The following is a 55,811-nucleotide window of genomic DNA, read 5'->3' as shown; positions in this document are numbered from 1 at the left end:
GCGTATGTCATGGCCATCTGCAACAGAATTGCATTAAAAAATAAGAATACGATAAAAAGTTTGAATAGATTCAGCATACTGCCGACCAATGGCATCCATTCGATGTATTTACTATATTTAGACTTAACTCGGGATAAATTAAACCGCCTAAAGCGATATGGAGGATTTCCGATGAAGACAGCCCTGACAACCCTCGTCGGTAGCATCGCGCTCGCCTTTTCAGTGCCTGCCTCAGCGGAGGTGTCCAACGTATTCGTCTCCAATAGAGGCGACAATACCTTGTCGCTGGTCCGCTGTGTGACCTCCAATGGAAAGAAGCCGCTACGCTGCTGGGAGAAGGATCGCATGGATGTAGGCTTCGGGACGAGCTGGCCGGCCAACCAGTACGACGGTCACCCGGCATGGTGGTGGACCGGCCTGAGCGGCCATGTGATCGGCGTCAAGGCCAAGGCGTCCCTGAGCCCGCTTAACCGGGAAGGCAACGTGGTCGAGGTGGATACCTACAACGTCCCGCGCAGACCGGACAGCGGCTCGAACTTCATCGGCATCATGCCCGATGGGCGCACGGCATGGAACTCGGCGCGGGAGGTGGACCGCATCCAGGAAATCGATACTGATCCCGATAGCCCTACCTTCGGGACTATCCTGACGGCGCTCACGGTGCCCGATCTGGACCCGGCGACGCCGGCCACTGCCACCCGGGGGGCAGCACGGCCCTGTGACGCCACCATCACGCCCGATGGGCGGTTCTTCATAGAACCGGACCTGGGTGGCGAGTCCATGACGGTGGTGGACATAGCGTCCAAGCAGATCATCCACCAGGTGCAGCCCCCGCCCTTGAAGCAGGACGAGAAGGTTCTGCCTTTCATGGCCACGACCAATGGCAGAATCGTGCTGGTGGAGAACCTGGAAGGTGACAACACCTATGACATCTGGGACATCAGCCACCTGCCGAACAGCCCCGGGATGCGGCCGGTTTACTTGAAGAAGCTCACCCGTGCGGACGGACTGGGGCTCGATGCGCAGACCAGCGAGTTTACCCCGGACGGGCGGTACGCCTACCTGATCCTGCGGGGTGACCCGACGCCGGGATCGAACCCGGACGATGCGAGCCGCATTGACGTGCTGGACGTGGACGAGAGCTCTTCCACCTTCCTGCAGATCATCCACTCCATCCAGTTGCCGGAGAGGTGCTTCGCGAGCACGGGCGACTTCAGCAACGACGGCCGTTATTTCTTCGTCAACTGCAACCGCCGCGACGAACTCGTGGTGGTCGACAGCGAGTCCCACACCCAGGTGGCGAGTATCCCGGTGGGGCAGGGTCCGCGCGGCGTGGTCGTGCGCTGATCAGGTGAATGCGTTTCGCAGCCCCGGAAAACGCTGAGCAATGCCGTCGTGGCATTGTCAGCCCCGCCGAGGCCGGCGCATGTCCATCCCCGGCTCGCTCCGTGTCAGACGCTTGTGCGCTCGGCGCGACGGTACATCCCCAGACTGCATGGTAGGCACTAAGATTATCAACGCTTTGCTGCTGGGTCCCCTGTGCCTATGGTTGTCTTTCGCGGCGGCGACAGGCGCCACCGCCGGCGCGCCGGCCGAGAGGAGTGCGGAGGTTGCGGAGGACTCCCTTAAGCTCCAGCTGGCAGTGGTCGCGCCTCGCGATGACGACCACTTGGCCTGGGCCGCCGTCGGCCGCCTGGTACGCCACGCGGCCGACTACGGTGTGGAGGTAGCAGTGCAACCGGCTTCGCGCACCGTTTTGCCGGGGTCGCTGCCGGATCTCTTCCTTATGCCTGTCCGCAGCCTGGCGACGCAGGTGCCCGAGCTGGAGGTCCTGGAACTCCCCTTCCTCTATTCTTCGTTAGAGGCGGTTCACGAGGCCGTGGACGGCGCCCTGGGAACGGCCCTGGAGACGCGGGCGCGAGAACGGGGCTGGGAGATACTCGCCTACTGGGACGAAGGCATGCACGTACTGTCGGGACTGAAGCGTTATGACAGGGTGCGCAACCTTCGGATTCGCGAATTCCTGCTTACCCGTCCCGATCCCGTCGCCGAGCGGCAGTTCCACCACTGGCGGGCGTATCCCCGGCGCATCAATCCCCGCGACCGCGAGGCGGTGCTGCGAGAGTGTTTGATTGCCAGCCGGGCCGCCACCCTACAAGAGCTTGTGCGGGAGGAGCTTTTCCGCGCGCATTTGGCCGTATCCCTGTCCCGGCATCGTTACGAGGGATGGGTAGTGGTGAGCCCCCACGACCAGTGGGTTGCGGTGGACGAGCAGGCACGGCGCGGCCTCCGGGCGGCGCTGCGTGAAACCACCGCCTGGCAGCGAGAAGATGCGCGCCGGCGCGAGGAGGCAGCCCTCGTCCGGTTGCAGGAAGCCGGCATGTCCATCTTCGAGGTGGACGATGCGGAGCGCCGGGCATTCCGCGGGGCGTTGCCGAATCCGGCCGAGCTGCTTTCCCCCGTACTCGACCGGGAGGAGAGAGAAGCCATCGTGGCGCTGGCCTCAGTCGGAACAGCAGGAGTCGTCCCGCCGGAAGGCGGCCCTGCGGCGGCGGATGCGCGCCGTGACCCAGCGCCAGGTGCCGTAGCTCGCCAAGGCCACCAGCAGGCCCGTTGAGACCAGGCTCGGGATGCGGCCCACCGTGGGCTGGAGCCGTTCTCCCGCCTCCATCAGTTCAAGGCTCTTAAGGGGGTCGAAAGCCGGCACGAAACCCGGCATCAGCCAAGCGTTCACCAGCAGGCCCGCGACCATGGCGCCGGTTATCAGCGATCCCGCGTACAGGAGAACCGTGCGACGGCCTATCGTGTTGTAGAGGGCGATGAGCTCCGGCAGATTCGTGGCCGTGCCCGTGACCAGGAAGACGATGGAGATCCCGGGTGCGGCGCCGGCGGCGAGGATGCTCGCTACCAACGGTATGTGCGCAACCGCGCAGACGTAGATGCTGGCCCCCAGGACCCCCGCCGCCAGCAGGGCGGTGCCTGAGCTCTCCCGCAGGTAGCTGTCCACCCAGGTCGGCGGCAGGAAAGCAGCGATGAGCCCAGCCAGGACCACGCCGATGGCCATGTAGAAGGCGATGGTTGGCCCGAGGTCCAGGAAGCCCCAGCGCAGTGCGGCAGTGACTCGCCGGCCCGGCGGTTGTCCCACCGGGCGCGGCGGTATTTCCTCACTGCAGGACGGGGTGGCGCTGCAGCAGTCGGGGGCGGCGGGTGTACCGTGCCCGGTGCGGCTATCTCCCCAGCGCTCGGCGATGACGCCCAGTAGGAAGGGGAGCAATAGGCCGAGGGCCACGTAGGCGAGGGTGATGCGGGGGCCGAGGAGGGCGTAGGACAGTATCACGGCAGCGGGATTGATGATGGGTGTCGCTGCTGCGAATGCCATTACGGGGCCGAGCCTCACGCCCGATCGGTACAGGCTGATGGCGAGCGGTATCACCCCGCAGCTGCAGATGGGTAGGAAGGCGCCGAAGAGGATCGCCCCGCCCATGGCCGACCGGCCTTTGCGGTTCAGCAGCGCGCGGAAGCGACTGGAGGGGAGGAACTCGTGCACCAGTCCGCCGACAAGCAGGCTGGCGATCACCCAGAAGGAGGACTCGCTGAGAATCTGCCAGATGGTCCCGCCGAATTGGTTCCAGGCCGGGCTCACCATTGGTTCTCAGTCGAAGATCCTTTGGTACATCTCCAGACCCTTTTCAAGCCTGTCCTGCTGCGACCTGAGCTGGAGCATGAGGTCCGCTGGGCAGGTGATGACGAATCCCGTCTTGCAGTCGGCTGCCGCATGCAGGAGGGCAGACATGCGGGTCATGTGAAGCAGGAGGTCGCGTGGGAGTTGGCGTTCGGCAGGTCGCGCCCGGTTACTGAGCATCGTCCGGCGCAACAGCTCGCGATACATGCGCGCCTCTACACGGAACTCGTGCGCAGGCGCCGACCCCGACGCGGCCTTGTCCACCAGCGCATGGGAGAGGAGGCTGAGATCCTGGAGTCGCTCAAGACCGGGTGCCGCTCCGTTTGCCGGTTCGCCCGCAGGCTTGGGTCCCGGGGTTGTCCTAGTGGCCTCCGGCTCCTCGAGCGCCTCGTGCACCGCCTCCCCCGGCAGAGCGATGTCGGGAAATGAGGGCTCCGGCGCGGTTACGCCGGGGACCGGTGACGTGCTTATCAGCAGTACCCCGGCGAGCTTGAGCAGGCGCTTTGTCACTTTCCCTGCAGTTCGAGAGAGAAGAAAATGGTGTCATTCATTCTGGTAATGCTAGGCCAACTGCTTCAAGGAAGACGATGACTTCCGCGCCGCACTCCTCTTCGGCAATGGGAATTAAAGTATGCGGCTGTCCTGGCTCCATCCGATGCCTCCAGATTACGACGTGAATTGGCGTTTGTGTGGCTGATCTGATCGGATGGGGCTTATTTAGTTAGGGGGTTCAGGCCCTGTCCAAAGCGTAGGGCGGATAAAGCACATAAGTGGAGCATCGCTAAGACCTGCAGCCCTTGCCCGGGCTACCAGAACCCGACTTTGAACTCCGAGTTGCCCATAAGTATAGACCAGCTTTTCTGTGGCGTGCAGCGGGCGGTCTCGCCTTATCGACATTGGCACGTGCCGTCGGTGGGCGGCGCCTGCTCGCCCATCAGCGTACCGATTCGCGTCACGGCTCCCCGAGCCAAATTCGACGGCGGGTTTGCCGGTTCACTTCTCCCCGTCCCGCCGGTTTTCCGGACAGGCAGCGCCGTTGTCACGCCGCTGATGGCACAACGAAAACGAGGTCATCCTGGTTTACCCTGTCTCGTCGAACAGCGCCCGCGGCGGTGGCGCTCGGCACGATGTCGCCGCGTGGGTTTGGAATCAATCATTGTCACTTCCCGGTGGGTGATGATCTTGTTCGAGGTGGGTGGACTACTCCATTCGTGGCGATGTTGGCTTTTCCAAAAAGCGCACCTTTTACCTTCGTGTCGCGGTTGGGTCCTAGGGGATTGCCCCAGGACGGTTGCGCCTTTTCTATTTCCGAACCCCTTGTATCTTACATTTCGCGCGGGTATTTGAGGAGTTTGCGTATTTCGGATTTCGGACGAATTTTCAAAGGAGCGTTGGCGTAATCGATGTACCGGGAGTTATGAGGGAGCGAAGTTCCACTATCCGTCGCGGAGTTGTCGATAGACGTTATCGGGGATCCCCAATAGTTGCAGGACCTGCTCGTGCAAGGGTGTGAGCCCCTTAAGGGTGGAGCGGATGGGGCTGCCATCTTGAAGGATCGTGCTGAGGTTGATGCCCTCGAAGAAACGACGGATCACCCGCCAGGTCGGCGCCTTGGTTTTCAGCCGTGAGGAGCGAATGGGTAGCGCCTCGATATTGTGCTCATGCATCTGGGCCCGGATTTTGCGTTCGATGAGGCTCAGCAGCATCAAGGCGACGAACCATATCAGGAGCATGGCCTCGATGCGCCGGTTATTTTTGAGAAATACCGGGGCGACCTGCAAGACAGTCTTGCCGGCGCTGAAGCGCTTCTCCAGATGGGGTTGGTCCTTGTAGGCGAGAAAGACTTCCTCAGGAGACAGGTCGGTATTGTGCAGCAGCGGGAACAGTCCGTCGGTGCGCCGGGCGGCGGCGATGGCGCGGTCGTTGCGCTGCCAGTGCAGCTCGAAGGTGACGTGCTCGCGGGTTTCGTACCGGCTGTTGGGGCCGGGGCGTCCCGGGCCGACTTTCACCCTTTCGCTGTGGTGGTGCTCGCTCAGCTGCGCGTCGATGTAGGGATGGGCACTGCCGAGCGCCTTGTCCACGGCCTTTTCGATGGCCTGCCGGGACTTGAGTCGATGCCGGCCGAGCTTGCCGGCCAGCTCGGTCAGCGCCTGTTCGGCCTTGTCGAGGGTCCGGTCGCGATTGCCCCGTTCCAGGGCGGCCTTGCTCTCGGAGTGGACCCACACGATGCGATGGCCCTGCCAGGGCTGCGGGGCCTGGAACAGGCGGTAGTGTTGTTCGTCGCCTTTCTTGCGCGGATTGGGGCGGCTCAGCTGCTGTTGCCAGGGGATGTCGGTGCCCTCGCGGATCTGCTCGAGGAAGGCGGTGACGGGCTTGAAGTTCCGGGGCATGATCGTGATGAACTGCCCGCCGTGTTCGGCGATGCGGTCGAGGTTGTCCTGGGCGCAGAGCTTGCTGTCGGCGACGTAGATGAAGTCGCTGCGGCCGAGCAGCTGGCGTAGCGCCTGCCAGTTGGTCTGATGGGTGGTGACATCGCTGCGGTTGCCGTCGTACCACTGCGCCAGCAGTGGCACATGGCCGTCGGCGGTGACGTTCAGGCCGAAGACGATCTGCTTGCAGTCTGGCCGGTGGTCTTTGTTGTAGCCGTGGCGGGGGATGAGCGCATCGGGATCGGGGGTCTCATAGGCGCCCGTGAGTGTTGTATCTCAAATTATTCCACCAGTAATTTCCCGGTTTATTCCGAGCGAGTAGGCTGCAGTTTTCTCGGTTTGAGCGCTCCGGTGGAAGAGCGCGGGCAGGATAGGATGAGAAGAAGCTGGAGGTCTGGCGAGATGGGCGCCGCTTGTGGCGGCGGTTGCGGTTGGGAAAGACTGGGATTCAGTCCCAGAGGTCGGGCTGTCTGGGATTGGTGTTCTGGTAGTAGCGCGTGATCTCGGCGAAGTAGCGGTTTTCGAGGGTCTGGGCGATGGCGTAGAGGAGGTCAACCATCTGAGCGGCGGCCTCGTCGGAGAGGTGGTCGGGCAGGGTCTGATCGTCGTCGTTCATGGTGGTGTGGTGTCTCACGGTTGCAGCTCGTCGAGCGCTGTCTGGAGGTGGGTCTCGGTGACGTGGTGTTGGTTGTCCAGCGCGGCGGCAGTGAGGGCGTAGTGGGCGATGCGGTTGACCTTGCGCGGAAGCCCGCGCGAGGCCTGGAACAGGGCCTCGGTTGCGGGTGGGGTGAAGATGGGGGCCTCGGCGCCGGCGAGGCGCAGGCGGTGAATGAGATAGTCATCGAGTTCGTCGCGCGAGAGGCCGGGGAGGTGGTGGCGCACCACCAGTCGCTGGCTCAACGACTCGTGCACGGCCATGGCGAGGCGTCGGCGCAGCTCGGTGAGCCCGACCAGCAGCAGGCACAGGCGGTTGTCGGCATCCATGGCGTAGCTGGTCAAGAGGCGCAGATCCTCGAGCACGTCATTGCGTAGGTGCTGCGCCTCGTCGACGATCAACACGGGCAGCTGCTTGGCCTCCTGCACCAGGCGGGTGATCTCGACGCGGATGGCGCGGTAGGCGGTAGCGCGGGACCGCTCCGTGGGCAGGCCGAGTTCCCAGGCGATGGACTTGTACATATCGAGCACGTTGCCGGTGGACAGGGAGACGTAATAGACGCGGTACAGGCCGGGATGGAGTCCGGCGGTGACGTGCCGGCAGACGGTGGTTTTGCCGGAGCCGACCTCGCCGGTCAGCAGGCCGATGCCGCGCAGATCGATGAGGTGCGTGAGCCGGGCCTCGGCCTCGCGGCGGGCGGTGGAGGCATAGAGTTCATCGGCCTCGAGGGTATTCTCGAAGGGGAAGCGAGTGAACGCGAAGTGGCGCAGATACATTAGTCGTTCTCCTCATTGTGCGGGTTGTCGAAGGCCCCGAGGGTGAGACGCGACGGGTGCGGTTCGGAGGCTGGGGTATCGGTGTCGAGGCGCCAGGAGGGCCGGTCGCGGCGCACGGTGGTGTTGGCATAGGCATCGAGCGGCGTGGCCTGTCCTGCCGGCTGGCCTTTATGGACCACGGTCAGGGGCCGGGTGGGCGGCACGGCGGGGTCGTACTGTAAGGTCACGGTCTCGCCGACGAGCACGGCGTCGACCTCATAGACGTGGCCGTTCAGGCTCACGGTGCGGTCGTTCATGACCCGGCGCTTGGTCTCGCAGAGGAACAGCGCATCGAGGCCGGGATCGGGGAAGCGGATCTGATCGCCGACCAGGGCCCACTGTTCGAGGGGCGTTTTGCCGTCGAGGCCGCGGTGCGGGGTGTGGTGATACTCGCCCTCGATGAAGGCCCACAGGCGTCGGTTGAGGGCCTCGAGGCTCACCGTATCCTCAGCGGTGAGCTGGGTGAGCAGCTGTGCTCGGACGGTGCGGAACCAGCGTTCGATTTTGCCCTTCCCCTGAGGTTGATGGGGTCGGGCGTGGATCAGCGCCGTGCCGAGCCTGGCGCAGACGAGGGCGAGTTGGCGGGAGCGGTAGTTGGCGCCGTTGTCGACGTAAAGGCGCTGGGGGATCCCGCGGCGGATGAGAGCCTGCTTGAACACCGGCAGGAAGGCGCCGGTGTTTTCGGCGAAGGCGAAGGCCGCATAGGGGATGACGCGGGTGGCGTCATCGATGAAGGCGATGAGATAGGTCTTTCTGCGCCGGCCCCGCCCATCAGCGGCGGTGATGCCATGCATCACATCGCTCATCCACAGCTCGTCGGCGTACTGGAAGGCGAAGCGCCGCCGATCGGTGCCGATGGGTGCATCGGTCTTCTTGACCATGAGCCCTTCGCGGGTGAACAGACGGTGCACGGTGGAGGCGGGCAACGGCTGCTCGGCCGGGACCAGGCCCTGCTCGCGTGCGTGTTTGATCACTGCGCGCACTGACAGCTTCGGATGCCCCTCTTTGATGGCGCACAGCGCTTCGGCCACGGAGTCGGGCAGTCGCCGGGGCTGCCCCCGATCGGCCCGTGGCTTGGGCAACAGCGCGTCGAAGCCGCCGCGCCGATAGTGCTTGAGCCAGTCGCGGATCGTCTCGGCGGCCACGCGGGAGCGACGGCTGCCGGGGATCACATAGTCCTTGTCTGCCTTGGCGCGCAGCCGCTCGGTGATGCCGGCACTGCCCGGGGGCCAGTGTACGAGGTCGGCGATCAGGCCGTAGCGGAACAGGGCCACCGCCTGGCGGTGGTCATCATCAGGATCAGTCATCGGATCTTCTCTCGGTTATGAGCCCTTGGGCCCGGGAGAGGAGACGTTACGGCGGAGAACGCGGCGGATCAGGCCCCAGGGGTTGTTGGGTGGCCAAATTGGGATCACCGTGGGCGGTTGCCCGGGGACAAAACCCCACCGGCGTCGGCAGTTGAGGCAGCTGCCGGGCCGCCGAAGCACGCAGCGCCATCAGCACGGTCTCATGGCCGAGATGGCCACGAAGGTGAGTGACGGTCGCGAGGCAGCCGGCCAGTTGGTCAGGCAGAAGAGCGATGACGATGAGCAAGAAACGGTGCACCAAGACAATGCGCCGGCGTATCCAGCGCAGCGCCCCCGGCAGCTCGATATCCAGGCGCAAGGTGCTTGCCGCCGCTTCCATGCTCGGCGCCTGCTCGGCGACGGCCACCACGTGTTCCAGCTCGTTGAGCGTACCGGGCAGCCGTGCCGCCAGATGGTCCGGCAACAGACTGAAGGTGGTGTGACTCTCAGGGCAGTACCAGCGGGCGATTCGTGTCCCCGCCGGCGTCTTGCGCTCGTAGGTGCCGTGGCGGGCCAACGAGCAACCACCACGAGGATGGTTTGGGCAGCGGAGAGACTTGCCTCCCGCCAGGCTTGGCGGTTAACGTAATCCTCGCTGGTGTGCCCCGTTTGGAATCGAAGCTGCACCGGCCACGGCCCGGCGGCTGTCACCGCGCGGGCCTTTTCCTTTCTTCTCACTTATCGGTAAGTAGAGATTACCGGCTCTGCCCCGATCAGCGAAAGCCTCAACATCCACCGGCGACACCCCTGCCCGACGACTTCCCGGAATACTCTCTCTGACCAGAGGCTTCACCAGCGGGACAAACCGAGAAGATCCGACTGGTATCCAACGCTTTAATCTGCGAAACAACACGTGAGGGTCACCCTGGTGGTGTCGTTGTGCCAGCGCTCGGTTTCGAGCTGGTGGACCTCGATGACCCGTGCGCTCAGCTCCGTGAGCAGTGAGCCCCGATCGGCCTCGAATAGCTTGTCGAGCACCCGCGCGCTGCGGTCGTCGTTGTACTTCTGCGCCTGCGTTCCCGGCTCGCCCAATCCATCCGTAAAGGGCTCCAGCCACTGTGGGATGTGGTACAGCGGCGTCGGGGCGTGCAGGATGTTCGTGAGCACCATGCACAGCACCTGCGCTGGTGCGATTTCGGCATTCGTGTCATTGGGGACGTACTTGTCGAACAGCGCATAGAGCTGGAGTTCCTGCATGGCGTGCTTGAGCAGCGGCATCGCATCAACTTGTTGGGTCCGGGTATCGAGATCGTTCATCGGCTATGGGCACAGGCGTTGGTTTGAGCCCATAGCGTGCCGCTTCCCCGCGCCCTTGCCTACTCAAAAAATTTGATCGGGCCATAACGAGATTTGATCGACAAGCCATTGAGTTGCCACACAAATCCATGCACCATCCACCCTACATTCATGGGTCTTCGCGCCAACCAAGTAATTCGGAAAAACTTCGTCGCGGGGCGCGAAATGTAAGTTGTATCAGGATGAGTGTGTCTGCATTCGACCCGAAGCGGGCGCTGAGCTCGCGTGCGGCAGCGGCAGCAACGTTTGCCAAAGCAGGCAGTCTGGGGCGCTGCATGTTAGGTGAGGCGGATTCATCTTTTCCGGGACACCCACGATGCGCTTGGCGAAGCCGTGGCTTCTGTATTATGCTTTCCGTGAACCGTAAATAGCGACCGTCCTACGCCGAGGTAAACGCGTGATCGTTTCATTCCGCGGCAAGGGTACTGAGGATATTTTCGATGGCGAGGATTCGAATGCGGCGCGGCGAACCCTGCCGCCGAACCTTCAGGCCCGTGGTGCCAAGGTTTTGGACCGCCTGAACTCCGCCGTGTCCCTGCAGTCCCTGTCGCTTCCCGGCCTGCGCCTCGAGAAACTGAAGGGCGATCGATCCGGACAGCACTCGATCCGGATCAACGACCAGTACCGCGTCTGCTTTCGCTGGACCGAAGCCGGGGCCGAAGATGTCGAGATCGTCGATTACCACTGAACCCAAGGGTGCAGAAGACCGTCGGAGGATCCACCCCATGCGCCGTCTGCCGAAAAACCGCCGTCCAACCCTCCCGGGCGAAGTCTTTCTGGAAGATTTCCTGCTTCCACTCGGGATCACGCAGAAGGACGCGGCGGCTCGCCTTCACATTTCCTTTCCGCGCATGAACGAGATTGTCAGGGGCAAGCGCGCCGTGACCCCCGATACCGCGCTCCGCCTCGCGAGGTTCACGCGGACCGAGCCCGAATTCTGGCTAAACCTCCAACAGGCGGTAGACCTCTGGGATGCGATGCACTTGGCCGGGGCTGCGCTGGACGAAATCCGGCCTGCTCAAACGGCCTGAACCCCTGCGGGGAGCGCCTCATCCCGAGGCACAGCTCTGCGCCTCCTCTAAAGGTTGCACAGGTGCAACCCGCGGCACTCGCCCACGTCTCTTGGTGCTGTGCGCCAGCCTCTTGCAAAGCCGTCTACTACCGCCAGCTGGAGCACCCGTGCGCGGCCCAGTCGACCCGATCGGACCCATGCCCAGCGCCCAGCATCGAAAAGCCTGGCGCGATGCGCCCTGTGCGGTCAGTCAGTTCGGGCGGTTGGCGAGCGTCTACTCTTCGCCCCATTGGTGTCCGTTGACCCGCAATCGCTGCCGCTCGCGGTCTCGGCTCGAGTGCCCGCTCATGGCCGGGAGCACCCGTTCCCGGCACCAAGCCCGTAAAGAATTCTGAATCCTGATTCCCGAGACCGGCGAACGTCTCTTTCTGGCCGATAGCGGACACCATTCCCGTGTTTCGCTAATTCCAAGAGCGAAAGATATCAGCAGTTCATGAAATTCTGAAGGAACAGGATTCCCAGATGCGCTCGCTTCTTCTACTTGCGAAATCTGGCCTTGCGCCCTTATTCAGCTAAAATCTCCGCTCATGAGGGACCCTGGCCATATGCAAATGTTACATTCCATTACATTTTCCACCGTACATTGCAATATCAGAGCCAGCTGCATATTTCTCCGTTAACGCCAAAAAGGAAAGGTGCCTGGAATGCAATGGGGATTCGTCGATTACGAAAATACGGGATCGCTTGAAGCAATTGATCTTGGCAAGTACCAACGAGTGTTTGTCTTTCTTGGTCCAAAAAACACGAAATTGAAGCTAGGCGAGGTTTCGGGCGCAGGTTTCTGCACGCTTGAAATAATTGCGCTAAATACAATGGGGCCAAACAATCTCGATTTCCATATGGCGTTCCACCTTGGGCGATTGCACGAGACCGCCGATAAACTCGTAGAATTTCACATCATAACAAACGATGCTGGTTTCAATGGTCTAGTCAATCATTTGAAGGGCCTCGGGAGAAAGTGCAAGCGCGTTCCTACGAAACAGGTCGACAAAGCGAAGGCGCTGCCGCAGTTGTCACCATGTTCCACCCTGATCGTGGAAAGGCTGGGGCCGATGGATGGTCGAAAACGGCCCCGAAAGAAAGCCAAGTTGATCAATTGGATCAAATCGCAATGTGCGCAGTTACTTAATGGTAAAGAGCCGATCGTGTACTACGAAGAACTCAAGAAAGCCACAATAATTCGTGAATCGGGGTCAGATGTAACGTATGAATTTAAGCGTTAACAGTTCTGTGCCGCGGAACTCAACGTTATGGGTTTGCTTCCCCCATTTGCCCCCCTGAGAATATCGTCAGAAAACGACAAAATGGAGCTGCCACGGATAGCCCCTGGTCACCCGACAGTGCAGCCCCTGAATGTGCGGAGTACACTACGGCGGTCGTTTCTGTAAATTGGCGCAACGGCGAGGGAATTGGTCTCGATCTCTCCGCCCACCACCACCACCAGGGCCGGTAAGTAAGGCAAGGATGCGACTGACCACCCCGTCTGAAGCCCTGAGCTAGACTAGCCCTGCAAGTACGGTTCACGGCCACAAGGTGCCGCACAGGACGTCAGGAGAAGCACCAAGGAGGCTCCGTAAGGTGGGTAGACGAAAGAACTCGCTTATCAACGACCTGTTCGAGGTGACGGCGTCTCTCCCCTGGTGGGCAGGCGTGTTGCTTGCTGGCTTCTCCTACGCTTTCCTACATGCCCTGGCTGGGCCCTCGGACATGGTTTCGCCCAAGGACGCGGCGGATATTGGTCACGCGGCGGGCTCGAGCCTACTCCGGGTTGTTGCCGGCATCGGCCAGTACGCCCTACCAACCATATTTGCCTTCGCCGCGGTTGCCTCCTTTCTCAAGCGTCGCCGCAGCAAGAAGGTTCTGGAGGCGGCCTCCTCCCTCCAGGCGGTTCGAGACCTATCCTGGCAAGACTTTGAGCGCCTGATCGGCGAAGCCTTCCGGCAGCAAGGTTACAACGTGGCCGAGAACGGGGGTGGCGGCCCGGATGGCGGCGTGGATCTGGTCCTGAGAAAGGATGGCGAGTCCTACTTGGTTCAGTGCAAGCACTGGAGAGCGCTCAAAGTGGGGGTACCCGTCGTGCGGGAGTTGTTCGGTGCTATGACCGCTAAGGGCGCAGTGGGAGGCTTCCTCGTGACCTCCGGAAAAGTCACGACGGAGGGAAAGGCGTTTGCCGAGGGCCGGAACCTCACCATCATCGAGGGTGACGGTCTCGGGCGGATGCTCGGGGTGGCCTCCTGGATAAGCCCCTCCCATATCCTTGACACAGGCGCGCCGGGGACCGCCTCCAGGTGCCCGAAGTGCGGAAGCGAGATGGTCCTGAGGACCGCCAAGAAAGGTGCAAACGCGGGCTTCACGTTCTTGGGCTGTACGCGTTTCCCGCAGTGCAGAGGGACACGTCAAGCCTAGCGGGCAAACGGCCTTGAAAGCAGCGCGGGCGGCAGTCGCTCATACAGGTACAGTAGCCGCGTCACCGCGCGCGTTACCTGTACCGTGGGGTTTTGCTTGGCCAGAAAAGAAACAATTCAGCAGTTCATGAAATGCTGAAGGAACAGTATTCTCAAATGCGCTCGCTTCTTCTATTAGCGAAACCTCTCGGCGCCAAGCCGTGAGGGGATGGACAGCCTTGCCCTGGACATGGTGGTGAGTAGAATCTGCATGAGGCTCACCAATGACGGCTGATGCCATGGAGACCCGTTCGCGAGCTCAGGGATCCCCTCATTTTTTATCAGCCGTAGAATCAATGGGTTACAGATGCCAAGTCCGTCCGAGTTTCGCCGGCTCTAACCGCAAATCAGGTACTTACCACGCAGCCGCGTGAAATGAGGGGATCCCTGAGGTCCGCGAGGGGAAAAGGGGGCGGAGAAATTAAGCTTTAATCCCTCCGTCCCTTTTTCACGCAAAGACGACACTGAGCGTGCTTTCCAGGGCCTCAAAACGTCGCTTTCTACTTCCTAGATCAGTACTAGCTCGAATCCCCGCTCCGTAGTCACGAACATCTTGCGGCAGCTGGTGCTTGACCGCATCATCAGCGCTCACAAAGTCATCAATTTGGGAGCCAAACTCGCGCAACATTCTTCCCGCCAACTCTCTTCTGTCCGAAGACAGTGGTATAAAAGCGCCGTACTTCGCCAGAACCAAAAAAAGGGTATAGAAATCGGTCTTTTTACTCCATCTTGTTTTTGCCAGATCCGGAAGTACCTGACTTAATTCGCCAAGAACATCTCGGAAAACTTTCTTGACATGCGATCCATGCTCAAATGTTTCCTCATATACTTGATAATAATGCTCTAATTTGGCCTTCTTGTTTTGGTGACCATTCAAGACGGCGATCGTGAGCTCGCTTATGAACTCTACATCTAATAAGCATTTATCCGCCGTGCGCAGCATGGCGGATAAATGTCTGTTGGACTAAGCCGCCCATCAGACCGGCACGGACTGATCTATAGGGAAATGTATTACGCGGGGTGGGTGCGATGCGCCGGCGGTGGCGCAGATCGGGGCGGTGGTCGTGGCCGGTGAGGCGTCTTCGTCCATGTCTTCGGTCCCTGCGATGTGCGATGGGTGGTTATTCTCTCGCCATTTCGGCGCAAAATCCAATGTCCGGACGAGCGCAACCGCGGCCCGGCTGCGGGGCCGTCCCACCTTGGTCAAGACCGCGGGCCTTTATCCTGTTCTACGGCCTCAGTGTTGCGTGTCGGGCGGTCTCCAGAGGGACCGACCGGGCGCAATCTGCGCGATCACGTGCAGTCGCCCGGTCCGGCACTGCGGGCAGGCATAGTCGACACCGTCGTGGTGTGCGGTGCCGTCGTCGGTCTCCGGCGGGACGGGGGCGGCCAGGGCCTCACGGATCCGGGCGAGCTTCTCCCGGCGGCCGCGGTTGGCCAGGAAGCCGAAGTGACGAATGCGCATCAGCCCTTTCGGCAGGACATGCATCAGGAAGCGGCGCACGAACTCTTCGCCCTCCAGGGACAATGTCTTATGTCGGTCACGGTCGCGGTAGTCCTTGTACCGGATGGTCACCCGTTCGTCGTCGACCGCGAGGATCCGCGCTGGGGTGATCGCGATGCGGTGGGTGTAACGGGCCAGGTAGTCGACGACGGTGGCGGTATGGTCGAGACAGTGTTTGGTGTAGACCACCCAGTCAACGGCCATCAAGGCGTCGAGTACGGCATCGACCTCGCCGTCGCGCGTGACACGGTGCAGGTCGCCCTGGGTCGCGGCCTGGCGCAGCCGGGTCACCATCCGCCCCGGAAGTGCCGCGAGAGCGCCTTGACCGGAAACAGGTAGGTGCTCTTCGCCGCCCGCCACTGGCCGTCACCGCCCAGCGCCCCGCCCGGTACCAGGCAGTGCAGGTGCACATGGCGGCTCAGGTTCTGGCCCCAGGTGTGCAGCACCGCGCTCATGCCCATCTCACCGCCCAGACGCTTGGGATCCTGGCCGAACGCCTTGAGGGTGGACCAGGCCGCCTGAAAGAGCAGGCGGTAGATCACCTCCGGGTGCAGTGCCACCCAGCCGTTGAGGATATGTGGCAGGGTGAAGACCAGATGGTAATAGGTCACCGGCAGGATGTGCCCCTGCTGACGCGCGGCCCATTGGCGGGTCGCCCGTCCCTGGCACTGCGGGCAGTGCCGGTCGCGGCAACCGTGATACCAAACCTCTTCGTCACCGCACGCGCCGCAGCGCAGCCGCACCCCGCCCATCGCCTCGGTTCGGCAGGCCTGCAGATGGCCACAGACCTTGCGCCGCTGGTAATCCAGCGTGTCAGCGCGCAGGAAGCGGTTCAGAATCCCTTGCACAGTGGCCGCCTCAGTCATGACCCACCCCCAGTCCCGCGATCAGATCGGACACCCCCTGCGCAGCGCCGCGCTGCTCGGGTACCCAATGCACGTAGCGCATCGTCGATTGCAGGTTGCCGTGGCCGAGCAGGCGTTGCAGCCGGTGCACCGGCAGGCCGCTCTCCAGTTGATGGGTCGCATAGGCGTGACGCAGGCTGTGGATGCCGCCGATCTTCTCCACTCTGGCCCGGTTCTTGGCGCGACGGAACACCCGCTGGGCGCTGGCGATACTGAGAGGGGTCGTCGTATCGCTTCCGCTGGGAAAGAGCCACGTGGGGCGGTAAACCGCCCAGTAACGGCGCAGCGCGTGAAGCAGGCCGGGCGAAAGAGTGACCAGCCGGTCCTTCGCCCCTTTGCCCTGCTCGATGCGCAGCAGCCCGCGTTCGCCATCGATATCACGCACCCGCACTCGCACCACCTCGCTTACCCGCAGGCCGCAGCCGTAGCAGGTCTGAAGCAGCATGCGGTGCTTGGGGTTGGTACAGGCGTTCAGGATCCGCCCTACCTCATCGCGGTTCAGCAACTCGGGGATCCGTTGGGCCCGCTTCGGCACCACGAAGGACACATCGAACGACGGCCACTTCAGCACCTGCACATAGAGGAAGCGCACCGCACCGTGGTGAACCCGGCAGGTCGAACCGGATAGCGAACGCTCGACGGCCAGATACCTGAACCAGGCCTCCAGCTCTTCGACGCTCAACTGACTCGGCGAACGCCCGTAGTACCGCGCCAGGGCGGTAACCGCTGCCAGGTAACTCTGATGGGTACGCACTGAAAAGCCACGCTGACGCATGGCATCAATCATCTGCTGCCGCAAGGGTGTCATCGTCGTCTCTCCTCTCCGTCAGACCCACATCGGGTCAACTGAGAGTGTTGACGACGGAAGAACCGCCGGCGTCTATCGAAGGGGAGCTACCGCGGAGCGGTTTAGTTCAACGCCGGTTATGCAAACGTTTGCATAACCGGCGCAACTGGCTGTTTGCCGACACCCCGCGAGGCGCGCGGGCGAGCGCAACCTGCTACAGTCTGATCGAAACGGCCAAGGCCAACGGGCTCGAACCCTTTGCCTATCTCGAGCACGTACTCACCCATATCGGTGCCGCGGATACCGTGGAGCACATCGAGACGCTGCTGCCGTGGAATGTCCGCTTGACCGCCGGGTCGGATTAAGCGCGATAGCGTATGTCACGAACAGAGTGATTTGCGCTCTGAAGGCGTAAGCCGTAAATTTGAAGCTGACAGGGAATGTTGAACGCCGACCGACAAGGAGACGTCATCCGGTGCGACTTTCCGTAAAGCCCCATGTGCAGGGATGCGTGTGGGGCTTTGTCACGTCAGGCCCCTTTGCAAGAAGGCCGATTCTCTGGCGCTTACCATCATCACGGCCCACTGCTCGGCGTACCTGCGGCGCTCGGCCTCATCGCGCGCGTGGATCCCGAGGACCTCTATGGGCGAGATGGTCCCGGGGCTGATGCTGCCGCGGATCCCTTCCATGAGGGTTCGGTAGCGCTGCCACTCATCGAGAGACAAGCCCCAGATCCCGGCCCGGGCACGTTCGTTCTTCGTGAGCGGCGTGCGCTCCAGGAGGGTCGCACTCGTCGTGGTGTTCCCCGATGGGGTGTTGCCCGGATCGGCGGCCCAGCTTGGGCTCGCGATCAACGACAGCATCGTGCCCACCGTTGCCAGGAGGAAGGGCCTATTCATCGCACGCGGCCTCCATGTTGACGGCCGGGTCGCTACTCGTCCGTTGCGGGTAAGGCACGGTGAGGTCGCGATAGGCCGGGTTGTGCTGATTACAGGCCGGGCGAACCCCTGGCTCAGACGCCTCCAGGGCAGACGGCTGCGTCTGCTGGTTGGCCGGTGGCGGGGATTTCTCGGGCAGCACGCCGCTTGCGGACACAATGCCGAGGACGATCAGGATGGCGATGAGGGTTTCCATGATCAACGCTTACCCGACGCTTGGTCACACCGCTCGAACGAGATCAGCCGATGCACGGGATCTTCGACCAGCATGAAGGCGGGCCCGGCGACGATCCTCAAGGCCGTGCGCAGCGGCAGCGGACCGAGTGCGCGGTGGGCTTCCGGTAACGGCAGATCCAGGAGCTCGGCTCGGTCCGCGTCGGCGGCCATAGATGACGACAGACGGTAACCGGATGACTCGAGCAGCGTCTCGACCGCTGCTCCGATCTGGGTCACGGACGCCGGCAGTACCGAGACCACCGGGGCTGCGAGGGGATCCTGCTGCACCCGGGTCGGTACAGGTTGGATGGTTGAGTAACGCCCAACCCGAAGGTCCCTGGCCGCGGCCTCCAGCGACGATAGGGTGCTGAGCGCCAACATTACCGCTGCGCAGGTACGGCGGTGACCCGACAACGTTGTAATTGTCCGTAGAATCATCCCACTCGACTCCGGTAGATAGGCCGTCAGGCCCCTTCGTTGCCGGAATGCTGTCGGAACAGGTGATGAACCGAAACGGGAAACGGCGGCAGCACGCTACGCCGTTCTGCGCACTCCCCGCTTCGGCACGGCCCGCGCGTTCTCAGATGGAGAAGGGATTCAGGAGACGCACACCCGTCTTGGCGAAGTCGCGGTGCTTTCGGGTGACCACCGTCAGATCGTAGATCAGCGCGGTGGCCGCGATCAGCTTGTCCAGCGCATTCTCCGGATGGGGAACGCGCAAACGACCCCAGAGTTGAGCGATGTCTGCATTGATATCCAGGACGTCCTCGCGGTAGTCGAGCAACAACTGGTCGAGCCAGTGAGCCAGGCGATCCGCCTGACGGGAATCACCGCGGTGCCCGATCAGCTCGACACCACGGCGCAACTCGCCGACCGTGACGACGGATATGAACACCCGCGCCTCTTCCCTGGCCACCTCCTGGAAGAATTGACGTACCCCTCTGTCGGCCTTCGACCGCTTGCGCGACTCGCTGATGATATTGGTATCAATCAAACACACGGTCAGGCTCGGTCGGATCATCGACGCGCACGAAGTCGGCATCCTCACCGACATTCGGCATGTTGGCGAGCACCTCGGCAAAAAGCTTGGCCTTGGGGCGCAGCAACACTTCTTCGAGCAGGACACGATGCTCGGCCTCGGCGCTACGTCCATGCTTGGCGGCGCGCTGCTTCAGTGCATCGACGATACGCGGGTCCAGATTGCGGACGACGAGATTGGCCATTGGCGAGTACCTCTTGAGGCGAGAAATGATTGCATTGCTCGTTATTTTGCTCACCACAACCCGCCTCACTCAAGCCGCCGGGCACGCTTCCTAAGTTTGCTTTCACGCTTAAACGTCGCCACAAGTGCGACAATTGGGCGTTTTCCTGAACTCTGTGCTAGTCTTTGCCCTTGGTTTAAACTAATTCTTATACGTCGCCTAATGGTTGTCATATGGGCTCGAAAATAAACCAGCTTCTGCAACAGTGGCCATCCGGCGAGGTCGCCGCGCTGCGGTGGCTGAGCAGTCTTGGCGTCGACCGCCGGCTTGCAGACAAGTACGTCCAGTCCGGCTGGCTGGAACGTTTGGGTCACGGCGTCTACAAGCGGGCCGGCGCGACGGTCGATTGGATCGGTGCGGTCCATGCACTGCAGACGCAGCTCGCCCTCGCCGTCCATCCCGGCGGAATCACCGCGATCGAGCTGCGCGGCTACACGCATTACCTGGCGTTCGGAGCGCGCGAGGTGGTCCTGTTCGGACATTCCGGCACGAAATTGCCCGCCTGGTTCGAGGCTCACGCCTGGTCCAGACCGGTGAGGCTCGTGACGACCGGCGTCTTCGCAGGTGCCGAAAAGACCACGTCTACGCTTCAGGTCGGCGATGTCGACGTCAAGGTCGCGACACTTGAGCGGGCGGCTTTCGAGATGATGTACCTCGTGCCGAAGCGGCAGTCCTTTGAGGAGGCCTTCCAGGTGATGGAATCACTGACGTCTCTGCGTCCACAGGTCGTTCAACAGCTGCTTGAGGGCTGCACCTCGGTGAAGACCAAGCGGCTGTTCATGCATGCCGCCGAGCGAGCGAATCATGCGTGGTTGAAGCACCTCGACCTGTCGAAGGTCGATTTCGGATCAGGCCGGCGCACCATCCACGCAGGAGGACGCCTCGACAAGAAATACGATCTGGTCGTCGCCGACCCTGCGCAGGGTTAGGACCACCCATGGCGGCGCGCGATAGTTACAGAGCGCAGGTCGAACTTTTGATTCGCTGTTTGCCGGCGATCAGCAGCGCGCCAGACTTCGCGCTCAAGGGCGGTACTGCCATCAACCTGTTCTTGCGGGACATGCCTAGACTCTCGGTCGACATCGACCTCACCTATCTCCCGGTTTCCGATCGCGACGCGGCGCTGCCTGACATCCGCTCCCAGCTCGCCACGATCGCCGAAGCACTCAAACGGACTGTGCCAGGCGTAAATGTCCAACTTGTGGAAGGCGATGCGCCCAAGCTGCTCGTGGACAAGTCGGGTGCGCGTATGAAGGTGGAACCGAGCGTCGTCATCCGGGGCAGCCTGGTACCGCCGGTCACAAGCGGACTGTGCTCGGCCGCACAGGAAGCCTACGAACTCTTCGTAGAGATCCAGCGACTCGACTCAGCGGACCTCTATGGCGGGAAGCTCTGTGCGGCGTTGGACCGACAGCACCCGCGCGACCTCTTCGACGTCATGCATCTTCAAACGTCGGGCCCGATCCCGGATTCCATACGCCAAGCATTTGTCGCCTACCTCGCCGCTCACCGGCAGCCGATTGCAGAGCTCCTACAGCCGAACCGCAAACCAATCAAGGATCTCTTCACCAACCACTTCGCCGGAATGACCAAAAAGTCGGTTGACCTGGCGGAGCTCGAGGCCGCCCGGACGCAGCTGTTCGAGTGGGCCGCTGGCGCCCTCACCGACAGCGAGCGTCGGTTTCTCCTGTCCCTCAAACAAGGCAAAGCTGATTGGTCGTTGTTGCCGTTCGAAGGCCTGGGCAAGTGGCCAGCCATTCAATGGAAGCTGCACAATATCCGACAGATGAGCGCTCGCAGCCACAAGAAGGCATTGGACCGCTTGCGGGATGTGTTGGAGCTTTGATTCCCGGACCGAGCACGGATGCTCATACGAAACAACAGGCGCCAGCAATTGGATGCACTCTCTCTTCTCGTCGACTTGCACCGCGAGGCCAAACGCCAGGGCCCCGGCGGCGACGATGAAACGCGCCTTGCCATCACCCTATCGGGTCTAGGCGGTAGCAAAGGCCTGAAGATTGCCGACATCGGATGCGGGACCGGTGCATCCACGCTCGTTCTGGCGAAAGAACTAGAAGCCTCGGTGACCGCTGTCGATTTCCTGCCGGACTTCCTCCATGACCTCAATATCGCCGCGGAACGCGAGAACCTCGGCGAACGGATCGAGACGCTGGCCGCCTCGATGCATGTGCTTCCGTTCGAAGAGCAATCCTTCGATGCGATCTGGTCGGAAGGCGCCATCTACAACATCGGTTTTTCCAATGGCATCAGGGCCTGGCGTCGCTTTCTGAAACGGGACGGCATATTGGCTGTGTCCGAGCTGACATGGCTGACGCAAGAGAGGCCTGCGGAGCTGGAGCAGCATTGGATCCGTGAATACCCCGAGGTGGATACGGCATCGGCCAAAATGGCGATCCTGGAGAGAAATGGCTTTTCCCCAGTTGGGTACTTCGCACTTCCGAAACGATGCTGGCTGGACAACTACTATCGCCCGATGCAGGCCCGCTTCGCAGCATTCCTGGCTCGCAACGGCAACTCAGAATCGGCAGCGGCCATCGTGGCGGCAGAAAAGCGCGAGATTGCACTCTATGAACGCAACGCGGCGCTCGTCAGTTACGGCTATTATGTGGCGAGAAGGACGGCCGATTGATCCGTCCAGACGGATCGACGACAGGGCTAACGATCTGGGGCTATCTATGGGGGCATTCCAGACGTTTAGTAAAATAGGCTATTGAATTATAAGGCAATGCGATTGTCTCCGTCACCCTCATCGACTTAAATAGACCGTGGTAATTTGCTCGCGTTCATGCCCGAGCTCGCGGCTGATGACGAGCCGCGCCCCGCGGTCCATGGCGCGCTGCTCTCGCGTGAAAGAACTCGAGGTCGGGCCGCCGGCGGCGGGTGCCTTCCAGCCGGTGAGCTCCTCGTAACGTCCCTGGGCATAGGCGTGCCGGAGGCCGTGTAGCTTGGAGTGCCCGGCATTCGCCGTGTGTCGCTCGTACACGCGCAGCTGCTGCCGGTAGTTGCGTTCGGCCGGGATCAGCGAGCCGCGGCCCGCGAGGTGATGGGCGCGATCCAGGATCACCCGCTGCGCCGGGGTGCGGACGGGGATCTCGCGGGCCTTGCCGCCCTTGGTCCAGCTGTCCTTCAGCACCAGGTGATCGCCCCGATCGGCGTAGCTCGGCTGGAACTTGATGGCTTCCTCCCGCCGGAGACCGAAGGCCTGCTGCAGCTCGAGGCTCATCCGGACGTGGGCATCCTTGACGCGATCGAGCGCCGCGCCGTCGACTTGGCGTGCCTTCGACTCGGTGCTGACGAACATCCGTTCCGGGATCCCATAGTGGTCGTTCTGCCGGGCGATGACGTTCTGCCGGTTCACCTTCTGGACCCACCAGCGCAGCACCGTCATCCGGTTCTTGATGGTGCCGACGGAGAGCGCCTCGGTCCGCCACCGGTTCACCAGCGCTTCGATATGCTTCGGCTTCAGCGACTGCGCGCCCATGCCCCGGAAGCCCAGCGCATGGAGCTGGTCCGCGATCAGCGACAGCAGGCGCTCGCGGTTGCGCTGGGTCGCGTAGCCGCCGTCACGGTTGTGGCGACACAGCTGTTTGAGTTGGTAGTTCAGGTCTCTCAAAGTGTTCGATGCTCTGGTAAGTGTTTCTGACCACCTGGCAGGCCGTAGCCGGCCAGGTCCTTAGATCAAGGCACGGGTCACGGGACACCACTCCCGTTCAACCTGAAGATGCCTGGTTGCAGGCAACACCGGTTCTCCCCTGTAGGGGATCGGTCCGGTGCAGACCAACGGGCCCGTTATGGGCCGCTCTTCGATAACGCATCACCTCCTTCGTGTTGCTTGAGTTGAATGAATGGTCTTGCTGTAACGCATTACCTCCGTTGAGTTGGGCGAATGGGATCTTGAGTGTAATCACAGTCTTCGAGGGTACCATTTTCACTTTTCGTGAGGGTTTCCCGCCCGCGTTCATTCCTCACTGATCCTGCACGCAGGTTTCTCGATCAGAACTGTGCTACGTCAGCGAATGGCAGTTCCAGCTGCTGTTCTTCGCCGACGGCACGGGCCTCTTGCAGCATCTGCACGATCTCCTCGCCATATTCATTGATGATCTGTTCGCGCAGCTCGTCGATGAAGGTGAGCACACTATAGGCGTCTTCCGCCTGCCAGTGCGTGTACAGCCGCAAGACTTTCATACTCATGATGTGGTCTCCTGGGTCGTGAGGCTGGGTTGGCCTGCGTCAGGTGCGTAAGACTGTGGACGGCCAGCGGTCGGGTTCGGCGCCAGTGCTCAGGCAGCGCTGCGAGCGCGCCGCGGTGATGGCTTGCGCTCGGTGTGGAAGACATCGAAGAAGAGCTTTTCATCGAGCTGGGTGAGTTCGTGGCGGCTGGCATGGGCGAGGATTTCGGCGGCCATATTGGTCAGCACACGGTAGTTGCCCATAGCGTGATCGGCCAGCGCCTGTGCCAGCTGTTCGCTGAACAGACCGGGGTTGCCGGCGCTTGTGCAAAGATGCGCCAGGCAGGCGAGGAGATTGTCGCGTGAGGCGTGTTCAAGCGCCAGGCGGGCCCGGATGCGCGAGCCGAGCGGGAGCAGATCGTCACGCCGGAGCAGGTCGGTCAGGCGTTGATCGCCGGCGAGGACCACGCTCAGCAAGGTGCGGGAGTCGAACTGGGACGAGGCGAGCAAGCGCAACTCATTCAGTACCACAGGCGCGATCTCCTGGGCTTCATCGATCAGCAGCACGGGGCGCATGAGTGAGGCGTCGAGAGTCGCCAGCCAGCGGGTGCGCAGCCCCTTGAAGCCCACCCAGCGATTGTGCGGCTTGAGATCGACGCCGAACAGGTCTCCCAGCTCGCGGTAGAAGTCCGCGAGGTTGGCACTCGGATGGGTCAACGCGGCGATGGTCAGGTCGGGCAGGCGCCCGAGGCGGGCGGCGAGGATGCGCAATGCGACGCTCTTGCCGGTGCCGGGCGCGCCGGTAATGAGGGCAAAGCCGCCTTCGCGGACATGGGTGTGTTCGATACGCCAGGCGAAGTCCTCCAGCGCAGGCGTTGCCATCAATGCCTCGGTGGGCAGTTCCGGCGAGAATGGATTCCACTTGAGGCCGTAGAGTGCGAGCAGGGATTTGTTCATGGGTCAGTATCCTCGGGATCGAAGGGCAGATAGGCCGGCGGTATGCCGGTGGCGGCATACTCGGCCAGGAGTTGGTCAAGCAACGGCGCCATACCGGCGCACGTGTTAGCGTTAACCGGCAGGGCATCGACCGACGTGCTGTCATCCACCGGCGCGAGGGCCCGTCGTCCATGCTCGGCATTACGCTGCTTGTCGAGTGGATAGAGCACGGCGACGGGTTGTTCGGTGTGGGGATCGAGTAGATCAATACTCGCAAGATCCCAGCGTGCGTAGCGCAGCTTTAGCCGGTGGAGGTGGCGGAACCGGGAGGGCACCTCGAAGCGGGTGCCCAGTACGGTGCAGGTGCCATCGGATCGACGCTGGACACGCGTGGTCTGTGCGCGGAAGCTGCGGCGTAGCATCTCGGCATCGGGGCACTCGCGGGCAACGTCGGGGCCCTGCCGATAGCGCTCAATGGGCGCGCAGCCGAGCTCGTGGTGGCGGCGACGCTGATACTCGCCCTCGACCCAGGCGAGTGTTGCGCGGTTGAGACTCTCCAGTGTCAGCTGCTCGACGCCCTCGAGCATGGCGAGCAGGCGACCCTCAACGACCGACCACCAGTTCTCCTGCTTGGCATTCTGGTAGGCCGAGTACGGTAATGTCGTCTCATGCACGATACCCAGGCGCGCCAGGCCCTCGGTGACTTCGGTCGCGGTCTCGGCACTGCCGTTGTCGGTCAGCAGGGCACGGGGCAGGCCGCGCTTCTGCAGCGCCTGCGACAGGCCGTGCACGAAGCGTTCGGCGTCCTCGGTGAGGTACCACTGGGCGTGACAACAGATCCTTGAGCAGTCATCGAGAATGCCGAGCATCTGTACCGTCTGCCAGCGCCCGCGCGCATCGACGACGCGGCGCGAGCCGACGTGGAAGTCGGCGTGCCATAACGCATTGACGTGGGCGAGTTCATAGCTGCGCACCTCGCGCGTGGCCAGGTGGCGCTCGGCGGCTTCAGCACCGGGGGTATCGCGCCGCACGCGCCCGGTGCGCTTGCGCATGCCGTTCGCCTGTAGATACCGCCGAACGGTGGCGTACGAGGGCATCGCGCCAAGAGACGGATCCTTGGCAGCCAGAACTGCAAGGTTATCGACATGCAGCTGCACGCTCCAGCCCGAATGCGCTTGGTAGAGCGCATGCAGCTCGGTGCGCAGCAGGTCACTCAGGCGGCGGTGACGTCCCGCATCGGCGCGTCGGCGTGAACGCAGCGCACGGACTGGGTCAGCGCCGGCACGAAGCGCCAGGTAGTACCAGCGCTCTATGGTGGAGAACCCGAAGCGTACCGCCTCGCCAGTGACCGGATGACGCCAGGTCCTGGCGGCCAGCGCCGTAATGGCTGTGTGCAGCTCACCGCTCTCTGGCGGTGCCGCCAATAGCGAACCGATCACGGCGAAGCGCAGCCGTGCCCAGCGTTCGTGCACGCTCAATCTGTTGTCGTCGCCCATCGGTGCATCGCCTGTTAGCGGCTGAGTAAATCCGCGCATAAATGGCGAAGGTCGCAGTCGCAGGTTCAGGCGGCGTGACTCGGCCTCAGCGCGGATAGGTCGCCTCGACTCAAGCCAGGTCACGCCGCCGATTTGGGTTTAAGGGTCGGCTCAGAAGATCAAGTCATCGTCGTCGACTTCAAAGGTCGTTATGCGGTCTTGTTGCATGAGTTCGACCAGCTGCCGATCGTATCGGCTCCAGATGGCATCGCGAAGTTCGTCGATAAAGTCATAGACTGCCAATGCCTGCTCTGGTGTCCAGTCGTCCGGTATCGGGGGATGGGTCATGGTTAGGCTCCTTTGTTGGATTTGGCGGCGGCTCGGCGCCGCTGTGCCTGTTGCTGCTGTCGCTCCTTGGCCTCCTTGAGCCGGTAGGATTCGCCTTCGATGGTGAGGATCTCTGAGCGGTGTACCAGCCGGTCCACGAGGGAGACCACGCAGGAGGCGTTGGGAAAGACTTCACCCCATTCGGCGAAGGGCCGATTGGTGGTGACCAGGGTGGATTTCTCCTCGTAGCGGCGGGAGACGATCTCGAACAGCAGATCGGCATGGCGATTGGAGTAGGCGAGATACCCCACCTCGTCGACCGCTAGCAGTTGAGGGCGGGCGTAGCGGGCGAGGCGCCGCTTGAGGGCGCTGTCGCCATCCTGGGCGGCCAAGTCATTGAGCATCTGGCCGGCGCTGGTAAAGAGGACGCTGTGGCCGGCCAGCACCGCTTGATGGGCGATGTTGCGGGCCAGGGTGGATTTGCCGACCCCGTTGGGTCCCACCAGGATGATATTGACCGCCTCGGTGAGGAAGTCGAGGCGCATCAGCTCACTGACCAGTTCCCGGTCGCAGCGGCTGGGCCAGCCCCAGTCGAAGTCGGCCAGGGGTTTGAAGCGGCCCAGCCGCGCCCCTTTCATGCGCCGCTCGAGGCTGCGGTGGGCGCGTTCCTCCTCTTCCCACTGGATCAGGGACTCGACCCAGCCAGCGTCGGCGCTCTCCTCCCAATGGCTCAGCAGGCCATGGAGCTTGAGGGCCGTGGCCCGTTCTTTCAGGGATGCGTTAGGGATCATTGGGGCTCCTCCTGGGCGTCGTCTTCGGTTTCGGGCGGGGTGGACTGCAAGGCGTCGTAGCCGCCCAGATCATGGGTGCGTACCACCAGCCCCCTGGCGCGCGCGTGGTCGATGCGCACCCCCACCCGGGGCGGCTGGTTTCTCGCCTCGCGCCTACGCTGCAGGGCGATGCGCACGCCATTGGGGTGAGCCACCCCCTGGGCCAGGCTCTCCTGGATGGCCGCCTCCAGCTCGGGGGCGCCGTAGGCATCGAGGAGGCGCAGCAGGGCTGCGGTGATGGCGCCGAGGTTGTCGCCGCGCTCGGCGGCCTGGACAGCCAATTGCCGGCTGGCCGGTGCGGCTTGGGCCAGGTGGTCCTGGCCGCGATGATGCCGGGCCTGGCGTTTGATCTGGACCAGTGCCTCGATGTGTTCCGGCTGTTCGATCTGCCGGCCCTTGTCGTAGCTGCGCGGGTGGCGGGCGATGACGTCTCCGCCGTCGAGGATCCGCACCTCGGTGGGTGAGGCCGAGACGGTGAGGGTGCGGCGCACATGGGTGTGGGGCACGCTGTAGTCGTTGCCCTCGAAGCGCGCGTAAGGGGTCTTGCCGATGTGGACCTCGACCCGCTCGTCGGTGGGATAGGGGTTATCGGGCAGCGCCAGCAGGGGCTCCTGCTCGAAGGCCTGGCGCACCGAGAGGGCACGGTCCTCCGGGCAGGGCCGGTCCATGGCCCAGCCGTTGCACCAGGCCTCGGCCTGGGCGTTGAGATCATCGATGTCGGTCCATTGGCGGGCCGGCCAGAAATTATCGCGTATCGTGCGGATGGCGCGCTCCACCCGCCCCTTCTCGTTGCCCCGGGCCACCGCCACCGGACGGGGCTCAAAGCGGTAGTGGGCGGCGAACTCGAGCAAGGTGGGATGGAAGCGGATGGCCTCACCCTGGCGCTCCAGCACGGCGCTTTTCAGGTTGTCGTAGAGCAGGACCTTGGGCAGGCCGTTCGAGGCAGTGAAGGCCGCCTCGTGGCCCCGCAGGAAGTTGGCCATCTTGGCACCGAGGAAGAAGCGCAAAAAAATGCGCCGGGAGTAGCTGAGCACCATGACAAAGGCCATCAGGGCATGGGTTGCGCGGCCGATGGTGAGCTTGCCGAAATGGCCCCAGTCGATCTGTCCCTGTTCGCCGGGCAGGGTCTTCAGGCGCAGAAAGGCCTCGGGCTGGGGGCGTGGCCGGTAACAGGCGAGCTGGTGGCGGAAGTGGTCGGGGCCACCGGGGTAGCCCCGTTCACGCACCATGCCGTAGAGGCGGCTGGCGGTGAGCCTGGGGAACTGGGCCAGGGTGTCGGTGATGAACGGCAGATAAGGATCGATCATCGACGGCTGCGCAGCCCGCTCGACCTTCGGCATGCCGGCCTGGGAGAGCACCCGATTGACGACGTTGTGGTGCACGCCCAACTGACTGGCAATGGTGCCCACCCGCCACTTCTCGACGTAGTGATAGCGCAGGATCTGCGCCTCTTGTTCTTTGCTGATGGCCAATGCGTTTCTCCTCATCTCGTGGCCGGGCGGCTCAAGGGGGCTGAGCCCGGGCGCCCGGCGGCCCCTGTCGGGTGAGTGTTCCGAGCGCAGCGGCGGCGGTGGTGCGATGAAGCGGGCCGGTACGCAGGAAGGGCCCGCACTCACGGCCGCAGAAGTGGCAGCGAATGGACGCCATCATCGGCGCGCCATCCGTACCGCGGCGGCCAGCCGGCCTCGCCGGAACGGGGGATAGTGGATCATGAGGGGACGGGGCCGGGGAACCCTGATGCGTCACTTTCTGCCTTCTCGCCCGGTAGCGGCGTTGCCGCTCGGCATGCTTGTGCCGGCCATTGCGGCTCTGCTGGTAGCGCCAGCCGGCGGCCCGCAGAGACGCGCTTCGTGCCACCTGCGCACACCCTTCAGGGCAATAGATGTTGCCGCGGTCACAGCGGCTGCAGATCATCACCTGCCGGTGACAGCGAGCGCAGTTGTACAGGCGTGCAGAGTTCTCCATCGGCGACCCAGGCCGATGAGGACTTGATTGTCAGGGGAAAACGAGAAATAGTGTGCGGGCTCGTGCTCTGCACGGCCCGGGGTGCGATACCGGGGTCGACGGCCAAGTCAATTACACCCGGTATCGCACCTGTCTCAACGGCCCCTCTTCATCTACCCGATTCCGGCACTCCTGTCACCGGTTGCTCGCGGCCGCCCGCCAGCCGGTTCAGCGACTGGTTGGCCTACCAATCAATCCTTCGCCAGATATGCGCGGGTTTTTACAGCCATCTACATCGCCTCGTCATCGGTCCGTCTTGTGAGGCTAAGCGCCTTGGCACAGGTTGTGGAAGGTGCAACTTCTGCGGGTGCGCGATCCCCCTCAGCCAACGTGCCCGGCGGCGACAGACAGCGGCGCGAGAAATGCCAACACCTCGGCCATCCTGCGCAGCGGATCCGGTTCCTCGAAGCGTGCAAGCAGGGCACCCGGCAGTTGCTGGTCCTCAAGCGGCGGCAGGAAGCGCGCCCGCGCTGCATGCCACCAGGGCGAGCGCACCAGGGACTCACGCCACCAGCGGCACCAGCGCCGCAGCGTACGCCGGTCTACCCCCAACAGCGCCTGCAGCTCGCGAATCCGCGCAGCGGTGAGTGTGCGTACGCAGGCCAGTACCAGCACAGCGCCGGTGTATACCCGGCGTCCGAGGAAACGCACCGAAGGCGGTGTCACCCGCTGGCGGCAACGGGCGCAGCACAAGCTCAGGCGACGGGTGTGCAATGCATCGGTAAGGCCCGGTGGAATCCCGCGTGGCTTGCGCTGATAGGTGGCACTGTGCAGGACGCCGGCACACTGAGGGCAGCCTGCGCGTCGTGCCCGCTCACACAAATCGCGGTCAAGCAGAAGCAAGTGGTCGTACAATCGTGGATCGGCAAACAGTTCATCGCCCATGGCGCGCTCTCCGAGATTGGGGCCAGACCATTGTCGATGAGGAGACAGCGATGGCAAAGATAGGAAGAAATCAGCCCTGCCCTTGCGGCAGTGGCAAGAAATACAAGCGCTGCTGCTGGGAGCAGGACCGCAGCATCCCACCCACCACCACACCGGCGACATCAGATCACAGTGACCTGCTCACCCTGCAACACGATGACCTCTTCGACGACATGGAACTCGACCGGTTATCCAACAGCGTTATCACCCTTGTCAATGCGGGAAGGCTCGATGAGGCGGATGCCGTGTGCGAGCAATTGCGCACCGAATACCCTGAAGTGCACGACTGGCTCATGCGAAAAGCCATGGTCTGCGAGGCACGCGGCGAGACCGATCTGGCCATCGAGTATTGCCAGCGCACCATCGACTGGATGGATGCGCATCCAGAGGACTTCGACCCTGAGAGCCGAGAGCCGTTCTATGCGGACATTGAGCGTCTGAAAAACGCTAGCAAGGATACGAACTGAGCGGTTTACATGAGGGGCTGAGAACCTGAACCCTCAGCGAATGTGATTAAAGTACGCGGCAAAAACATCATGCAGTATGTTCAGACTCAGGATCTTCGCGATGTTGAGAGAACACCCGTCGACGCGACTTGCGGCGGCCGGATCGGGCAGTTCGTGGAATGGCGAGTTAGGAGCTCACCGGATGAGTCGACCGGACGGTCGACGATTTTGACGATGGACCGGCGACCGTGAGGTCGGCGCGCATGGTTCGGCCCTGTACGCGCATGCCCGATTCGACCTAAGAGGTCGAGGGTGGGCGCCCTCTTTGCCACTGAGCCGCAGTGGCCACGGATGAAATCGATCGTGGGCGGCAGTTTAGGAACGCGTCATTCGCGCGTCATCGAGAAAATCGGCCCTCACGCCGCGCCGTTTACGGTAGCGCCGCCCGCGTCACTACCCCGCTTACGCTCGCTAGTGACACGGGCGGCGTCGCGGCGGAGCAGCCCCGGCGCCAGGCATGCGCCTGGCACAGGGGCTGCATCGAGAGGCTCCCGCGGGCCGGCGGCGCGGCTTCACCTGACCACAGGGGCCCACAGGCACCGCGCAAGCGCGGTCCCACCCTTGGCGACGCGAGTAAGAAGGCTCGCTTTGCCAAGGGCGGACAAGGCCTGTGGACTCTGTGGACAGCTGATTCGGGAGTGAGGGACGGCTTCGAGCGGCCGGCCGGCGGGCAATTATTACAGTGTAATAGTGCGACACGAAGTCGCTTTGAGAAGTTGTTCCCCCTGAAGACGGCGGGAACCACCCGTGCCACCGGGTGAATCTACGGGCATGAATCAAGAGCTGCCCTGACAATGAAACGAAGCACCTCGGGTGCGGGGTTCAAATCGTGAGAGGCGGACCCTCCTGGTAACCACAACTGGGTGAGTGCTAGATAGTCGGTATGGTGAAGGTATCTGAATCTGCGTTAAAGGTCGTAACTGTGAACAAGCGAAAGTGGTTGGAACGCTTGAACCAAAAGGTATCGGAGGCGGGAGCAACGTCTTATTACTGCGCTGCCGTGGCCCATGGCTTCCCGGTCGATAGCAGACACCTAACCCGGCGTACTTCTCATAGCGGAACGTGGAAACCCCGTATCGCGTCCGGCCCTCGGGCCGGGACAGCGCATCGTGAGGTGCGCCCATCGCGGTGCGGGTTTGGGAGGTCGGAAGAAGCGAAGGTCGTTCTGTAATGGAACGGATACGGGTTTGAACGTTACCCGACACGAAAGTGGGCCTACGTCCGACTGGTCTTTCATCGCGAGAGAGTCTGGAGAACCGTTCGAATGAGGAAAGGCAAATGACGAGCGCGGCCATGCTGTCGCTTGGTGCGTCCTCAACGGCCCCGAGCTGGGATGCCATCGACTGGCAGCCCGTCGAGGAGCAGGTACGACGGCTGCAGAGGCGTATCGCGAAGGCGACTCGGGAGGGGCGCTGGGGCAAGGTCAAGGCCCTGCAATGGCTTCTCACCCACTCGTTCTCGGCCAAGCTTCTGGCCGTGCGACGAGTCGTCCGCAACCGTGGCCACAACACGGCTGGGGTGGACGGTTGTCTATGGAGAACGTCGTGTCAGAAACTCCACGCTGCCCGGGCATTGCAACGAAGGGGTTATCATGCCCTGCCGTTGCGCCGCGTCTATATCCCCAAGAAGAACGGCAAACAGCGCCCGCTTAGCATTCCCACCCTGCATGACAGGGCCATGCAGGCACTCTACCTGCTGGCCCTGGAGCCGGTGTCGGAGATGCAAGCGGACCGGAACGCCTATGGCTTCCGGCCCAAACGCTCGACTGCCGATGCCATTGGGCAATGCTTCATCGTTTTAGCGAAGAGGTATTCTCCCCAGTGGATTCTTGAAGGGGACATTAAAGCGTGTTTTGACCGGATCAACCATTCGTGGTTGGAGGCCAATATTCCAATGGATCAGATGGTCCTGAGAAAATGGCTGGCAGCAGGTTACATGGAAGAAGGGACCCTCTACCCGACCGCAACGGGTACGCCGCAAGGCGGGATTGCGTCGCCGACCTTGGCGAATATGACACTGGACGGCCTGGAAGCGGTCGCCGCGCGTGCGGCTCCCAAGGGTCAGAAGGTTCATGTCGTCAAGTACGCCGACGACTTCATCATCACCGGCGCTTCAAAAGAGCTGCTGGAGGAAAAGGTGAAGCCCGCGGTGGCCGCCTTTCTGCGGGAACGTGGCCTGGAACTCTCCCCGGAGAAGACCAGGATCTCGCACATCGAGTAGGGCTTCGATTTCCTTGGGTTCAACGTACGCAAGTACAACGGCAAGCTGCTCATCAAGCCCGCCAAGGGCTCGGTGAAAGCGTTCCTGGCCGAGATCCGAGCGCTCATCAAAGCCCGAGCGACGGCTAAGACCGAAGAGCTGATCCGGCAACTGAATCCCAAGATCCGGGGCTGGGCCAACTACTACCGTCATGTCGTCTCCCAGAAGACCTTCGACCATGTCGACTACCAGGTGTCTCGGGCATTGTGGGCCTGGATCAGGCGGCGCCACCCGAACAAATCGGTGGCCTGGCGGCAGAAGCGCTACTTCCGCAGTCAAGGTTACCGAAACTGGGTGTTCACTGCACCGATCCGCAACCCGCAGGGTGAAGCGACACCGCTTGATCTGTTTCGAGCGGCCAGCATTCCCATCACCCGACACGTCAAGATACGCGCCGAGGCCACGCCTTACGACCCTGCATTCGCCGACTACTTCGCGAACCGTCTGCGCTCGCGTCGGATCAGTCGTCGGATGTGGGAGGGGTCATTGGCTGAGGCGTAACTTGACGCTCCGCAGCTCCGGCGGGCGGCGTCACTGGGTCCGGTAACGGGCCTTCGTAAAGGCTTGAGCCGTGTGACGGGAAACTGTCATGCACGGTTCTTAGTACCTTACCACTGAAATCTTGGACAAGAATGCCAAGAAATTCTCATGCCCTGTCAGCACAGAGTGCAGGGAGAACACAATATTCACGCATCTTGAGTGATGCAGCCAGGACGCGACGCCCAAACTTTGTAAGGTAATACTTGTAGCGACGTCCCACTTTCTTGATCAGTCCGTGGGTTCGTAACCGTTTGAGTAGATAGGATGATTGACTGGGTGATAGATCGGGCATAGAGGCCCGCAGATCGGCGGCACGGAAGCCACTGATTGACCATTCGCCCCGCCCGATGGCGAGGAAGAGATGATAGTCCTTTTTCTGGAACAGATTGAAGCCACGGAATGAACGGCCCTGGTCCCTGGCGGGGCTGGACATTTTATCGATGTCCTTGAGTCCGGCGTCAGGATTGTCGATTGCCGCCATATAGGCGAGATAGCGCTCATTGGCGGCGTTCATCAGCTTGCGCAGATCGCGCAGGCTGTAGATATTTTTGCGTAGCGGTGCCAGTTTCCACTGTTGCCAGCCGTCACGTTGTTCCACCCAGCGGTGGATTTTGAAGAATGAGGCATCGTTGGTGGTGCATTCCACACGCGCCATGATGCCGGCTTTATCGTAGAGTTTGATGCTGGCCGGCCCCATCTGGTGGCGGATGCGTGTACCCTGGATACGGGTGCTGAAATCGTTACCGACCTCCCCTTGATAGGTGCTGGCGAGTTTACGGCCAAGGAAGGTGGCCACATTGTCGGCTTTAATGGCCTGTACCGCCGTGCGGGTGATGGACTCGTAGAGCGGCTGGAATTCGGCCTGCTGGTGGAAGATGACATCGGTGGCGAACTCCACCTGCATCAAGCTCCAGTGGTAACCGGAGCGAAAGCGCTGAGCTACCGGGCAGAACTGTTTGGCCCATCGATTCAGTCGTCGGTGAAGCTGTTTGGCATCCAGCCGGTCGGCAAGCGTCTGAGCCTGCTCGGGATCGGCAATGGACAGAAAGGCATTGTCCGCCATCGCGAAGGGAATGCCGGCTTTTTCCAGTCTGCGCGCCAGCCAGTGATGGCCGTTGAAGTAGACTTGCAGGCGGAACGGCGCCCAGGTGGGCACCCGCACGTAACAGAGTCCAAAGGCCTCATCGATGAAGTAGAAGTAGTAATGCAGGCATTTCCCTGACGTGGGTTTGAGCAGGGTATGGCCTGTGTTCTTGTCATGCCAGGGGCGATAAGCGGTGCAGGATTCCATGGCGGAGAAGATGTGGACCAGCCCGGGATGACCGCCGCGTTCCGCAATGATGGCCTTGATACGGTCTTCTTTGCGAAAGGCCTTGTGGCGCCGGATGAACTCGATCTCAATGCCGGCCTCGATGGCGAGTTGCTCGGCATGGTGGCGCAACTCATCGCGCAGGGGTTCTGCCCACCGGGGGTAGTCGAACAGTCGGATCTTATGGTAACTGAGGTAGCTCGCCATAGCGCCGGCATAACCGATATCAGGAAGGGTTCCGGTGATGACAACCCGGTCAAAACAGGAGAGCACACCGGCGATCTTGTTCTGGTGACGTTCAACGAACGGATTCATGGCCTGTCCCTCTTGTCCTGGATGGTGCTGTGGATAAGGATAGGCGATCCGAGATATTTTGGTTCCGGCTATGCCGGGTTAGGGGAGGGAGTGGCCGCAAGGTCACTCTCTTACCCGACATCTGCGAAGACGGCACTTCAGGGCGCATCGGCGCCCAGTATGGTGGGCGGGCGCGGTTCGGCACGACTCTACTTCAAGCCCAACCGCACTTTGGCCTCCACAAGCGGCAGTTCCCTTCCGGTCTCGAGTTCGGGAATAAGGGGAGACTTCGAGCGGCGGGCGGGCGATTATTACAGTGTAATAATCTGCCGAGGCGGCACGTCAGGGCGAGTCTTCGTCCGGCACGTCGAGCAGGCGCTCGCTACGCCAGACTCGAACGACACGAATCCGCGTACCAGGTCCGTATCGATTCCAGATCGCTAAGTGCGGATTCGGTGATCCGAATGGCAACCTTCGCCATGCTCCTACTTCGAGCCCAGCCGTTTACGGTAGCGCCGCCCGCGTCACTACCACGCTTGCGCTCACTAGTGACACGAGCGGCGTCGCGGCTTCACCTGACCACAGGGGCCCACAGGCACCGCGCAAGCGCGGTCCGGCCCTTAGCGACGCGAGTGAGAAGGCTCGCTTTGCCAAGGGCGGGCAAGGCCTGTGGACTTAAGTGGACAGCTGCGTGAGAATTTCTTCTTTCGTCCGTTAGAGGAATTTGTAACCCGCCTCGCGCTGGCTTCTGATCGCCAACACGAAGACGGTATCGACCTCAGGAACATAGCGATAGAGGGCAACATAACCGCGAGATTGTCGACCGATGATCAGTTCCCGGGCATCGTGACGAGCTGGGCGTCCCAGCAGGGGATTGGATTCAAGCACATTGATTGCCTGGATGATCTGATCGATACGCGCTGCCGCCTCCGCGACCTCGTATTGTGCGAGGTGTTCCAGTATTCGATCGAAATCGTCGGCAACCTGCGCCGCCAGCTCGATGCGCGCCATCGCGACGAATGATCAGCGGGAAAGCTTACGTGCCACCGGAGGAGTCGGCTTCTTACCGGCTACGCGATCTTCCAGATAGATACGCATCTCCGACCAGGGGATCGTCTCTCCCGATGCGACGATCTGGGCATAGCGATCTCCTGCCGTCTCGTGGAATTCATTGCGTCGCTCTTCCGCATCCACGCGTTCGGCAATCGCATCGAGGATGAACGCGTGCGAGGTCATGCCTACCCGCTCTGCGGCACGCGCAATACGATTTTTGAGATCATCGGGCAAACGAACGGTCGTCGTCGGCATCATGCAGGCTCCCAAGCATTGCTTTGGCGAAAGTGTAGCACATAAGTGCTACTATCCAAGATACCCCGTACGGGTTGATGCCGTCGCTCCACCGGTGGTCCGCGCCATCACCGATCTTGACAGGGGCTACCTCGAGGTAGGTTCGGTTATGCGTCTGAACGTACGTTGAACTCGAAGAGGTCGCTACCTGACCGGCAACCGAGGTCGAAAGCGGCCACCAATAGCCATCCGCAGGAATTATTACACTGTAATAATTTGGTGGCCGGCTTCCGGGCGGCTCGTCGGCGGCATGTTTTGGCAACGCCGCGGCCGGACCGATGCACCTATTCGATGCCGAGTCGGCGCGTTTCGGCATGAGTCTACTTCAAGCCCAACCGCGCTTTGGCCTCCGCGAGTGGCAGTTCCCCTCCGGCCTTGAGGTCGGCGAGACCGGCGATGACGGCGCGCATGAACGCCCGTTCGTCTTCGGCCATCGCCGAGTCAGTCACCGACTTCACATCTGCCACGTCCCGGCCGCGGCGGGTTCGCGCAGGCGACAAGCCAGCCGGCCTTGGGCACTGGGCTTTCGGTGCCATGGTCTCGTTACTCCTGTTCATCGTCGATCTCGCTCACATCCAGCAGCTGGCTTCCCCGGCGGACCGTGAGGATCTCGACCTTGTCCTTGACGCTGTAAATCACGCGGTAGGCGCCAAAGATCAGCTCTCTGATTCGCCTGACACCCACTTCCGGAACAACGCGACCGATCTCCGGAAAATCCTCCAGACGCTCGACCGCATCGAACAGTTCGTTCACCCACCGTTCGGCGGCATCCGGGTTGTCTTTGGCGATGTAGCGCGCGATATCAGATACCCGATCCAGTGCCAGTGGAGACCACTCCACCCTCACCGCGCGATCCCTTTCAGGACCCGCGCCCTCGCTTCATCGTGGGGGACGCCCCCGCCGGCGGCAAGTTGTTCCTCGGCGCCATAGATGTCCTCGAGGATCTCCAGTCGTTCCTGCATCGACTCGAACTCATGGACATCCATGAGGACGGCGACCCCACGCCCTCGCTGGGTCAAGACCATCGGTCGCCGCGTCTCGTGAATGTGCTTTACAAACGACGCCACTTCGGCACGAAACTCAGACAAGGGACGGATATCCTCATCAACTCTTACTTTCGACATGGCGACCTCTAAAAGTACGTTAACTTGTACTCTTTAATGTACGTCCAGGGCAAGCCGATCGCAACCCGTTGATGGGCCGGCACCTGCTGGTTCTCCGAGCCGACGACTCGGTGAGACGGTCGTGGGGCCCGCGGGCTAGAGAGGGAGAGGTGCCACTTTTACCCAAGTGGCCAGGGAGAAGATGCCATGACCGGAAACGCCCATGCCGAAATGGCCGATTAGTCCATCGTCACCGAGGGACTGACCCTGCAGGCCTTCGGCGTGGACACCAGACTATCGGCGCGAGGCAAACACATCCTGGAGGCTGCCGCATGGAGCAGCGCCCTGGTCACCGATACCTTCGATCCCCGCGAGGTGCTGCCATCCCTGGGCCTCTCCGTCCACCTCGGCTATCTCGCCAGCCACATCCTGCTCTTCGTCGAGCACATGGACCTTGAGGATGTCGCCCTCCATGCCGGCGCCGAGGGTTCCGGGCAGCAGGGATATGGTGTTGGCCAGCATCACCCGGGGCAGGCCCAGGGGCAGCCTGAACCCATAGTCGATGATCCCCGGTGCAATGGGCAGGCGGGAGTCCAAGGCCCGCCAGGTGGCTTTGGGCTCACCCCATTCACATCGAGGTGGGTAAGGATCTTCTAGATGACTCCCGGGTCCTCGATGCACGCGATGATCCGCACTGCCCCGCCGCAAGCGGGACAGGTCTCTTCGAGTACATCCCTGTACCCGACCGCTTCGCGGCAGCCTTCGGCTGTGCAAATCGGCTTTCCTGCCGATTTGTCAATATTGACCCCGAAGACTCGCTTCAAACGCTGCGCCCAAGTCATCGTAGCGCGGCGTTCGGCGGGCGTGGGCTCTTCCGGATCCGTGGGCGTGGTGTGCTCGCCTCCCTCGCCCCGCCTGGCCAGCGTCACCCGCGCGCGATACTTGCTGTTGGGCGCAAACACGCCGTGGAACCGGCTCTATGCGGAGATCTGCATAGCCCAGACTATGCGCAGATACGGCAGCCGTCACCGCTCGCAAGCCCTTTAATCATCAGCAGATTTTTCGTGATCGATTGGCTTTCTCCGCATAGTGCCGATGTGGGCATAGACCCGGCTATGCGGAGATCTGCATAGCCGAGTGAGATTGACCCGACGTTTCGGCACCAGCGCTGCCCGCCGCGCAATGACAAATCGGCAAGACTGCCGATTTGGACGACCGCAGGTCGCCCGCAAGGTGGCGCACAGGGACGTGCGCCATCAAGTCGAGCGGCTCGAATACATTGCAAACCCGTTAATACGCACTATAATGCGAATGCTTCTCATCTTTGTTATTGAAGTCCACGCATAATGACGCACGAAGAATCCCGGTTCGGCCCTTCCTGGCCTTGCACAATGACGCTAATTTTGGTAGCACTGCTAACCGGAAATACGGCAGCGCAGCCCCAGAGGCCGATCGAATCCGAGGCCGAGACAGGGGCGGTTATGTTAGAGCCGATCTCGATAGTGGGCAGCATCGAAACGTCGAGCCAGGAGGCAGTGCGGCGGAAAGCTGACGCACCCAACGCGATGGAAGTTATCGACGCCGAGCAGCTCCAGCAGTTCAACGAGCAGGCGCTTGGCGACGCGCTGCGGCGGCTGCCGGGCGTCACATTTGACGGCGCCAACCGCGCGCGCGAGGTTCGGTTGCGTGGCTTGCCCGGTGAATATACGCAGGTTCTGATCAACGGCAGGCCGCTGATCGATGGCGAGTCCCGGCGCAACTTCGAGGTCGACCGGATACCCACCGGGCTGGTCGAGCGTGTGGAAGTGATCCGTGCGCCACGGGCTATCTACAACGGGCAGGGTGCTGCCGGCACCGTCAACATCGTGCTGAAAAATGGCGTTGATTCCCTGTCGGATAGCGAGCTGGCGGTAGGCGTTGGCTATCTCGAAGACAACGATGAAATGGGCGAGGTAACGTTTTCGCACGGCGAGAGAATCGGTCCCCTGGAAGCTGCGCTGGCCGGTTCGCTGCAGCGCTTTCGGCGCAGCGAGAGCAAGGATGCGTTTGAATTTGACGCAGGCGGCACGCCCGATGGTGGCGTGCTGGAGCTCAACGAACGGCGTTTCGACCAGGTCAACCTCATTCCGCGTTTTGCACTGGAAACCGAATATGCCGGTCGCTTCGAGTTCGAGCCATTCTATCTGCGCACCAAGGAGTTTCGAGACGATATCGAGACCGACCTGGAAGACGACCAGGTAACCACCGATCGAGTGAGCGACGAGCGCCGCGAAAGAGTCCGGGAAAGCTACGGCTTTCGGGCCGACTGGAAGCGTGCCATCGGCGCATCCGCGCAGCTACGCGTGGGCTTCGACTGGCAGCAGGGTGAGACCGACACCGATCGTGATGAAACCCGCTTCAACGCCGACGGCAGTGTCGACCGCGAACGGCAGCGCACCGAGCTGATTGAGCTCTCGATGATCCGGCCGGAAGCCGTCCTGAATATAGCCGCCGGCGCCCACGACATCAGCTTCGGCGTCGGCGCCGAGCTGCGGGAACACGATGAGACCAATTCCGAGATCCGCAACGGCGCGTTGCGCCCGCCGCGCGAGGATCGCATCTTCGACATCGACGAAGACGTGTTGTTCGCTTTCGCTGAAGACATCTGGCAGGCCAACGAACGTCTCAGCACAACCGGCGGCTTGCGCCTGGAAAGCTCGGATACCGAAGCAACCGATTTCTTCGGTACGACCACCTCGGAGGACGTCGCATTCCTGCTGCCTTCGCTGAACGTGGTATTCGCTGCCACACCCAATACCGACCTGCGCCTCGGCGTTGCGCGGACCTTGCGCCGGCCCGACCTGCGGACGCTTTCGCCAGCGGTTGACGAGCAGGACGGCACTCCTGCCGAACCGGATGTACAGGGCAACCCGAACCAGGAACCCGAATCCATCTGGGGCCTGGACGCTGGCGTAGACTATTACTTCGCCAATGATCGCGGCTACGTTTCACTAAATCTGTTTGCGCGTGAATTCGAAGACAAGATCGAATTGGTCACCGCGCAGGTCAGCGGGCGTTTTGTTGCCTCGCCGCAGAATGTCGGAGACGCTCGCGCCGCCGGGGTCGAAGTTGCGGGCCGCGTGCCGCTGGACGCGATCGGCTTCAACAACACCACTCTATGGGGCAATGTGACCTATACCGATTCACGCGTCGACGAAATTGGCGGCGGTTCAAGGCGTTTTCTGAATCAGCCGGATGCTGTCGCAAATCTGGGCGTCGACTACTTTTTCGTGCCCTGGCAAACGACGTTCGGGCTTTCCGTCAATCACACAACTTCGGTCGATCAGACTCAGCGCCTGGCCAACGGGGGATTTCTCGACCAATCGATAGAGGAACGGACCCGGCTGGACCTGTCGGTCAAAACTCAGGTGACTGAAAAGCTCGACGTGTCTATCAGCGCAACCAATCTTCTGGACCAGACCGAGGACCGGGTCGATCGGGTGCTTGATGGAACCGGTGCGGTCGAAGCCGTTACGCTTACCCGAGAACCCACGTATCGCAGCGTATTCGCACGCGTGAAGTGGCGCTTCTGAGTATTTCTGGGTTGAAAAGGCTACATCGATGGGCCGGACTGGCACTGTTCATGATCCTTGTCCTGCAGTGCCTGACCGGTTCGTTGCTGCTGTTCGAAGACGAGCTGGAGCCGATTGTTCTCGATCTTGAAGTCAAACGGCAAGCGGCGGGCGCGCCGCTTCGGCTTAGGCTGGATAAACTGGCGCGCCGGGCAGTCAGCAGCCCGGGTGTTCAGGAAGTCACGCGGATTTATCCGTCGATATCGCCGAATTCTAGTTCTCCCGCGCGGGTCCTTGCCCGGAACAGGCACGATCCGAACAGCGAAATTGAACGCTTCATTGACCCTTTCAACGGCCGCATACTCGGCGAGCGCCCGCACAAGATGATCGGACTGGGCCGCGCCAGTCTGATGCCCACGGTCAAGGAGTTGCACACCAAGCTTCTGGCAGGCGATACCGGCAAAATCATCCTCGGCGTGGTAGCCATCCTGTGGCTGCTCTCCGGGGCGCTGGGCATTGTCCTCTGTCTGCCACGCGGGGGCTCCAGATCGAAATGGCCGCGTGGATGGCGCATCACGCGCTTTCGTTCGAGCTATCAGTTGCACCGCGGCGGCGGCCTGTGGCTGGCCGGGGCGGCAATCGTCTTCTCCGCCAGCGCCAGTGTTCTCGTATTCGAGGGCTGGATCTTTGTCGAGCCCGGCGTGGCGTCGGCGACGCAAGCCGGTAACCCGGTCGGTTTCGAAGCCGCCGCAACCGCCGCACGGTCGAACCTGCCCGGGAATGGACGTGATTACCAGCTCGAATCGATTCGCATCGAAAGCGACAAGTCGCGTTACCGGGTCGATTTCAGGCACGACCCTGAACACGGCATCTGGCACCGCCCCGAAGAGCAAGTCTACGTGGAGGCCTCTGATGGTCAATTGCTAGGTCGCGAGGGATGGCTCGCCGCGAGCGGATTGAACCATGTCAAACACCTGGCTTTGCCGTTGCACACCGGGGCGGTACTTGGTGCGCCGGGCAGAATTGCCGCCCTCATTGCTGCAATGCTGCTGGCCGTGCAGATCAGCGCTGGCGTTTGGTTGTGGTGGCGAGGGCGTGCCCGCTAATTGCCTAAGCAATTTTCTCTACACCGAACGACCTGTATCTAGAACAGCAAGTCGGTGCTTTGCGCTCGGTACTGCTGCCAGTCGTGCCTGGTGGTGGCTAAGTCAGACCTTGCTGCGGCCCGTATCCTGCTGATCGTGATCGGCACAGGCATCGCGGCTAATATGACCGAGTTCCAGTACCGCAAGGCCAACTGGCTGGTCAGTGGCGGTGAACGATCACCGTCCATTCGGCGGCCCCTGCGCGCTGCGCAGCTGCAACTGAGACAGTGCTGGAGCCCGTGGGCCGGAGAGGGAGAGGCGCCACTTTTACCCAAGTGGCCAGGGAGAAGATGCCGGCAGCGGCCGGCGGGATCAGTCCTCGTTTGGTAGCAAGATGGTCATGACGGGTTCACCGTCGTCACCGGGTCCCACCACGCACTTCAGACTTGCCGGCGTGCGCCGGGTGGAAACGCCGTCCCTCGCGACACGGCTGACTTCGTAGTTCAACTGGTGGACTGCATAGTCCGCCAGCCGGATCGCACAGGCGGTGGAGTAGAGCACGTTCCACAGGCGCTCGCCTTCACGCTGTTCAAGCTGGCGCTGGCTGTCGTCCGGGGTCCAGGCCACGCAATCGGCCCAGGCCGCCGCGGTCAGGGCCACCGGACCGGCAAAGCCTGATTCCAGGTTGATGATCCCCGCGGCAACCAGGACACCGTCCTCGAGGGCCTGGGCGCGGGTATAGGTCGAGATGACCTCGCCGAAGATGGGGTGGGCCATGGGCTTGATGGTTGGGTCTGACATGGTGTTCTCCTTGGATGAAAGAGTCGGAGAGGCACTCCCCCGAATGGGAGGGGCCTCTCCGGTGGGTGGGTAAAAGGTGCGTGGACTCAGAGAAGGCCACGCTCGGCAAAGGACACGCTTTCGCCGGCGGCGACCACGAAATGATCGAGCAGGCGGATGTCCACCAGTGCGAGGGCCTCTTTCAGCCTGCGCGTGATGGCCTCGTCGGCATGACTCGGCTCGGCGACACCCGAAGGGTGGTTGTGAAAGCAGACGATGGCGGCCGCGTTGGCCTCCAGTGCCCGCTGGACGACGATCCGCGGGTACACGGATGCGCCGTCGATGGTGCCGTGGAACAGATCCACCGCTTTGATGATCCGGTGGCGGTTGTCCAGGAAGAAGGCCCCGAACAGTTCCGCCTTGTGTTCGGCGAGCCGGATGCGAAGATAGGCCCGAGTGTCCTCGGGTTTGGTGAAGGCCCGTCCCGCACAGTGGCGTTGTTTGAGGATGGCCAGGGCCAGCGCGATCACGGTTTGTTTCTCCCGGGCATTCAAGGTCAATGGTCTGAGATCCACGAAACGGTCGCCGCCGTCGTGGAGGTCGGGTTGAAGGGGATGGGGCATGACGGTTCTCCTCGATGAGATGGGGAGACTCGCCCCGCCGGGGAGTGACTCCCCGTTGGGTGGAAAGGGGACCGGGTGATGGGATCACCCGGTCTGATGTGGCTTTACGCGGCTTGCTCGGTGTAGAACGGTTGACCGTCGACCTTGGCCCAGCTGACTCGCAACAGGCGAGCCTTCAAGCTGATCCCGGTCTCACCGGCCTTGTCGCCGTTCTTATAGGTGTAGGCTTCAGCGAACAGATCGCTGAGCGTGAACCCCACGAGCACCTTGAGCTTGCCCTCGACGGCCGGCTTGAGTTGACGCACGATCTCCTGCGCCTGCTTGCCGGACACGCGACACTCGAAGTAGCTGTACTGGGCGTCGTCGGCGCTGCCCCGCAGGGCGGCGATGGTGACACTCCAGAAGGGCGAGCCTTCATTCGGCGTCACCTCCCGGGCCCGGTTGAGATAACCGATACCGGTGGTGTAGAGGTCGAAATACTTCGTATCTTCGTTGGACATGACGTTTCTCCTTCAAACGGAACGGGATCCGGAGAACGCGCCATCCCGGTCGGGAGCACATTCCCGGCAGGGTGGGTTGAGTCGAGGTCGCGAACGACCTCTTGTGGGCTGACACCGTTGCCTCGCGGCTCGGGTGCGTGCATCGGTTTCACAGCCCGACGATGCATCGGGTGTCACTGAGGCCGCAGTGACCACGGATGAAACCGGGTTGTGGTGTTGACGGGTTCAGGCCGCATCGGGGGTGTCGCAGACGTAGCGCAGGTACTTCAGCATGCCCCGGGCGTTGGCGAACGCCGGATGCTCGGCCACCGCCTGGTTCGGGAACCAGTCCCGGATGTGCGGGGCCAGGGCCACCGCCCCGCCCCCCACGATCAGGATCCGCTCGAGCTCCGCGCCACGCCCGAGCTGGCGCTGGGTCTCGGCGTGGAGCCGCTCGACCAACTGGCGCTCCGCCACCTTCACCAGGGGCGAGACATCGTGGGTCTGCCCGAACAGTCGCACGGTGCCTCGTTGGAGGGCCTCCTCCACCAGGCGCTCGCTCACGGTCTCCAGATCGAATCGCCCCTGAATGGCGTCCCGGACGTCGCGTTTCACGTCGAGGAGCCCGCAGCGCAGCGATCCGGATCCACCGTGCAGGACCGCCTGATCGGCCACCACCACGTAATCGGTAGTGCGCCCGCCGATGTCCACCACCGCCACCGGGGCCTGCAGTCGCTCGGGTTCGAGCTGCACGCCGTCCCTGGATTCGGTGATGACGTGGTCGTACCAGGCGGCCAGGGCCTCGGGGATGATCTCGTGGAAGGCGATGGCCGCCGGCAGCCGGCCGTCCAGGGGTGATACGGCCTGCTTGAGGCTGTCCCGTTTCCGCACCAGGGTGTCCTCGCAGCGGCTGCCGTCCTTGCGATAGAAGCTGCCCACCGGCAGGCCGGACACGGCGTGCACCGACCGCCCGCCGAGGCCCGCCTGTTGCAGCGCGTGCTGGACGATAGCGCGGTTGAGGCCGGAGAAGGGATAGCCATCGAAGTAGGTGGGCTCGCCCTCTACCTCGCCCACGGCGAAGGGCTGATCGGCGGTCTCATACTCGAAGATCCGCGGCCGGGCGTCGTCGATCCAGGTCACGTTGGCCCGTCCGAGCCGGGCCCGGGAGGGGGTCGCCACCAGGCGGCCGTCCGGCAGCGCCACCTTGGTGAACGCATAGCCGTCGTCGAGGCCCACCGGGACGGGATCCATGGTGTGCTCAGACATCGGTGTCCTCCGCGCGCGATCGTGGCCTCACCCCACCACCTTGCGCAGGTGGGCGAAGGGCTTCCCGGTCGCCGGCCGGGGCGGCGTTTCGGGTGACATCGGAGCCTGCGTGTCCCCGCTCGGCCGGGGCTTCGGGGCCTGGCCGAGGCCGGCGGAGAACACGAAGCCCCTTCTCGGCGATTGCGGCGGTTGCGGCGTCTGGCGTTCCCGGTCCGGACCGGTCGATGCCGACCCGTCCAACTGGCGGGCGATGCGTCGTTCCGCCAGGAAACCCTGGACCAGCAACGCGCGGATCCAGTCGGGGTGGCGGCGCTTCGGGAGCGCTTCCAGGTGCGCCATGATCAGGGCCTCTACCAGGATCGCAGGATCCAGCGAGACGCTGATCCGCTTCCCGGCACGCGGTGAGGGGGTGGTCGACACAGGGACTCCGTCGGCTTGGTCCTGGGGCCGGATGCTGGATCCGGCGATGGCGGCAGGTATCCACAATCCGAGGCCCCGGGTGGGATGGTTTCATGCCGGCGGTACTCACGACCGCGGGGCTTGCGCGTGGAGGTCGAGGTGCCGAGACGTGGCGCTCTCCGGCATGGGCCGCAGCGGACCGTGGGGTGCGCGCCGGGTACCGGCGATCACGGCCTCGGGGAGGGTGCCCAGCTGCGCCCGCGCCTCGGTCGCCCGGGCAGTCCCCTGCAGCACCTCCTCACGGGTCAGCCCCGTGGGGCGGTATCCCAGGGGGCTCTGGAAGGCACGGCGCAACGCGCGCCCGCCCAGGGACGCGGTGCGCTCGCCGTCGTCAGCGGTGATGATGCCGATATGCCGGGCCGTGAGCACGGCGCGCACGAGCCGATCGTAGGCCGCCACGAGTTGGGCGCCGCGGAAGGCGTAGGGATTGCTGAAGCGCAGCGGTGTGTGGGTCGGGCGCACCGATGCCGCCGGCGTCGCACGGATGGCCGCAGAGGCATTCAGGCCCGTCTCCACCGTTTCGCTGGCCGCGGCCAGCGCCTGATCGGCCGCTTCGAGGGCATCGTGAACCTTGAGCAGCCACCAGTCGGCATAGGGATCTTCGGCCCTCACCCCGTGCCAGATGGCCCGGAGCAGGTTTGCGAAGCCGATGAGTCCGATGATGGCCGGCTTGTCCGGGGTACCGGGGCGTCCCTTCACCAGGCGCTGGGCCTGCCGGGTCTCGAGGGTGAGGGTCACCACGCCGCGCAGGACCCCGGGCCGATCGGCCTCCGGGGACGGGACGGTACGCGAGTCGGGATCTGTTCGGGGGATCTCCGTGGCCTGCTGATTCACGATCGTGGCTCCTGTGGGTGGTCACCGGCGGGATTTGGCCGTGGACATCCACCTTGAGGCTGCGCGGGGAATCGCGGGAAGGAGAAAGGGCGTCGGGTGGTCGCGTGGTTCCCTGGCCACGCACCGGTTCACTGGGGCGGGTGGGGTGACGGCGACTGGCCGGGCGCAGGGCCCGGAGAAATTATTACACTGTAATAATCCGACAGCGGCCGCTTCGATCAAGATCGGCGATCCGGCTTGGCACCCCGTGGCGGCATCCCCAGAAGCCTGCGGGCCTCGGCCAGCGGGCTCTCCCCACCCGCCCGTACCTGCTCCAGACGCCGCCGATGATCCCGTGCCCGGGCCGCGGCCTCCTGGCGCTGGTGCGCCGCCGCCGCGGCGTCCCGTTCGCGGGCCTCCTGGACCTTGATCCCGAGGTTGGGTTGAAAGCCGCCACTGTGGGCCCGGCTGCAGAGGTGATGGAGATAGCGCAGTTCGTCGTAGATCGGCCTGGCGCCTTGCCGCTCGGCGCGAAAGCGCCCTTCGAGCTCGTCGAGCACGGCCTGGCGCTGCCCCGCATCGACGCGCTCGAGGTAGCGGGCGGCGATGTCGCGCTGGTTGGCGGAGAGCCGGTGCGGATAGATCAACGACGCGCACCCGGCGTCGGCATTCGATGCCGGCGGAGGATCTGTTGTTGTTGTTGTTTTATTTATATAACTACTACGAACCGACTTCGATATTTGAGGGCTCAAAATTCGAAGGCGGTCCCCAACCGCCTTTGATTTTTGGTCCTGGTTGGTGAGCCGGGCCAGGACAGCGGCGCTGAAGCTGAAGTAGCGTCGCGCACCGGCCTGGTGCACCGCTTGCGCGGCCTCGAGGCGGCGCTCCATCCCGTTGGCGGGTGCCAGCACGTCGACGCCGGTGGCAATCTCCTCGTCGAGGGAGGCCAACACGCCCGCTGCCACCTTGCGGACCCGGGCGTGGTGGTGCCGGCCCGCCGCCCTCAGGAAGGCCATGTACTCGGCATCGAGGTGCAGCGCGTCGGCCAGGGGCAGCGGTCTAGGATTGTAGTGGGTCCAGCGCTAGTCGAGAAAAACGACCGACCATCATGGGCACAGGAATGGATCCCATCGCTGCCCACGATCCGGAACGGATCATCACCGCCCGACTCGCCGCCGATCCGGCCTGGAAGAAGACGGTGGCGATGCTCGATGCGACCCGGCTCATGGAATTGGGGGCCCGGACGGGGTTGGTCTGTCAGTTGACGAAGCTGGACAAGAAGACCGCGAATCGACTGTACCGGCAGCTACACGGTCGACCGTCGCCGCCCGGGCAGTTCCCGTTCACCGACTCCTGGTTTCTGAAAAGCGAGCGGCGCATGCTCCACGCCGCTATCGTCTGGCGTATTCACAAACACCTGCGCAAAACCCACAGTCGCCCTGCCCGCATCCTGATCGACCTCTACGAGATCTACCGGCAGATCATCCAGGAGGAGCTCCTCGAGATCTCCCAGGTCGCCTTCGTCCCCCGTCTCCTGGAGATGCAACTCTGGCATGAGCGGCAATGCCATCACTGTTCGACCGAGTTCATTACGCCCGTCGAGGAACCCGATGCGAGCTGCCCCGGCTGTCGACTGCATCATCGCTTTCGCTGCCGACACTGCGGCGGACGGGCAGAGGGGCTGCGCCGAGGCCGCCGCCGCACGACCTGCCAGCACTGTGGGGCGGCGCGGGATCCATGAAAGCTTGGCTGCGATGACGGCGGCGGTTGGTACCTGTTTAGATCTTCGATGGAGAAGGCGGGTGGGCCTATGCGCCTGGCGGGCGGGCCTATCACCGAGGCCTCGCGCCGGCTGATACTGTGGCAATAATGGCTGACGCCACCTTCGATATCCACTCCGAGTTCGGGGAACTCCTGAGCGAGGACCTACGCGACTGGCTGGGATGTTGCCCAATTGACCACGTTGCCAAACTGGTATCCGCCATCACGGCGGAGGTGGCCAAGATCCGCGTGGAGATGGGTTGTCCGACAGCCGGACAACCCGTCGCGTACAAATAGAAAGCGACGCCCCAATCTGCCGGACACCGCTATAACGGCCCTCCCCCGCGTAGAGCACGGCCGGCCGCGTCACCTGCGTGTCGGACCGCCTTCCCAGCCCGGCCCCAGGCCTTCACTTCATAGGAAGCTGTCCACGGGATGGTTACAGGGCGGTGCCGAAGCCCTCGTCCTCGGTGTAGGCGGGCAGGGGCAGGCCGGCGATCTTCAGGCCCTGAGTCACCGGACCACCGGGAAACAGTTTATACAGATAACGCCTTCCCCCCTGTTCGGCGAAGGCCTCTGCCAGGGCGTCCGCGAGATCCCTCCCACTCTCCGGCTGGCCATGCTCGAGATAGTGCTCCCGCAGGCCGTGCACCACGGACCAATGCTCCGCAGTCATCTCCACACCCACTTCCGCGGCCACGCGGCGACCCGTCTCCTCGTCCCAGCCCGCCAACTCCTGTTCGCGGTCGGCCTGCTGGGGGTCCGCGGTGCCGCCGTTCCTTACCATACTCTTGATGTCTGCCATGGCACTCCCCTGTTGTCGTTGTTGGGCGGTCCGCCGAACCGACGTTCCGAACTCGATTCTAGATTGCGGCAACCACCCTTGCGGATCAAGCCATCCCGGGCGCGGAGGGGTTCATTCGTTGTCCATACCCCATACCCGGGACGGGATAACCGTCCTGATTGCTCGAGCCGGATATGAGTGCTCCGCCTGCCGTAGCAGGCGGGAGGAATAAACCATCGTCCCTATCCGCCGGCCCCGCCCGACGGGGGATGTCGATTATATGCCCTCGTCTGCGGCGCCGTTGCCATCCTCGGAGGACGCGCCCCCTTTTGACTCACTGTCACCACCGGCCGCGGCGCCTTCGTCCCACCGCGGGCCATAGGGATACGGCATCATGGGCATGGGATGCACGGGCTGACCGTAGCCGGGCGGCATGGTGTAGGGATGGTGGCTGTACTGGCGGGGCCGATGGCGGGGCTCGGCGCGACCCAGGGTGGTCTCCACGGTCTTGGCCTCGCCATCCCGCAGCAGGGTGATGGTCACCTCGTCGCCGGGGTCGAAGAAATACACGGCTCGCAACACATCGACAGGAGTGTGGATGGTGCGCCTGTCGATCTTCATCAGTACATCGCCGGCCTTCACCCCGGCCTCGTGGGCCGGTCCGTTCTTTTCCACGTCGGATACCAGCACGCCGCTGTCGCGGGGCACGCCATAGCCTTGGCGCAGTCCGGGGGTGAGGGGCGTCATGGCGATGCCGAGGTGGGCGATGCCGGCTTGCCGGGACGGGCGCCGCGCCTGCCGCTCGGCGGGCGCGGCCAGGGTGACCTCCAGGGTCTTGGCTGCACCGTCACGATGGATGCGCAGTTCCAGGGTCTCGTCGACGGGCAGTTGACCCATCAGCCACTGCAGCCGCGCGGGCGAATAGATCGGCTCGTCTTCCAGCCGTATCAGGATGTCTCCGCCCTCGACCCCGGCTTCATCGGCCACACTGCCGGGTACCACCCGGTGCACGGCCACGCCATGGGAAAGCCCCAGGGCCTGCAGGTGCTCGAAGGGTACCTGCTGGACCACCACTCCGAGCCGGGGCCGCTCCGGGTTGGATGCCCCCGGCGCGGCCAGGGCCATGGATGTCGCGATCATGAGCACCAGAAAGGCCATGGCCGCCGCCCATGGCAGGGATCGCTCGAGCGTGGTTGTCTCGACGGTGGTTGGTTCGTATCGGCTCATGGCTATCTCCTTATCGATATCGTGAATCAGTGATGGGGGATGCCCTCTCACTCCTCCAGGGTGCATACGGCAGTGGGGGAATCCAGCATGAGCACCAGGCTCTCGCTGGCGAACAGTTTGAAGTGAATGCCGTCGTTGGTGCCGTAGCCCACCCGCAGATCCTGCCCGACCTTGATGTCGCCGACCCGGGGGTCCACCAACACGGCGCCGTCGATGGGGGCCTTGAAGACACCCCCCTCGCACAGCCGCCGCAGGTGGTCCACCTGCAGCATGTCGGAGCCTTCATAGCGGCGGAACAGGGCGTTGTAGCGAACGGGCGAAAGGGCCAGGGCATAGGGCCCGCGGAAGCCGCTGTGGTCGAGCCGCGTCACGGCCTGGAGGACATCGTTCACCGCGTTTTCCACCTGGTCCCAGTCACTGCACTCCATGTGGTTGCGCCCCTCGGCCGTCATCAGTCCCTCGAGACCGGTTTCTTCCAGGCCGTAATAGATGAGTTCCTCCTCGCGCCGTGCCACGGCTTCGGCGGCGTCCTCCACGGGCCGCAGATCGAGGGGCAACTCCTTGCCGAGATGGCCTTCCACCCGGCGGATGCTGAGGTCGAAGGGTTGGCGCAACATGGGTACGGCGATGGCCCGGCCCGCCACCGTGGCAGCCTTGCTGTCATCCCCCGGCTGGGTCACGTTCTCGTCGCCCACCTCGATACTGGTGAGGCCGGGGCCGTAGGGGCCGTCCACGTCGAGGATGCGGCGGGCGGTGAGGATATCCCGGGCGGCCGCCACCGCCGTGGCGTCGATGCGTGACCACAGGTCGTCGGAAAAGCCGCTGGTCTGCCTGTTCAGGTATGCGGTCATGGATTACTCCTTCAGATTGCCGATGGTGAACGCCTCGACGTCCGGTTCTTCCGCCGCCTCCGGCCCGGGAGACTCCGCTGCCGCAGTGCCTCCTTCCGCCTCGGCCGCGGTGATGGGGCCCGTGGTATTGAGATACTCGGCCATCTGACCGGCAAAGTCCGGCTCATTACGTCGCAGCCACTCCAGCAGCATGGCGGCGTGTTCCATCTCTTCGCGCATGTTGTGGCGGAGGATGTCTCTCAACTCCTCATCCCCACAGGCGTCGGCCCGCTGGCGGTACCAGTCCACGGCCTCCAGTTCCTCCTGCAGGGAGACGAGGGCGCGGTGGAGATCGATGGTGTCCCCGGACAGCATTTCTGCGGGTTCATGCAGGGTGGCGGATGCTTCGGTCATGGTCGTCGTCCATCCTTCGCTCATGGTGTCGGAATCTACAAAGTGCAAAGCAAGGGGCATACCAGGGCGCCGGGGCCCGGCACGCCGGCCCGGGCTCATCCCGCCCCGGCCGACTGATATGGAATATCGGTGCAAATGCCCCGGTGGCCGGGGGTTATGGACCACGTGCCGGCCCCTGGGCCCGGTGGTGGGGCCGGCATCTTTCCTGCAAGGGAGGCTGGGAGACCCTACTTGGTGCCGGGAACCATGGGATGCCGGTTCAGGCTATCGATATGAGGATTTCCATGACTGCATTATCCAGCCACGGCCGCGATCCAGGCCATCACCAGCAGCAGCGCAGGTATGAAGGCGAGGGCCCCGATGGGGCGCCCTCCAAAGGCGACGCCCCGGGGCGGGAACCCGCCGGACCGCCTCCACCGTCGCCGGGCACGACGCCGTGGCACTACGCCCTTACCGCCCTGATGTTCCTGTTCATCCTAAGCCTGTTCTTCCATCAGGTGGAGGAACGGGAGGGAAGCGTGAACTGTCCTATTCGGAGTTCAAGGAGAACGTGCGCCAGGGGCGGGTGGACCGGGTGACCTTCCAGGGCAACGTCATCCGCGGCCGCCTGAAGCCGGGAACGGCCTATGCGGCGGAACAGCAGGAGCCGGTGGCCGAGCCGCCGGAAGGGGAATCGGCGATGGTGCGACGGTTCGTCACCACCCGCCCCGGCGTGGAGGACCCGGCGCTGCTCGGCCTGCTCGAGGAGCAGGGCGTCACCGTCGAGGCCGAATCCACGGGTGGGTCATGGTGGGCCCGTGCCCTGGTGAGCGTGCTGCCCTGGATATTGGTGCTGGGGCTGTTCTTCTACCTCAGTTACCGCATGCAGAAGAAGATGATGGGCGGTGCGGGCGGCGGTGGGCCCTTCAGCTTCACCAAATCCAAGGCCAAGCGCTATCGCGAGTCCAACCTCCGCACGGGACTCGAAGACGTGGCCGGGTTGGAGAATGCCAAGCGGGATCTTCAGGAGATCATCGACAACCTCGCCCACCCCGAACGCTTCGAGGCCGTGGGCGCCAAGATCCCCAAGGGCGTGCTGCTGGTGGGGCCGCCCGGCACTGGCAAGACCCTGCTAGCGCGGGCGGTGGCCGGCGAGGCCGACGTGCCCTTCTACAGCATCAGCGGCTCGGAATTCGTGGAGATGTTCGTGGGTATCGGGGCCGCGCGGGTACGGGACATGTTCGAGGCGGCGAGGAAGGATGCGCCCTGCGTCATCTTCATCGACGAGATCGACGCGGTGGGTCGTTCCCGCGGCACCGGGCTGGGGGGTGGCCATGACGAGCGGGAGCAGACCCTGAATCAGATCCTGTCGGAGATGGACGGCTTCAGCGGCCGCGAGAACGTGGTGGTGCTGGCCGCCACCAACCGTCCGGACGTCCTGGATCAGGCCCTGCTGCGGCCGGGGCGTTTCGACCGCAAGGTCTATCTCGAGCTGCCCCATCGTGAGGCCCGCGAGGCCATCCTGCGGGTCCATGCCCGGGACGTCCCGCTGGCGGAGGAGGTGGACCTGGCCAAGGTGGCCCAACGGACCGTGGGATTCTCCGGTGCCGATCTGGAGAACCTGGTGAACGAAGCCGCCCTGTTGGCTGGTCGCGAGGAGACCGGCGAGGTGACCATGGACATGTTCACCCGCGCCCGGGACAAGCTGGTGCTGGGGGCGGAGCGCGAGCGCGGCCTCGACGACGAGGAACGCCGGGTGGTGGCCTACCACGAGTCGGGCCATGCCCTCATGGCCTGGTTGCTACCCGAGGCCGATCCCCTGGACAAGATCACCATCATCCCCCGGGGACGCGCCCTCGGCGCCACCGAGCAGGTGCCCGAGGAGGAACGTCACAACCTGAAACGGGAATACCTGCTGGACCGCGTGGGCGTGATGCTGGGGGGACGCGTGGCGGAACAGGTGATATTCGACGACGTCACCTCCGGGGCCGAGTCGGACCTCGATCAGGCCACCCAACTGGCACGGCGCATGGTGTGCCGCTGGGGCATGAGCGATGCCGTGGGCCCGGTGGCCCTGAAACAGGGCGACGAACATGTCTTTCTCGGCCAGGAGTTGGGGGAGGGACGCGAGTTCAGCGAAGCCACCGCCAAGCTGGTGGACGATGAGGTGCGCCGCATCCTGGAGGAGGTGGAAGGCAAGGCCCGCGACCTCATGGAGGAGCACCGCGACGACCTGAAACGCCTGGCCGAGGCCCTGCTGGAGGAGGAGACGGTGAGCGCGACGCGGGTGCGCGAGTTGCTGCAAGAGAATTGAACAGGCTGGCGTATGGCCGCCGCGGACCAAAGTCTCCGACCGCAACATGGATTCGACGCAAATCCTTGCGATTATTCAATGAAGCGCATCCATAGCGGGATCTAAAATAGTTTTGACTGGCTGAGCACAGCCACGAACGGACAACAGACACGCCAGGGATGGCTGCGGCTCGGCGGTCTCGCCAGCTCTATTTTTCAAACGCAGGACGAACTATGGCCACCACCAACGAAGTCAATCAGGAAGTCGAACAGCTGAAATCCGACGTCGCCACCTTGCGCGAGGACATGGCCACGCTCATCGACACCATCAAGCAGACGGGAACGGAAGAGGGGCGTGAGGCCTACGACCGTGTCCAGGCGCGGGCCCGTCAGGCCGGCGCGGATGTCCGCCGGCGCACCAACGAGGCCTACGGTGTCGTCGGCCGGGAGGTGGAAGAGCGCCCTTTGACGAGCATGCTCGTGGCCTTCGGCACCGGCTTCGTGGTCGGAATGCTGCTGGACCGTCGCGGCCATTGAAGGGCAGCGGCCGGCCGGATCCTGGATTCAGGAGCTATCCGGCGCCGTGCTGGCTACCGAGGGGGACAGGATCCAGGCCCTCTGGCGCCGGGCTCTGGCGACTGCCGCCCTGAGCTTGGCGCTCGCCCTGCTTGCGGCGGGCGGTGCCGGTTTTCTGGCTTTGGCGGCGTATCTCGCCCTGGCCCAGGTCATGGCCCCGTGGAGCGCGGCCCTCATCGTTGGCGGGAGCCTGTTGGGGGTGGCGCTCCTCGGTGCCCTGGGGGCGTGGCTGATGTTGCGCGGCCGTCATGACGGTGCCGCATCTCAGTTGGCGCCCCCCGCCGCCGGCGCGCCCGCGGACGCGGATGAGCGGCCGGTGGACGTGGCGGCGCGCCTGGGCGAGGGCCTGGGCCAGCGTCTCGGCCGCCGGGGCGTCCGGGTCTCGGACGTAATGGTGGCGGCCCTGGTCGCGGGCACTTTACTGGGGGCCAGCCCCGCCCTGCGCGCCCGACTCTTCCGCAATGGCGGTGTACGCCGCTGACCGGAACGCTCCACCGCGACATTGCTGTGGATACCTGCGGCACTGCGTAGTCCTGCTACGCTTGCAGGACTGGCCCACGCCATCCTGTACGAGCTGCGAAAGCCCCCTGGGCTTGTGTCTCGGCTCGCCCCTGTGGGAGATCGCAACCTAACGTCGCGACAGATCTTCTCCGAGCCCGCGGAGAACGAATCTCGTTTCCGCGCGCGGCACCGGGCAATTGGGGTAACGTCGCGCCGGCAGGACGCTTCGACTCACTGATCGCCATGTCGCACACGTCGTCGTCGTGAGGCATCGAAATCACGGTCTGCGCGCTGGACCAACCGGGTGATCGTCGATGCCGGCACACTGCGTTCAAAGGTGGGCGGTCCTACACCAGCGGATTCACAGCAAGAGTGTCCAGAGCATCTTCCCGGCAAGCAGGAGGAGCAGCACGGCAATGAGTTTTTTTACCTGGCGGGTGCTCAGGCGGAAGTGCATGATCCGTTGCCCCATAAAACCACCGGCGATGGCGGCCACGGTCACAACCGCGAGCAGCGGCCAGTTCATCTCAACAAAGCTCAAGTAGGTGAGAAATCCGCCCAACGTGGAAAAGGGAATGACGAAGCTGACGGCATAGGCGGCCTTTTTGGGGTCGAAGCCGATCAGCAACAGGACCGCGAGGATCGGGGTGCCGCCACCCACGCCGATCAACCCGGACACCAGGCCGACCACACTACCCAGCAGAAGCATCACCCACGAGCGGTCGTACGCCACCTTCGCTTCGCGCCTGGAAAACAGCATGAGGCTCGCACTGACGACCAGAAAGGCCGCCAATACCCATTGCACCAGCGCCTCGGCGACATATTGGCTGAGCCAGGCGCCAATCGGCGTCGCCACCAGTACCGAGACCACCAGTGGCAACGCGAAGCGGAAATCCACCAGGCCCTTTCGGATGTTGACCACCGAGGCGGTCATGGTGGATGCGGTATTGACGAATTACTGTTTTACGCATCTCACTACAGAACACCCCTTAACAA

Annotated in this window: 55 protein-coding genes and 8 pseudogenes; 19 read left to right on the top strand and 44 right to left on the bottom strand. The window is 63.1% G+C overall.

Translation table 11 applies throughout. The features are described from left to right. Positions 1-279 precede the first annotated feature (279 nt). Both U5S82_17080 and dctP read left to right on the top strand, forming a co-directional pair. Entirely contained in the window at positions 280-1,347 is a 1,068-nt protein-coding gene (locus U5S82_17080; GenBank protein MDZ7753308.1) for a hypothetical protein, read from the top strand. 148 nt (positions 1,348-1,495) lie between these two features. Then, entirely contained in the window at positions 1,496-2,617 is a 1,122-nt protein-coding gene (dctP, locus tag U5S82_17075) for a TRAP transporter substrate-binding protein DctP (GenBank protein ID MDZ7753307.1), read from the top strand. Here the strand turns inward: dctP and U5S82_17070 are convergent. The 8 genes and pseudogenes from U5S82_17070 to U5S82_17035 all read right to left on the bottom strand — a co-directional run bounded on the left by U5S82_17070 (position 2,504) and on the right by U5S82_17035 (position 10,184). Beyond that, positions 2,504-3,646: a permease gene (locus U5S82_17070; protein MDZ7753306.1), complete on the bottom strand. Its 1,143-nt coding sequence runs from the start codon at positions 3,644-3,646 to the stop codon at positions 2,504-2,506. The two genes, dctP and U5S82_17070, sit on opposite strands and share 114 nt — an antisense overlap. Before the next feature lie 6 nt (positions 3,647-3,652). Continuing rightward, complete coding sequence (locus tag U5S82_17065) at positions 3,653-4,192, bottom strand: hypothetical protein (protein ID MDZ7753305.1); 540 nt, start codon at positions 4,190-4,192, stop codon at positions 3,653-3,655. A 926-nt stretch (positions 4,193-5,118) separates the two neighbouring features. Then, positions 5,119-6,360, bottom strand: a pseudogene (locus tag U5S82_17060) (IS1634 family transposase). A 199-nt stretch (positions 6,361-6,559) separates the two neighbouring features. Continuing rightward, complete coding sequence (locus U5S82_17055) at positions 6,560-6,745, bottom strand: hypothetical protein (GenBank protein ID MDZ7753304.1); 186 nt, start codon at positions 6,743-6,745, stop codon at positions 6,560-6,562. Beyond that, a complete protein-coding gene (locus U5S82_17050) occupies positions 6,742-7,542 on the bottom strand; it encodes an AAA family ATPase (GenBank protein ID MDZ7753303.1) in 801 nt (266 codons plus the stop codon). Before U5S82_17050 ends, U5S82_17055 begins: the two co-directional genes overlap by 4 nt. After that, entirely contained in the window at positions 7,542-8,888 is a 1,347-nt protein-coding gene (locus U5S82_17045; GenBank protein ID MDZ7753302.1) for a DDE-type integrase/transposase/recombinase, read from the bottom strand. The genes U5S82_17050 and U5S82_17045 overlap by 1 nt, the downstream gene beginning before the upstream one ends. A gap of 46 nt (positions 8,889-8,934) precedes the next feature. After that, positions 8,935-9,444 carry a hypothetical protein gene (locus U5S82_17040; GenBank protein ID MDZ7753301.1) on the bottom strand — a complete coding sequence of 170 codons (510 nt, stop codon included), beginning with the start codon at positions 9,442-9,444 and terminating at the stop codon, positions 8,935-8,937. A gap of 317 nt (positions 9,445-9,761) precedes the next feature. Then, the gene (locus U5S82_17035) at positions 9,762-10,184 is read right to left on the bottom strand and encodes a DUF4277 domain-containing protein (GenBank protein MDZ7753300.1); all 423 of its coding nucleotides are present in this window, start codon (positions 10,182-10,184) and stop codon (positions 9,762-9,764) included. A 436-nt stretch (positions 10,185-10,620) separates the two neighbouring features. Here U5S82_17035 and U5S82_17030 point away from each other — a divergent pair, with 436 nt between their 5' ends. The 4 genes from U5S82_17030 (at position 10,621) to U5S82_17015 (ending at position 13,701) form a co-directional block, all read left to right on the top strand. After that, positions 10,621-10,911, top strand: a complete 291-nt coding sequence (locus tag U5S82_17030) for a type II toxin-antitoxin system RelE/ParE family toxin (GenBank protein MDZ7753299.1) — start codon at positions 10,621-10,623, stop codon at positions 10,909-10,911. Positions 10,912-10,948: 37 nt separating this feature from the next. Then, on the top strand, positions 10,949-11,254 hold the full coding sequence (locus tag U5S82_17025; GenBank protein ID MDZ7753298.1) for a HigA family addiction module antitoxin: 306 nt from the start codon (positions 10,949-10,951) through the stop codon (positions 11,252-11,254). A 685-nt stretch (positions 11,255-11,939) separates the two neighbouring features. Next, positions 11,940-12,518, top strand: coding sequence for a PIN domain-containing protein (locus U5S82_17020; protein ID MDZ7753297.1), 579 nt, complete (start codon positions 11,940-11,942; stop codon positions 12,516-12,518). A 355-nt stretch (positions 12,519-12,873) separates the two neighbouring features. Further along, positions 12,874-13,701 (top strand): restriction endonuclease, encoded by an 828-nt coding sequence (locus tag U5S82_17015; GenBank protein MDZ7753296.1) that lies wholly within the window; start codon positions 12,874-12,876, stop codon positions 13,699-13,701. A 486-nt stretch (positions 13,702-14,187) separates the two neighbouring features. Here the strand turns inward: U5S82_17015 and U5S82_17010 are convergent, their stop codons facing one another. From U5S82_17010 to U5S82_17000, 3 genes and pseudogenes are all read right to left on the bottom strand, one after another. After that, entirely contained in the window at positions 14,188-14,682 is a 495-nt protein-coding gene (locus U5S82_17010) for a hypothetical protein (GenBank protein MDZ7753295.1), read from the bottom strand. A gap of 294 nt (positions 14,683-14,976) precedes the next feature. Then, a pseudogene (locus tag U5S82_17005) lies at positions 14,977-16,109 on the bottom strand (IS91 family transposase). Further along, the gene (locus tag U5S82_17000) at positions 16,102-16,956 is read right to left on the bottom strand and encodes a site-specific integrase (protein ID MDZ7753294.1); all 855 of its coding nucleotides are present in this window, start codon (positions 16,954-16,956) and stop codon (positions 16,102-16,104) included. Before U5S82_17000 ends, U5S82_17005 begins: the two are co-directional and overlap by 8 nt. Before the next feature lie 137 nt (positions 16,957-17,093). Here U5S82_17000 and U5S82_16995 point away from each other — a divergent pair. Continuing rightward, positions 17,094-17,300, top strand: a pseudogene (locus tag U5S82_16995) (transposase domain-containing protein). A gap of 159 nt (positions 17,301-17,459) precedes the next feature. On the opposite strand, the gene U5S82_16990 reads toward U5S82_16995, so the two are convergent. The 5 genes from U5S82_16990 to U5S82_16970 all read right to left on the bottom strand — a co-directional run bounded on the left by U5S82_16990 (position 17,460) and on the right by U5S82_16970 (position 19,312). Next, positions 17,460-17,834, bottom strand: a complete 375-nt coding sequence (locus U5S82_16990) for a hypothetical protein (GenBank protein MDZ7753293.1) — start codon at positions 17,832-17,834, stop codon at positions 17,460-17,462. Next, positions 17,827-18,069: a hypothetical protein gene (locus tag U5S82_16985; protein MDZ7753292.1), complete on the bottom strand. Its 243-nt coding sequence runs from the start codon at positions 18,067-18,069 to the stop codon at positions 17,827-17,829. The genes U5S82_16990 and U5S82_16985 overlap by 8 nt, the downstream gene beginning before the upstream one ends. A 2-nt stretch (positions 18,070-18,071) precedes the next feature. Next, the gene (locus tag U5S82_16980; GenBank protein MDZ7753291.1) at positions 18,072-18,470 is read right to left on the bottom strand and encodes a pili assembly chaperone; all 399 of its coding nucleotides are present in this window, start codon (positions 18,468-18,470) and stop codon (positions 18,072-18,074) included. A gap of 199 nt (positions 18,471-18,669) precedes the next feature. Further along, positions 18,670-19,089 carry a type II toxin-antitoxin system VapC family toxin gene (locus tag U5S82_16975; protein MDZ7753290.1) on the bottom strand — a complete coding sequence of 140 codons (420 nt, stop codon included), beginning with the start codon at positions 19,087-19,089 and terminating at the stop codon, positions 18,670-18,672. Continuing rightward, positions 19,076-19,312 carry a DNA-binding protein gene (locus tag U5S82_16970; GenBank protein MDZ7753289.1) on the bottom strand — a complete coding sequence of 79 codons (237 nt, stop codon included), beginning with the start codon at positions 19,310-19,312 and terminating at the stop codon, positions 19,076-19,078. The genes U5S82_16975 and U5S82_16970 overlap by 14 nt, the downstream gene beginning before the upstream one ends. Before the next feature lie 212 nt (positions 19,313-19,524). On the opposite strand from U5S82_16970, the gene U5S82_16965 reads away from it, so the two are divergent. From U5S82_16965 to U5S82_16955, 3 genes are read left to right on the top strand one after another with little or no spacing between them, the layout of a single operon-like run. After that, positions 19,525-20,280: a type IV toxin-antitoxin system AbiEi family antitoxin gene (locus tag U5S82_16965; protein ID MDZ7753288.1), complete on the top strand. Its 756-nt coding sequence runs from the start codon at positions 19,525-19,527 to the stop codon at positions 20,278-20,280. Between the two features lie 8 nt (positions 20,281-20,288). Next, complete coding sequence (locus U5S82_16960) at positions 20,289-21,197, top strand: nucleotidyl transferase AbiEii/AbiGii toxin family protein (protein ID MDZ7753287.1); 909 nt, start codon at positions 20,289-20,291, stop codon at positions 21,195-21,197. An 18-nt stretch (positions 21,198-21,215) separates the two neighbouring features. Then, the gene (locus U5S82_16955) at positions 21,216-22,001 is read left to right on the top strand and encodes a class I SAM-dependent methyltransferase (GenBank protein MDZ7753286.1); all 786 of its coding nucleotides are present in this window, start codon (positions 21,216-21,218) and stop codon (positions 21,999-22,001) included. Positions 22,002-22,118: 117 nt separating this feature from the next. Here U5S82_16955 and U5S82_16950 read toward each other — a convergent pair whose 3' ends face one another. From U5S82_16950 to U5S82_16915, 8 genes are all read right to left on the bottom strand, one after another. Then, a complete protein-coding gene (locus tag U5S82_16950) occupies positions 22,119-22,985 on the bottom strand; it encodes an integrase domain-containing protein (protein ID MDZ7753285.1) in 867 nt (288 codons plus the stop codon). Between the two features lie 380 nt (positions 22,986-23,365). Further along, positions 23,366-23,563 (bottom strand): hypothetical protein, encoded by a 198-nt coding sequence (locus U5S82_16945; protein MDZ7753284.1) that lies wholly within the window; start codon positions 23,561-23,563, stop codon positions 23,366-23,368. An 89-nt stretch (positions 23,564-23,652) separates the two neighbouring features. Continuing rightward, positions 23,653-24,498: an ATP-binding protein gene (locus U5S82_16940; GenBank protein ID MDZ7753283.1), complete on the bottom strand. Its 846-nt coding sequence runs from the start codon at positions 24,496-24,498 to the stop codon at positions 23,653-23,655. Then, complete coding sequence (locus U5S82_16935) at positions 24,495-25,973, bottom strand: DDE-type integrase/transposase/recombinase (protein ID MDZ7753282.1); 1,479 nt, start codon at positions 25,971-25,973, stop codon at positions 24,495-24,497. Before U5S82_16935 ends, U5S82_16940 begins: the two co-directional genes overlap by 4 nt. A gap of 150 nt (positions 25,974-26,123) precedes the next feature. After that, positions 26,124-26,300, bottom strand: a complete 177-nt coding sequence (locus tag U5S82_16930; protein ID MDZ7753281.1) for a hypothetical protein — start codon at positions 26,298-26,300, stop codon at positions 26,124-26,126. Between the two features lie 2 nt (positions 26,301-26,302). Beyond that, positions 26,303-27,070: an IS21-like element helper ATPase IstB gene (istB, locus tag U5S82_16925; GenBank protein MDZ7753280.1), complete on the bottom strand. Its 768-nt coding sequence runs from the start codon at positions 27,068-27,070 to the stop codon at positions 26,303-26,305. Further along, complete coding sequence (istA, locus tag U5S82_16920; GenBank protein MDZ7753279.1) at positions 27,067-28,581, bottom strand: IS21 family transposase; 1,515 nt, start codon at positions 28,579-28,581, stop codon at positions 27,067-27,069. The genes istB and istA overlap by 4 nt, the downstream gene beginning before the upstream one ends. Before the next feature lie 853 nt (positions 28,582-29,434). Continuing rightward, the gene (locus tag U5S82_16915; protein MDZ7753278.1) at positions 29,435-29,998 is read right to left on the bottom strand and encodes a hypothetical protein; all 564 of its coding nucleotides are present in this window, start codon (positions 29,996-29,998) and stop codon (positions 29,435-29,437) included. Positions 29,999-30,048: 50 nt separating this feature from the next. Between U5S82_16915 and U5S82_16910 the strand changes: the two genes are divergently transcribed. Together U5S82_16910 and ltrA are read left to right on the top strand one after the other, a co-directional pair. After that, positions 30,049-30,504 carry an SEC-C metal-binding domain-containing protein gene (locus tag U5S82_16910; GenBank protein MDZ7753277.1) on the top strand — a complete coding sequence of 152 codons (456 nt, stop codon included), beginning with the start codon at positions 30,049-30,051 and terminating at the stop codon, positions 30,502-30,504. A 1,148-nt stretch (positions 30,505-31,652) separates the two neighbouring features. Next, a pseudogene (gene ltrA / locus U5S82_16905) lies at positions 31,653-33,303 on the top strand (group II intron reverse transcriptase/maturase). 145 nt (positions 33,304-33,448) lie between these two features. Here the strand turns inward: ltrA and U5S82_16900 are convergent. The 8 genes and pseudogenes from U5S82_16900 to U5S82_16865 all read right to left on the bottom strand — a co-directional run bounded on the left by U5S82_16900 (position 33,449) and on the right by U5S82_16865 (position 38,387). Beyond that, positions 33,449-34,966 carry a MarR family transcriptional regulator gene (locus tag U5S82_16900; protein ID MDZ7753276.1) on the bottom strand — a complete coding sequence of 506 codons (1,518 nt, stop codon included), beginning with the start codon at positions 34,964-34,966 and terminating at the stop codon, positions 33,449-33,451. Between the two features lie 693 nt (positions 34,967-35,659). Then, positions 35,660-35,956 carry a type II toxin-antitoxin system RelE/ParE family toxin gene (locus tag U5S82_16895; protein ID MDZ7753275.1) on the bottom strand — a complete coding sequence of 99 codons (297 nt, stop codon included), beginning with the start codon at positions 35,954-35,956 and terminating at the stop codon, positions 35,660-35,662. Between the two features lie 12 nt (positions 35,957-35,968). Next, positions 35,969-36,253, bottom strand: a complete 285-nt coding sequence (locus U5S82_16890; GenBank protein ID MDZ7753274.1) for a ribbon-helix-helix protein, CopG family — start codon at positions 36,251-36,253, stop codon at positions 35,969-35,971. Positions 36,254-36,612: 359 nt separating this feature from the next. After that, positions 36,613-36,777 (bottom strand): annotated as a pseudogene (locus U5S82_16885) (prevent-host-death family protein). A gap of 58 nt (positions 36,778-36,835) precedes the next feature. Beyond that, entirely contained in the window at positions 36,836-37,138 is a 303-nt protein-coding gene (locus tag U5S82_16880) for a type II toxin-antitoxin system RelE/ParE family toxin (protein MDZ7753273.1), read from the bottom strand. Beyond that, the gene (locus U5S82_16875) at positions 37,135-37,416 is read right to left on the bottom strand and encodes a type II toxin-antitoxin system Phd/YefM family antitoxin (GenBank protein ID MDZ7753272.1); all 282 of its coding nucleotides are present in this window, start codon (positions 37,414-37,416) and stop codon (positions 37,135-37,137) included. The genes U5S82_16880 and U5S82_16875 overlap by 4 nt, the downstream gene beginning before the upstream one ends. Before the next feature lie 273 nt (positions 37,417-37,689). Beyond that, positions 37,690-37,992 carry a Na+/H+ antiporter subunit E gene (locus tag U5S82_16870; protein ID MDZ7753271.1) on the bottom strand — a complete coding sequence of 101 codons (303 nt, stop codon included), beginning with the start codon at positions 37,990-37,992 and terminating at the stop codon, positions 37,690-37,692. Positions 37,993-38,051: 59 nt separating this feature from the next. After that, positions 38,052-38,387: pseudogene (locus U5S82_16865) on the bottom strand (hypothetical protein). Positions 38,388-38,897: 510 nt separating this feature from the next. Between U5S82_16865 and U5S82_16860 the strand changes: the two are divergent. Continuing rightward, complete coding sequence (locus U5S82_16860) at positions 38,898-40,967, top strand: TonB-dependent receptor (protein ID MDZ7753270.1); 2,070 nt, start codon at positions 38,898-38,900, stop codon at positions 40,965-40,967. Next, the gene (locus U5S82_16855; protein MDZ7753269.1) at positions 40,955-42,052 is read left to right on the top strand and encodes a PepSY-associated TM helix domain-containing protein; all 1,098 of its coding nucleotides are present in this window, start codon (positions 40,955-40,957) and stop codon (positions 42,050-42,052) included. Before U5S82_16860 ends, U5S82_16855 begins: the two co-directional genes overlap by 13 nt. Positions 42,053-42,403: 351 nt before the next feature. Here the strand turns inward: U5S82_16855 and U5S82_16850 are convergent, their stop codons facing one another. From U5S82_16850 to U5S82_16820, 7 genes are all read right to left on the bottom strand, one after another. Beyond that, entirely contained in the window at positions 42,404-42,832 is a 429-nt protein-coding gene (locus tag U5S82_16850; GenBank protein ID MDZ7753268.1) for a DUF6573 family protein, read from the bottom strand. Positions 42,833-42,918: 86 nt separating this feature from the next. Beyond that, complete coding sequence (locus tag U5S82_16845) at positions 42,919-43,434, bottom strand: JAB domain-containing protein (GenBank protein ID MDZ7753267.1); 516 nt, start codon at positions 43,432-43,434, stop codon at positions 42,919-42,921. 104 nt (positions 43,435-43,538) lie between these two features. After that, positions 43,539-43,934: an STY4534 family ICE replication protein gene (locus U5S82_16840; protein ID MDZ7753266.1), complete on the bottom strand. Its 396-nt coding sequence runs from the start codon at positions 43,932-43,934 to the stop codon at positions 43,539-43,541. 225 nt (positions 43,935-44,159) lie between these two features. Beyond that, a complete protein-coding gene (locus U5S82_16835) occupies positions 44,160-45,179 on the bottom strand; it encodes a ParM/StbA family protein (GenBank protein ID MDZ7753265.1) in 1,020 nt (339 codons plus the stop codon). Positions 45,180-45,206: 27 nt separating this feature from the next. Further along, positions 45,207-45,599: a hypothetical protein gene (locus U5S82_16830; protein ID MDZ7753264.1), complete on the bottom strand. Its 393-nt coding sequence runs from the start codon at positions 45,597-45,599 to the stop codon at positions 45,207-45,209. Positions 45,600-45,704: 105 nt separating this feature from the next. Continuing rightward, positions 45,705-46,472: a TIGR03761 family integrating conjugative element protein gene (locus U5S82_16825; GenBank protein ID MDZ7753263.1), complete on the bottom strand. Its 768-nt coding sequence runs from the start codon at positions 46,470-46,472 to the stop codon at positions 45,705-45,707. Positions 46,473-46,690: 218 nt separating this feature from the next. After that, positions 46,691-47,467 carry a hypothetical protein gene (locus tag U5S82_16820; protein ID MDZ7753262.1) on the bottom strand — a complete coding sequence of 259 codons (777 nt, stop codon included), beginning with the start codon at positions 47,465-47,467 and terminating at the stop codon, positions 46,691-46,693. 104 nt (positions 47,468-47,571) lie between these two features. On the opposite strand from U5S82_16820, the gene U5S82_16815 reads away from it, so the two are divergent. Further along, positions 47,572-48,192: a FlhC family transcriptional regulator gene (locus tag U5S82_16815; GenBank protein ID MDZ7753261.1), complete on the top strand. Its 621-nt coding sequence runs from the start codon at positions 47,572-47,574 to the stop codon at positions 48,190-48,192. A 128-nt stretch (positions 48,193-48,320) separates the two neighbouring features. After that, entirely contained in the window at positions 48,321-48,509 is a 189-nt protein-coding gene (locus tag U5S82_16810; GenBank protein ID MDZ7753260.1) for a hypothetical protein, read from the top strand. A 142-nt stretch (positions 48,510-48,651) separates the two neighbouring features. Here U5S82_16810 and U5S82_16805 read toward each other — a convergent pair whose 3' ends face one another. The 4 genes from U5S82_16805 to U5S82_16790 all read right to left on the bottom strand — a co-directional run bounded on the left by U5S82_16805 (position 48,652) and on the right by U5S82_16790 (position 51,467). Then, entirely contained in the window at positions 48,652-49,017 is a 366-nt protein-coding gene (locus tag U5S82_16805; GenBank protein ID MDZ7753259.1) for a TusE/DsrC/DsvC family sulfur relay protein, read from the bottom strand. Positions 49,018-49,272: 255 nt separating this feature from the next. Continuing rightward, complete coding sequence (locus U5S82_16800) at positions 49,273-50,223, bottom strand: PDZ domain-containing protein (protein ID MDZ7753258.1); 951 nt, start codon at positions 50,221-50,223, stop codon at positions 49,273-49,275. Positions 50,224-50,270: 47 nt separating this feature from the next. Further along, positions 50,271-51,074, bottom strand: coding sequence for a family 1 encapsulin nanocompartment shell protein (locus U5S82_16795; protein ID MDZ7753257.1), 804 nt, complete (start codon positions 51,072-51,074; stop codon positions 50,271-50,273). A 3-nt stretch (positions 51,075-51,077) separates the two neighbouring features. Next, complete coding sequence (locus tag U5S82_16790) at positions 51,078-51,467, bottom strand: encapsulin-associated ferritin-like protein (protein MDZ7753256.1); 390 nt, start codon at positions 51,465-51,467, stop codon at positions 51,078-51,080. Positions 51,468-51,925: 458 nt separating this feature from the next. Here U5S82_16790 and ftsH point away from each other — a divergent pair. The 3 genes and pseudogenes from ftsH to U5S82_16775 all read left to right on the top strand — a co-directional run bounded on the left by ftsH (position 51,926) and on the right by U5S82_16775 (position 54,795). After that, a pseudogene (ftsH, locus tag U5S82_16785) lies at positions 51,926-53,760 on the top strand (ATP-dependent zinc metalloprotease FtsH). Between the two features lie 212 nt (positions 53,761-53,972). Then, positions 53,973-54,275, top strand: coding sequence for a DUF883 domain-containing protein (locus U5S82_16780; GenBank protein MDZ7753255.1), 303 nt, complete (start codon positions 53,973-53,975; stop codon positions 54,273-54,275). Between the two features lie 46 nt (positions 54,276-54,321). After that, positions 54,322-54,795, top strand: coding sequence for a hypothetical protein (locus tag U5S82_16775; protein MDZ7753254.1), 474 nt, complete (start codon positions 54,322-54,324; stop codon positions 54,793-54,795). A 381-nt stretch (positions 54,796-55,176) separates the two neighbouring features. Here U5S82_16775 and U5S82_16770 read toward each other — a convergent pair. Next, a pseudogene (locus tag U5S82_16770) lies at positions 55,177-55,755 on the bottom strand (sulfite exporter TauE/SafE family protein). Positions 55,756-55,811: the final 56 nt, after the last annotated feature.

The organism is Gammaproteobacteria bacterium (assembly GCA_034522055.1).
GTDB lineage: Bacteria > Pseudomonadota > Gammaproteobacteria > JAABTG01 > JAABTG01 > JAABTG01.
Note: the sequence above shows the minus strand (reverse complement) of the source record. Positions and strands in the feature narration are given on the sequence as shown.

Excerpts from the sequence above, each read along its gene's own strand:
- dctP (MDZ7753307.1), top strand. The coding sequence starts at position 1,496 with ATGGTAGGCACTAAGATTATCAACGCTTTGCTGCTGGGTCCCCTGTGC.
- U5S82_17070 (MDZ7753306.1), bottom strand. The coding sequence starts at position 3,646 with ATGGTGAGCCCGGCCTGGAACCAATTCGGCGGGACCATCTGGCAGATT.
- U5S82_17050 (MDZ7753303.1), bottom strand. The coding sequence starts at position 7,542 with ATGTATCTGCGCCACTTCGCGTTCACTCGCTTCCCCTTCGAGAATACC.
- U5S82_17045 (MDZ7753302.1), bottom strand. The coding sequence starts at position 8,888 with ATGACTGATCCTGATGATGACCACCGCCAGGCGGTGGCCCTGTTCCGC.
- U5S82_17035 (MDZ7753300.1), bottom strand. The coding sequence starts at position 10,184 with ATGAACGATCTCGATACCCGGACCCAACAAGTTGATGCGATGCCGCTG.
- U5S82_17025 (MDZ7753298.1), top strand. The coding sequence starts at position 10,949 with ATGCGCCGTCTGCCGAAAAACCGCCGTCCAACCCTCCCGGGCGAAGTC.
- U5S82_17020 (MDZ7753297.1), top strand. The coding sequence starts at position 11,940 with ATGCAATGGGGATTCGTCGATTACGAAAATACGGGATCGCTTGAAGCA.
- U5S82_17010 (MDZ7753295.1), bottom strand. The coding sequence starts at position 14,682 with ATGCTGCGCACGGCGGATAAATGCTTATTAGATGTAGAGTTCATAAGC.
- U5S82_17000 (MDZ7753294.1), bottom strand. The coding sequence starts at position 16,956 with ATGACACCCTTGCGGCAGCAGATGATTGATGCCATGCGTCAGCGTGGC.
- U5S82_16990 (MDZ7753293.1), bottom strand. The coding sequence starts at position 17,834 with ATGAATAGGCCCTTCCTCCTGGCAACGGTGGGCACGATGCTGTCGTTG.
- U5S82_16985 (MDZ7753292.1), bottom strand. The coding sequence starts at position 18,069 with ATGGAAACCCTCATCGCCATCCTGATCGTCCTCGGCATTGTGTCCGCA.
- U5S82_16980 (MDZ7753291.1), bottom strand. The coding sequence starts at position 18,470 with ATGTTGGCGCTCAGCACCCTATCGTCGCTGGAGGCCGCGGCCAGGGAC.
- U5S82_16970 (MDZ7753289.1), bottom strand. The coding sequence starts at position 19,312 with ATGGCCAATCTCGTCGTCCGCAATCTGGACCCGCGTATCGTCGATGCA.
- U5S82_16965 (MDZ7753288.1), top strand. The coding sequence starts at position 19,525 with ATGGGCTCGAAAATAAACCAGCTTCTGCAACAGTGGCCATCCGGCGAG.
- U5S82_16960 (MDZ7753287.1), top strand. The coding sequence starts at position 20,289 with ATGGCGGCGCGCGATAGTTACAGAGCGCAGGTCGAACTTTTGATTCGC.
- U5S82_16955 (MDZ7753286.1), top strand. The coding sequence starts at position 21,216 with ATGCTCATACGAAACAACAGGCGCCAGCAATTGGATGCACTCTCTCTT.
- U5S82_16945 (MDZ7753284.1), bottom strand. The coding sequence starts at position 23,563 with ATGAGTATGAAAGTCTTGCGGCTGTACACGCACTGGCAGGCGGAAGAC.
- U5S82_16940 (MDZ7753283.1), bottom strand. The coding sequence starts at position 24,498 with ATGAACAAATCCCTGCTCGCACTCTACGGCCTCAAGTGGAATCCATTC.
- U5S82_16935 (MDZ7753282.1), bottom strand. The coding sequence starts at position 25,973 with ATGGGCGACGACAACAGATTGAGCGTGCACGAACGCTGGGCACGGCTG.
- U5S82_16930 (MDZ7753281.1), bottom strand. The coding sequence starts at position 26,300 with ATGACCCATCCCCCGATACCGGACGACTGGACACCAGAGCAGGCATTG.
- istB (MDZ7753280.1), bottom strand. The coding sequence starts at position 27,070 with ATGATCCCTAACGCATCCCTGAAAGAACGGGCCACGGCCCTCAAGCTC.
- U5S82_16915 (MDZ7753278.1), bottom strand. The coding sequence starts at position 29,998 with ATGGGCGATGAACTGTTTGCCGATCCACGATTGTACGACCACTTGCTT.
- U5S82_16910 (MDZ7753277.1), top strand. The coding sequence starts at position 30,049 with ATGGCAAAGATAGGAAGAAATCAGCCCTGCCCTTGCGGCAGTGGCAAG.
- U5S82_16900 (MDZ7753276.1), bottom strand. The coding sequence starts at position 34,966 with ATGAATCCGTTCGTTGAACGTCACCAGAACAAGATCGCCGGTGTGCTC.
- U5S82_16895 (MDZ7753275.1), bottom strand. The coding sequence starts at position 35,956 with ATGGCGCGCATCGAGCTGGCGGCGCAGGTTGCCGACGATTTCGATCGA.
- U5S82_16890 (MDZ7753274.1), bottom strand. The coding sequence starts at position 36,253 with ATGCCGACGACGACCGTTCGTTTGCCCGATGATCTCAAAAATCGTATT.
- U5S82_16875 (MDZ7753272.1), bottom strand. The coding sequence starts at position 37,416 with ATGTCGAAAGTAAGAGTTGATGAGGATATCCGTCCCTTGTCTGAGTTT.
- U5S82_16850 (MDZ7753268.1), bottom strand. The coding sequence starts at position 42,832 with ATGTCAGACCCAACCATCAAGCCCATGGCCCACCCCATCTTCGGCGAG.
- U5S82_16845 (MDZ7753267.1), bottom strand. The coding sequence starts at position 43,434 with ATGCCCCATCCCCTTCAACCCGACCTCCACGACGGCGGCGACCGTTTC.
- U5S82_16840 (MDZ7753266.1), bottom strand. The coding sequence starts at position 43,934 with ATGTCCAACGAAGATACGAAGTATTTCGACCTCTACACCACCGGTATC.
- U5S82_16835 (MDZ7753265.1), bottom strand. The coding sequence starts at position 45,179 with ATGTCTGAGCACACCATGGATCCCGTCCCGGTGGGCCTCGACGACGGC.
- U5S82_16820 (MDZ7753262.1), bottom strand. The coding sequence starts at position 47,467 with ATGGCCTTCCTGAGGGCGGCGGGCCGGCACCACCACGCCCGGGTCCGC.
- U5S82_16815 (MDZ7753261.1), top strand. The coding sequence starts at position 47,572 with ATGGATCCCATCGCTGCCCACGATCCGGAACGGATCATCACCGCCCGA.
- U5S82_16810 (MDZ7753260.1), top strand. The coding sequence starts at position 48,321 with ATGGCTGACGCCACCTTCGATATCCACTCCGAGTTCGGGGAACTCCTG.
- U5S82_16805 (MDZ7753259.1), bottom strand. The coding sequence starts at position 49,017 with ATGGCAGACATCAAGAGTATGGTAAGGAACGGCGGCACCGCGGACCCC.
- U5S82_16800 (MDZ7753258.1), bottom strand. The coding sequence starts at position 50,223 with ATGAGCCGATACGAACCAACCACCGTCGAGACAACCACGCTCGAGCGA.
- U5S82_16795 (MDZ7753257.1), bottom strand. The coding sequence starts at position 51,074 with ATGACCGCATACCTGAACAGGCAGACCAGCGGCTTTTCCGACGACCTG.
- U5S82_16790 (MDZ7753256.1), bottom strand. The coding sequence starts at position 51,467 with ATGACCGAAGCATCCGCCACCCTGCATGAACCCGCAGAAATGCTGTCC.
- U5S82_16780 (MDZ7753255.1), top strand. The coding sequence starts at position 53,973 with ATGGCCACCACCAACGAAGTCAATCAGGAAGTCGAACAGCTGAAATCC.